Source organism: Secundilactobacillus silagincola (assembly GCF_002583405.1).
Taxonomy (GTDB): domain Bacteria; phylum Bacillota; class Bacilli; order Lactobacillales; family Lactobacillaceae; genus Secundilactobacillus; species Secundilactobacillus silagincola.
In genome coordinates this window covers 1-57,671 of the sequence record NZ_BCMJ01000003.1, presented here as the reverse complement: position 1 = coordinate 57,671, position 57,671 = coordinate 1, and the positions used below count along the sequence as shown (strand labels likewise).

Below are 57,671 nucleotides of genomic sequence, written 5' to 3'. Positions count from 1 at the left end.
AATCACCGTTGAACGCAAATGACCCATTGAAATTGGTTTAGCAATGTTAGGTGATGACATGTCAATCGGCACGTTACCGTTATTACCAGATTGGTTTTGACCATAATCGGCACCTTGTGTCAAAACGTCATTCAATACTTGCGCACTAAAAGCCGTTTTATCCAGGAAGAAGTTCAGGTAAGGACCAGCAACTTCAACTTTTTCAAATTTGCTGGTATCAATCTTTTCGACCAAGTCGGCAGCAATCTGCTGAGGGGCCTTTTTGAACGTCTTGGCTAACGTGAAGGCTGGAAAAGCATAATCACCTTTACTCGTGTCCTTAGGCCGTTCGATTTTTTGATAAATATCCTCTGCTGAAAGGACGTCTGTTAATGCTGGTGCTAACGTATCAGCAACAAATTGTTTGTAATCCATGAAATTAACTCCTCACATATTAAATTCTGACTGCTGTTATAACCGACTACTGTGGATCTTTGGGCAACAAAAAAAGTCCCTCTCCTACAATAAAAAATGTAAGAGACGAGACTACCCGCGGTACCACTCTTGTTGATATTACTATCCACTCAACTTATAAAAATGTTATTCTAAAAAGCGCGCTTCATCAGATCGGCTGTTTGGCTTCCATCACTCCAAACTCGCTGTGAGTCGACTCACTGACTACTCTTCTTTTATCATCGAACTGGGTTACCGTGGTAACCTCACTCATTGCATTCTATAACAACTGGATATAAAGCACAAGGTTAATAGTTGTTTTTTGATATTTACTAGTTGGAAAAAATCATTTTATTAAAGCAATTCTCATTTAAATTCACTTTTCATTAAAGTTTGATGTATAATAGGATATTATATTCAATTTTTAACATTTTATTCATTCATGAAAGGAGTTTGAAAATGAGTCAGAAAAAGAGGGCTTCCACACTTTTCCTTCGTAAAGATATCAAAACTGATCTTTATAAGAAAACGGGGCTCGAAAAATCCTTAACAGCTTTTAGTCTAATCACCATGGGCGTTGGCGCGATTGTTGGAGCCGGAATCTTCATTACACCTGGTATCATTGCAGCAAAATATGCCGGTCCTGGCGCGTTTCTTTCATTTGTCGTAGCCGCTGTCGTTTGTTCTCTGGCTGCACTATGCTATTCTGAATTCTCTTCGACTATTCCACTAGCTGGTAGTGCATATACATACATATATGCTGTTTTCGGAGAATTTATCGCCTGGATATTAGGCTGGGCATTGGTATCAGAATATTTATTCTCCGTTTCAGCAGTTGCAGCAAGTTGGTCATCGTATTTCCAAAACATTTTAGCGGGTTTCCACTGGTACCTGCCGGAAGCGCTTCGTGCGGCGTACGGAACTGCTGGAATGCCACATGCGATTTTCGATTTACCTGCCTTTATTATCATCATGCTGCTTTCGTTCCTACTAATCGGTGGTGTACGCGAGTCAGCCCAAATTAACGCCATCATGGTAATTTTAAAAATTATCGTAATTATCCTATTTATTGTTGTGGGTGTGTTCTACATTCGTCCAGAAAACTACCATCCCTTCTTACCATTTGGGATGAAAGGCATCGTCTCCGGTGCAGCGGTCGCTTTTTACGCTTATATCGGGTTTGATGCTGTTTCAACTGCGGCTGAAGAAGTTAAGAATCCGCAGAAAAACGTGCCACTTGGGATCATTGGTTCGTTGGTCATCGCCACGGTGCTTTACATTGCATTGTCGCTGGTTTTAGTCGGCATGGTGAAGTATACAAACCTTAACGTTGCTGATCCCGTTGCCTATGCGCTTCACTTCATCCACCAAAACTGGGTCTCAGGTATTGTTTCACTGGGCGCCGTCATTGGGATGACCACCGTGTTAATGGTGTTCTTATATGGTGGCACTCGGCTGGTTTTTGCTATCAGTCGTGATGGTCTGTTGCCACGAGCATTCAGCCGTCTGAGTCCGAAAAGTCACGTGCCAGTCACTAATACTTGGATATTTGGTATTTTAGGTAGTTTCTTTGCTTGTGTTATTCCAATCGATAAGATTACCGAACTGGTAAATATTGGGACACTATTCGCATTTGCGATGGTTTCCATTGGTATTGTTTTCTTACGTCGAAATCCTGAATTTAAAGAACTTGACTCAGCCTTCCGGGTGCCTTTCTATCCCGTTCTACCGATTGTTTCATTTATTCTTTGTATCACGTTAATGTTGGAATTGAAATCATTCACATGGATTGCCTTCTTCATTTGGCTGGCAATCGGGCTAGTATTCTACTTCAGCTATGGTTACCGTCATAGTGTGGTTCGAAATCGCCACAACGCTGAACAATAATGGGTCAAAAGGTTGTGCTATAAGTCTATATTGGTAAGTATTGCAATCAATTTCTCAGTAAAAATTAGTGATGCCCGTCTTTCGGTTCAATGCGTCAATATTGCCTAATCGTGCTCCAAAACTCAGATTCCTGCCATTTAACGCAAATAAAACCCATCCCCGACAAAAATCGCCCGGGATGGGTATTTATTTGCGTTAAATTCTGGAATCTACCGAGTTTTGTCACACACTCTTACAAAATTCGAATAACCATTACACCAACGATCATGATCAGCAACCCACCAATTTGCAACAACGTCACCGGGTTCTTCTCAGAAGCTAGCCAGCCAAACTGATCAATCAGGAGGCTACCAATCATTAAACCAATCAAAACAATAATCACCGCAAAACCAGTTCCAATAATAGGCACCAGATAGACGTTGCCTAAGACAAATAACGCACCTAGAATACCACCAAGCCACATCCACCACGGTGTATGACCATTATCTCGCTGAAATTGTAATGTAGGTCGCACTACTAATACGATCACAATCAACGTCAGCGTACCGATCAGAAATGACACGTACGCTGCCTGAATTTTAGAACCCAAAACTTCTCCCAGATGGCCATTCACAGCAGTTTGAGTTGCACTGAGGATTCCCGCTAATACCCCAAACAATCGCCATACCATCAAATGCGCTGTCTTCGGTGTTTCATTACTAACCGTTTCCAGTCCGGCTTGGCCAGTTATGCGTTCCATCCAGCTATTACCAGCAACGGTAACCATCACACCGAAAAGCACTAGCAAGGCACCTAACCCACGGACTAATGTCAGCTGACTAACTGGCGAATAGAATAGACCCAAATCATCGATCACGAGACCAGCAAGAATTTGCCCTAGCACTGGAAAAATAACGGTTTGAACACTTCCTAACTTAGGAAATAAAATAATATTGCCAGTCAGATAGATAACCCCTAGTAAGCCACCTAACCATAACCAAAACGGCTGGGCACTGATCAAAGAACCACTGATCAATAAGCCACGATGATCGATGAGGGTCATGACAGCTAGAAAGATTGTGCCGATCCCAAAAGATACCAGCGAAGCTAAAAAAGGTGAGCCTAACGCTGCTCTTAGCCGTGAATTAATACTCGTCTGCATCGGTAAACCAATGCCAATCACTAATCCAATTAATATCGCTATCAAATCCATCACCCCCTAATTAATGCGGGTAGTATGCCCGTTCATCAAGTTAAAGTCAACTAACTTCACTTCTACTGCTCTCTCCAATTAGCCGATGCCTGTCCTATTTTGTAAAACGGTCAATTGGAACTGCCTTAAAGATCACCGAAATCAAAAAGCTGTAAATGACAAACGAAATTAATTCTTGCGGGATCCGGGTCGCAAACAGCACGTTCCAAGTCATGCCATACATGATATGAAGCCAAAGACTATTTAATAGTAGATTCCAACCCATGGTCACAATGAAGGAAGCCAATAAAATGCGCCATAAAACAACTGGTTTTTGATAAAATAATTTGCCAAACGTATACCCGGTTAAACCAGCAGTAATGAGAAAGCCAAAGAAAAAACTAAATTTAGGAAACAATAACATCCCAATCAAACTTGACATGGTAGTTGCAGCAGCCGTTAATTTCGGTGGAAACAAGCGCGCCATAATAGCCGTTACAATAAACGAAAACGTGATTTTCGTGATTAAAAATTGAATCGATAAGAAACTGCCTAAAACCACCTGCATCGCAATCAAAACGCTCATGGCAGCCACAACGTACGCAGAACTAAGTCTCATCTCTTTCAAACTGAACCAACCTCTTCTCTCAAAATTAATAACCGTATGCCAACAGTCATAATCATATTTAACTATAATTCAACGCACATGCCAACGGATTTTGAGAATTGGGACAAAAAAAGCGGTTTGCACCGCTACGAGGCCGTTAACTGAATCACATATGGGCCATATTTTTCAATATTCACAATTTTCACGGGGAGTTCAAAGGCGTTACTTAACAGTTGTTCATTTAGAATTTCGTCTGCAGTCCCTGCTTTAACTAATTGGCCCGATTTAACGAGCCAAATCTGGTCGCTAACTTTCAACGCTTGATTGATATCATGTAAAATCATCACCACCGTCAGTTGCTGCTCTGCATTCAGCTTCCGAATCAGTGCCATTAACTCATTTTGGTACCGAATATCTAAATACGTCGTGGGTTCGTCTAAAAACAGGTATTGCGGTTCTTGCGCCAATGCTGCGGCCAACCAGACCCGTTGCTGCTGACCACCTGAAAGCGACGATAATGGTCGATTCATGGCATCCGCTAGATCAACAACCCTTAAAAATGGCCGAACTTCATCATCAGAAATGGTAGCTAATAATGAATGAAACGGTAATCGTCCCGTTTTGACAACTTCTTTAACCGTCATTTCATCATAAACTTGGTGTTGCTGAGTGACCAGTGCAATTTTTGCTGCTCGTTGTCGCTTCGACAACGTTTCAATCAACTGACCGTCCAATTCAACCGTTCCAGTATCAGGTGAAACTGAGCCCATCAGTAATTTCAGCAAAGTTGATTTTCCAGCACCATTTTGACCAATAATCGACAGAATTTTCCCATTGGGTACCGTAGCCGTAAAATCTTTGATTAATTTTTCTGATCCTGGGTAGCCATAATTAACGTGTTTTAATTCCATGGAATCCCCCCCTTTGAACCAAAATAATCAAGAAAGGACCGCCAATAATTGCCATAATGGTGGCAGCCGAGATTTCACTGGGTAACACCACAATGCGACCAATGGTATCCACCACAAGCAATAACCAAGCACCGCTTAACATTGAAAACGGCAAAATTGTTTGATAATCATGACCAACAAAATACCGGGCAACGTTTGGCACGATAATACCAATAAACGGAATCGTCCCCACGTCGGCAGTAACGTCAGCGGACAAATAAACGACTAACGCTAGTAAGCCTAGTCGCATGGCCGTTACTGGAACGCCGACTGAAGATAGCTGTTCATCTGGCAGTTTGAGATCATTTGCCCATGGTGCCATCAGCAAAACGGCGACTAACCCCACGAATCCGGTGATTAATAGCACGTAAACCGACGACCAGGTAATGCCGTTAAATCCTAACGAGGTACCAACGTTGATTCCTTTGGTAAATAATTGCGTTAATGCCATAAACGTCAGGTTCAGTGCAACCCCAACAATGATCAGCTGGTACGGTTGCCGTAAGGTTTTTCGGTTGGCTAATAACGCAAAGGCAAACAAACCACCCATGAGCGCAAAAAACTGTTTTTGAAAATTAAAGGCAGGTAGCAGCATCCCGCCAATCAGCATGAAAAGTTCACCGGCACTAGTCACCCCTAAAATCGTTGGGTCGGCCAGCCGATTACGAAAAACCGCCTGACTAATTGCACCAGCTGATGCCAGCATCCCGCCTGTCACCATTGCTGCTAAAATCCTGGGCAGACGAAAATTGAGTACCGTCGACAAAATTTCCGGCCGGTCGCCCATCAAAGCTTGCCACAGTTGAACCACCGAAAATTCTTGTGTACCTAGCATTAAAGCAAATATGGCGGTAATGATAAGCGCCATACAGATTAAAATGTAAGCGACACGTTCCTTTATCATCTTATTGACTCCCTGGATACAACCACTGCGACACTTCACCTAACGCTTTTGCAGCATGCATGTTAGCCGTAGCATCAAAGTCGGGTTCCCGTAAATCGTATACTCGCTTTGACTGAACTGCTGGTGTCTGTCGCCAAAACGATTGCGTTTTAAAATCACTATTGAACTGTTCAGTCACCATTGCGGGCATGGCGTGTTCGAGACGCAAAATGACTTGTGGCTGCGCCTTTTGAATCGCCTCATCACTAGGTTGAATATACTCTTGATTCTTGGAAGTAAAGACGTTCTTTCCACCTGCTAGCTCAACTAAATTACCAACATAAGAGTGGTTAGTGGCAATCATATAACCGGCACCGGGCAAGCCCATCAGCACAAGCACCCGTGGCTTTTGCCGATGATTCGCACGTTGTTTGGCTTTAGAAATAGCCTGATTAATTTCTTGGTTAGCGGCCCTAGCCTCACTCTTGCGGTCATATTGATTACCCATTGTTGTCACCACGTGCTGTAAATCACTAACACTTTGTAAATTCAAAAAGTAGGGTTTGATGTGTTGCTGCTTAAATGATTTGCCAAACTGGTCCTTTAGCGTCGTTACGCTGTAAACTGCTGTGGGTTTAACTGAGGCAATTTTTTCCGCACTAGGATTCATTGGACTCCCAATTTTGGTCACGTTTTTATATCTTGCAGGCATTTTATTGGCCGTATTCGGCACGCCGACCAAAGGCAATTTCAGTTTATCAGCAATTTGGACCACGGCATAGGTTGTCGCCACGATTCGCTGGTGATGACGCTGCTTAGCCAACTGATGGTTAGCAAAATAGCCACCAAATACCCCTACGATCAGCAACACAATAACGACGATTAAAGCTGTTCGTCTTGGCGATTTCAAGATTGCGCCCCCTATTCCTTCTTTTTCATGACAATTAAGCTACCACCAATAACCACGACCACAATAACGCCCACGCCAACAATCAAAAACGGCAAGCGCGATGTGGCATTACTGTGATCTTTTTTATCTGTCGAAGTAGTTTGAGGCTTAGCTGACGATACTTTAACTGCACTTTCACTAGACGCTTTACTTGATGCAGAGGACGAATCAGCAGCTGGTTTTTGACTGGTTGCCTTTTTTTGACTACTTCGGTTATTTGGTTTATGACTGTCTAACTGATTAATATCCTTGTTTTGAGCCGATTTACTGTCATTGGATGGTTGCCCGGTTTTAGTTGAGGACACCCCTCCTGTCACTTTTGCTGTGGCGGCAGTGGCAGCCGCCTTACCTTTTAAACTTGGTAGCCCATTTGTACTGAACTTAAACGAAATGAGATGAGTCGCCTTATATACCTTAGGCACGTTGATTGCCAATTTAGCATTGATTCGTTTCTTTAAATTAGTTGTTGTAAATGAATAATACAAATTTGAATTTCCAGCACCATCCTTTACCCGACGAACATTTTTAGGTGACCCACCGTTAACTGAGAGCACTTTAACGGGATACGAGGTCAGCTTCTTAGCCGTTCGAATGTGCATTGTCACAACATACTTATGGTGAGAGACTGTGACGCTGGCCGGTTTAACAAAGTAGCCACTAGCCATGGAAGTTTGGTTGGTATTATATTTTAGCGCTTGATAATTCATCGATTTTGCTTGCGCTGTTGCACCGCTGGCCACTAAGCCAAGTCCAAAAGCAACGACAGCCAATAATCCAACTAACCATTTCACTCGTTTCATGATTTCCCCTACTTCCTACATCTATTTTTCCTTACTAACAGTCACAAAGACCATCCCAGTTTAATCACACCTGAATGGTCTTGGACTAAAATCATTAGACTCGTTTTCTTCTATAAATTGCAGTGATAACAATCATAATCAAACTAACGAAACCAACAACTGCGATAGTCGCGTTTGGAATTTCGCTTGTTTGTGGCAATTTACTTGATGCCTTTTTTGAAGTTGCAGTCACAGCTTTAACAGGTGTTTGAGAACTGTTACTTGGTGTCTCTGCGGCAACTGAACTATTGGCGTTAGTCGTTCCGGTGCCATCAGAAGCAGTCGCACCCGTGAAAAGATAGTAAATATCAAAATCAGAACTAATATCCATCGTTGGAACTGAGACGTGAATCGTTCCCTTAACTGGTGCCTTCGTCAACGCATCGAGGTTAGGTACAGTAAAACTAAAACTGGCAGTATAGTCTTTGTCAGTTGATCCGTAAGTCACATCAGATACCTTTTTGCCATCTACAGTTAGCGGAACAAAACCTTTAGCTGACATACCCGAATTTTTACCATACTGAACGTGCATGGTGACTTTGTAGGAACCGTTGCTTAATTTTTCAATGCTGGCAGCATGAGTATAGTACTTGTTTGCCTCAGAAACTGAACTACCATCAGATTGTAAAACGGTATAGCTAAGTTTAGAAACGTCAGCTAATGGGGTGCTTGGATTACTTGAGTTACCTGAGTTACTTGATGAACCTTGTGCACCATCCGGAACGGTTGCAACAACGGTGCCGTTAATAATAATCTGATACCCAGTAATCCTACCCTGGGGATCTTTAACTTCAGTAGTCGTTGGAGTTGTTCCGTTGTCAACGGAGTCAACCTTGACACCATCAACGTAAATATCATAGCCACTGCCGTCATCTTGGGGCTTAAATTCTGGGATTTTACCATTAGCAACAGCAAAATTAACAGCAGCTTGATCTGATGAGGCAATGGTAATAGTCGTACCGATTACCTTACCTGAAGTATCTGTGTGCGATATTGTCGTGACTTGGGGAAGAACATTTGCATCAGTTCCGTTATCAGTTTTGTCTTGTAAATTTGTACTCGATGCCGGCACTTGTGAACTAGATTGGTCTGACTGTTCACTTGTTCCAGTAGACTTAGCATTCTCCCAATCAAATCTTTCATAAGCTGAAGGTGACATATCAATCAATGGTTTAGCAATACCAGGCACAGCTACAACAATATGATAATCCACTTGAACCTGGGGTGTTTCACCTGACAGCTTAAAAATTAAATTTCCACCACTTAAAATTGAAGAACCAGACATGGAAGCACTTTTTAAAACATTTTGCCCTGACCCCGAAATTGGTACCGAAACCGTATAGATACCATTGCTTACGGTCACATTACCAGTATTACCCAAATATGCTTGAGAAGCACTTGTACCGCCAGTATCCTTGTTAATTGAACTAACTGGTACTGTATATGTGCCATCAGCCAAAGCATTAGCTCTAACCTGCCCCGCAGCACTGACACTCACCAAAGTCACAACAACTAAAAAGATTCCCCCGAATAATTTCTTAAACCAGTTTTTCTTCATAAATAATTCCTCCGATACTAAAACAATTTATTGATACCAGAATAAGCAATACTTCCTGCTCCAGTTACTCCTCCAAGAACAAATAGAACAGTTCACAAATTAGAAAATATATAAAGTGCCTCTACGTTGAGAATTATACCTCTAAAGCAATCATAAATAAAACAAAAAAGCGTAAATTCGTGTATCTTTTCACTAATCAAATGATAAATATATATTTGCTTATCAGCTGATAGTAAAGGGTTTTAACGGTTTTATTGGTACAATTTGGAAAATGTTGTTATCTTCAACTGAATGTAAAATTTTATAAATTACATCACAGAATAGTGCTGGAAACCATCTAGTATACATTATCGGAAAATTTTAATATTCTATTTTTATATAAATAGTGTAAATAAAAAGCCCACCGAAGTGAGCTACTTAAGAATCATCCTAATTTAAATGGTGTTGAAATTGTGACGTTGATGGCCTGATGACCATTTGCCACACAGGATTGTGCCACGTGACTCAATAAATGATGAGATTGAACGTAGGCTCTAAACTCAGTCAATTTAGGCACCTGCAACTGAAGCCGGTTAGCGGACTGATCAACTTCAATACGGTCTAACTGACATTCCTGATTAAGTCGTAAAATGACGGTTTCAACAATTCCCAACACAAACTTACTATTCGTCAGGTAGTTAATGTTGGCCGTTTCCAAATTAAACTTCATGGAACCAGTTGTTAAATCTTTATGCTCACCATCCACCGTAGCCCGATAAGTCACCACAATGTCGCGGGTAGTCACCTTATTTCGAATCTTTAATGTATAAGCAATCACTCTATCATCCCCTGTCAACAGTCTGACGGACCCATACTTCATCTAAACATCATCATCCTAATAACCGGTCCCACCAAAATAATACTCCTACTGCTGGCTTACATCTATTATGTTACTAATTTCACAGCTTGATTACAAGTGTTTATTTATCGATACGATTCGCTATTTTGAATATATGTGATTTCATCGAAGGAAATACGCTGCTGTAGTTTTTCAGCCAGATCAGCGGAAATATCACCTTTGGCAATAGCGCGCTGTACAAGTTCATACTCGGCATGAAACGCACGCATAAAGAGTTGATAAACCATATTAGGATCGACATCACCACCGCGAATTCGCCGGTGACGCGTACGGTAGAAGCGACGAACAAGATTGGTCTCAACCCCATTTTCACCGCTGTTTTGTTTTAAATAATCCATGACTGCCTCAAACCCAGCATTTTCGATTGGCAAAATATCCTCACCGTGTTTTTCGAACTGTTCTCGCCAATAAACTTCCTCTAGTGCAATTGGAGCGGTTAAGAAAGCTTCCTGCGCCCTATGCAAATCTTTATAGAGAGTACCAATATGCAAACTAAACCGAATCCTCAACCAAACGTTCTTCCAAACTTTTTCATCAGCGGAAAAGTGATTCAATTGCAAAAAACGATTATAGTAGGTCATCTCATCTTTTGTGATTTGACCAGCTTCATACATTTCCCGAATTTTTTGACTTTCTACTCTATGCGTTTGTCGTCTAATTTGACGTTCAATTCGCAAATTAGGTGTCGCATCCAAAATCAATTGCTGCTGAAGGGAATCAATGACAATTTGAGCTTCGCCTGGATAGTCCTTTTCGCCCATTAAATCACTGATTCCCGCTTGAATCATTCGCCGGACCCACTTGAATTTTGGCTGAGAGGACTCCTGACTCGGTAATAATAACGGTACAAAAATAGTTGGCAGAATCAAACTGGTTAAAATCACCACGGCTGCCAGAAAAATTAACGGTCCCCGCAGCAAAAACGGGTGACCATTCACCATCGTGGGAATTGAAAATGCCAGTGACAACGTAATCGTACCGTTGGCGCCACTCAAAGCCATGACCAAACTGTCACGCCAAACGTGATCCGTTTTTGTTCTACGCTTGAGTAAAAAGCGCGTCCACAAAAGTCGAATAATTCCCTTTAGCGCATAGAGAAACAGTCCCAACGCCAGTAATTTAATAATCGTAACTTGCGCATTGGTATGGGCGTTTAAAGCCCGAATAACATCTGGTAACGATAACCCTAAGAGTACAAACACCGTTCCGGATAAAACACCACTAACAATTTCCCAAACGTTACTGGTAACTAGCTGCATCCGTGACGAAATGAGTCCTAATTTATCCCGTTCTGATCCTTGAACCAAACCAGCAGCGACAACCGCCAAAATACCTGACAATTCCAATTTTTCCGCCAGCAAATAGACCAAAAATGGCGTTAATAACTGAATCAATACCATAATCAAGGGCGTATCGTCATTATGGCGAATGAGAAATAATCGCGTACTAACAACTATCACGCCAATGATGGCACCAAATAGTAACCCGCCTAAAAACTCCCAAGCAAACATGCCAACAGCTGCTTCAATGGAAAATTGACCCGACATATATGCTGCCAGTGCCATGTCAAAAATAACGATACCGGCAGCGTCATTAAATAGCGACTCATGCTGTAACGTCTCTGCTTGTTCTTCAGCAATGGGGTTAGCTTCGAAAATCGAGTTAACAGCTGACGCATCGGTAGGCGCCACAATTGCAATCAAGGCAAAACTGAGACTCAACGGTAAAACTGCGTATAGCGCATGAATACTGGTTCCCACAACCAACACTGTCACAACCACCAAACCGACAGCTAACGACAGGATATTCGTAATCGATCTGCCAATCCAAAACCGCGAACTATTCTGCGCTTCATTGAATAACATCGGTGCAATAATTGCGAACGCAAACGTTGATGGATCCAGATGAAACCCTGAATAGGCTGGCAACAGTGCCAGCAACAGGCCCAAGATAATCAGAAAAAATGGTAACGGAATAGCTGTAACATGTCGCGCTAGAATATTGGCAAGTACCACTACTGCCAAAATAATAATTAATAAAAGTACTTGATCCATAATTTCCCCCTCATCCTCAGACTTATATGATTAGTATAGCGATGAAGATGGGTTTTGCCACAAATTTTGTTTGATATCCAAAATACTACAGATATTTAGCGTCACGTTTCGGATCCTGAGAAGTCAAAATTTTGGGACCATCTTTGGTAATGACTAAGGTATGTTCAAATTGTGCTGATGGTTTGCCGTCAGCTGTCACGTAATATTCCCAAGAATGATCTGCGGTTTCCATAGCACGAATCTCGCGGGTCCCCAAGTTGACCATTGGTTCAATGGTAATGGTCATTCCTTCACGTAGACGTAGCCCTTTACCTGCTTCACCATAAGCTGGTACATCAGGTTGTTCATGCATTGTCGGCTGGATACCGTGTCCAATGAGTTCACGGACATCACCCATGTGGTTTTCGGTTTCCACGTACTGCTGAATAGCAGCACCAACATCACCAAGTCGGTTACCAATCACGGCTTGATCAATTCCGCGATACAAAGATTCTCTAGTAACATCAAGCAGACGTTGATTTTCGGCTGAAATCTCACCAACAGCAAATGTTCGGCAAGCATCACTTAAAAAACCGTTTAAATTGACAACTAGGTCCACTGCCACAACGTCACCCGCTTTTAAGATCAATGCTTTCCGTGGCGTGGCATGCGCAACTTCATCGTTAACGTTAACGCAAGTCGCGTACTTATAGCCTTCAAAGCCTTTTTCTTCCGCAGTAGCACCGTGATCTTCAATATAGGTATTGGCAAATTTTTCAATTTCCCAGGTTGAAATTCCTGGTTTGATAATCTCTTCAAGCCCATTTAAGACACCTGCTAATACAGCACCAGACGCCTTCATTTGTGAAATCTCTCGGGGTGATTTTAACGTAATCATTACTTAACTTCCTTATTTTATATTTGATGCATATTTATTTTGCGTTTTTCTAATCAATAGACAATCCATTATACCTTACCCTCATAGCAGGTTTAAAACGAATATTATTATTTTTGGCTTACCACTCCACTATGGTAAAACGACTTGGGCCACCGATTTACCCTGACCCGTTGGCTGAACCTGAATTTGGTACGGAATGGTCTCCTGCAATAGTGTGACATGGCTAATAATACCGATCATGCGATTACTGCTTTCCACATTCTCCAAAGCTTTCATGGCTGTGGATAATGATTCCTGATCCAGTGAACCAAACCCTTCATCGATAAACAATGCATCAATGCTGATACCACCCGACTCATTTTGAATGGACTCGCCCAGGGCCAGTGCCAGACTCAATGCAGCAATAAAACTTTCACCACCAGAGAGCGTATGAACACTGCGGACTTGACCGACGTTGTCATCATAAACATCGATTTCCAACCCCGTATTTTTTTGATACGTACCGGCTTCCAAATGCAGCTGCATTGAGTAGCGACCAGAGCTTAATTGCTTCAAATGCTGATTAGCGATTGCGAGGATTTCAGCTAATTGCGCCCTTAAGACATAACGTTCCAGGCCAAGCTTATTGTCGCCGCCGCCAGCGACAGTTTCCACCAGCAACTGAAGTTCATTAAGCTCATCCAACTGGGTTGCGACTTGCTGAGTGGCAGTCTTTATTTGCGCCAGAATATCACCGTTAACAGTGACTTGCTTCTGTTTCTCATCAGTTTGTTTCTGAGCACCTTCCAGTTGTACATTGAGTTGGCTCAACTCAGCCTCGCTTTGACCCAAATCAACGGTGTGGTGATGACCCACTAACTGCTGATAAGCAGCAACATCTGCTTTGGCAGCTGTAATCGCCTGCTGATAAGTCTGAACTGACTCTGTTAGCTTAGCAATTTCACCTAAGTGATGAGTCAGTTCAACAAACTGATCCATCTGATTTGGTCCTAATTGCTGGGTAACTGATTGCATCAAAGACGTCGAAACTGCTGAAAGTTTTGTTTGCGTTTCCTGCAGCGACGTTTCCGTGTTGGCCAAGTTGGCCTGAATAGTGGCAGATGCTTCCCTGCTCTGTTGTAAAGCTTGGTTATTTGTTTGTACTTGTTGCTGGTGTTCGGTAACCTTATTTTGTTGTGCTGCCAAGAACTCATCAAGTGCTGCTAAATCCGCAAACTGATCCGGCAAGCGTTTTTGAGCTTCCTCCAACTTAGTCTGAATTGTTTTCTGTGCTAACTTTGTTGACTGAACTTGTTCTTTTAACGTCTGAATCTTTTGTTGCAACTTGTCAGTCTCAGTGCCGATTCTGTGTTGTTCATCAACGGCCTCATCAACCTCAGCTAATTGCTGAGTAACTGAGCTTACCTGCTGCCTGATCTGAGCTTCGTGGTTGGTGACTTGTTCAAACAGCTCGTCAATCGAAACATCGTGCTGAATGTTAAATTGATCCTGTAAATCAGCCTTTGAATTTTCGATAGTTTGCTCTTGTACCTTAAACGAATCTTGAAGATGACTTAAATCACTGTTGACTTTAGTCTGCTGATCTTTTAGTTTTCGTAATGACTTTTCTGCTAATTTCAAAGTCTGATTATCCACTGGTTTTGTTTCCGTGGCAGCATGTGGCGCTGGATGTTCAACGCTACCACAAACGGGACACGGTGTCCCCGGTTTTAGTTGACTAGCAAGGACAGAAATTTGCCCCGCCAGCCACTGATTTCTTAAATCATCGTAATCATTACTTTTTTGATCAACTTGTTGATTCAGCTCGGCCAACGCCGACTGGGTCTCCAATATGGTTTGTCGTTGTTTTAAAAGTTGAGCTTGCTGGTCGCGCAATTCATTAACCTGTTTTTTTACTAACGTCTGCTCATTTTGCGCGGTCATTAACTTAGCATGCGTTTTGAGTAATGCTGGTTGTTGGCTGATAAGGTCATTAAGTTGCTTAAGACGTGCTTGACTCTGTTCTTCCTCAGACTGAAGTTGAACAAGCTCATGATTCGTATTCGAAGAGGTCGTCATCTGCTGGTTCAACTGATCAGTTAACTGGCGAACCTGTTCATACAATGGTCGTTGTTGCACCAAGATGGCAATGTTTGACTGAATCTTCGCAACGTTATCATTAGCGTTTGCGAGTTGCGTTTGCTTTTCGGTTAATTGAGTAGTGGTTTGGTTTTGGGTTTTTAGGTTATCAGTTAAAGTAACTTTTTGATGTTTCAAAAGCGTTTGCTTCTGACTTAATTCCTGTTGCTGTTCATAATCATGTTTTTGACCATTCACCCAGTTCAAAGTCGCCAAACGTTGCTGTACTTGCTCGATTTGCGGCTGTTTTGCTTTAAGTTGCTGCTCCTCTTGTAACTTCTGGCTCAACTTTTGAATATTCTGGTTCATTTTTTGATCAGTTTCTATTTGTGTTGCTAAATGATTAACTTGCTGCTGTAAACCTTTTACCTCGCTCTTAGCGTCGCTCAATTCAGTCTGATCAATCCCATATTGTTCTTCAAGCTGAGCCAAATCATGTTCGCCGTCTTTTCGAGTCCAGCGTACCCGTTTCAACCCGCTATCAATAATCGATTGTGCTGATTTAATTTTGTCGCGCTGCTGATTCAACTGTTGTTTTAACGCCGTTGCCCACCGTTGGAATAACTGCGTACCAAACACTTTTCTTAAAATAGCTTCCTTCTCGCTACTATCAGAGACCAAAAAGCGTCTAAACTCCCCTTGCGGCAACAGAACGATTTGAACAAATTGTTTACGACTAATCTGCAAGATGTCAGTCAACTTAATGTTGATCTCCTGCATCCGGGTAATTTCATCCGTTTTCGTGCCGTTTTTATAAATCGTTAATTTCCCACTACTTGGATATTCACGAGTACCGGTACCCCGTTTCTTCGCTAATGTTTGCTTGGGTTGACGCATTACTTCATATTCTAGACCCTTATGTTCAAATCGTAAGGTTACTTCAGTGGGTTCATGGTCTTCCGCAAAATCCGACCGTAAAGCTGCAGGATCACGATCATCACTAGCACTTTCACCATACAATGCGAAAGTCATCGCATCAAAAAGAGTGGTTTTACCACTACCAGTGGGACCCGCAATCAGAAAAATCGACGCATCGTCTAACTGGGTAAAATCAATCGTTTGCTGAGCATAAGGTCCAAAATTAGTCATGGTAAGCTTTAATGGTTTCATGCTTGAGTCTCCTCTTCGTGTGCTGCTTTCAAAGCCGTTTTTGCCCATTTTTCCTGTTGCGGACTCAATGGCTCCTTAGCAATCTTTTGGTAAAAATCCCCTAACAACGCCATTGGTGATTTTTGCCGAATTTGCTGGCTGGATTCACCCTGATAGCGAACCTGCGCTTCAAAACCATCTGCTCGTCCCAATGTGACAATTCGGGGAAAAACATCGCGTAATCTAGCCATGACGTTAGGAATCGGCTGCTTATCGGTTAGCGTGATGCCAACGTAATTTTCATGGTCAATGCTTTCATCATCAGTGGAAGCCATCAGCTCATCAAAACTGCCGGTAACTTGTTTAACATCATGAATCGGTGTAATTGGCTTAAACGTTAATGCCACTGGAGATTTTTCCGTGTCAACGATCCAAACGCCCTTTTCTTGCTTCGCCTCTGAAAGCGAAAACTTAACGGGTGAACCACTGTAACGAACAGTTGGCGTTTGCAGAGCGTCTTTACCGTGTAAGTGACCTAAGGCAACATAATCAAAATCCGTCAATAAATCCGTGGGGACTGCTGCCAAACCACCAACGGTCAAATTAGTTTCTGAATCAGTAGTTGAACTGCCTGCCGCAAAAAAATGCGCAACTAAAAGATGCTTTTTTGCAGGATCAAACTTTTTCTTCATCTCTAACACAACTCGCTTAAAAGCTTGGTCCAAATGCTGCAGAGAATCGTCCTTAAAATATTGCTGAGCATCGAACGGTTCAAAATAAGGACATAAGAAAAGCTGAGTATCCGCCAACTCAACTGGGTTAAAAGCTTGACTCAACTCGGTATGCAGGTATAACTGAGTCGACTTAAACCAAGGTGTCCCCGTGGCTAACCTGGTGGCACTATCATGATTCCCTGACACCGCATAAATGGGTAACTGATCCACTAAATTTAGTTTCTGAAGCATCTCGTCCACCATAGCAACTGAAGCTTCCGATGGTAAACGACGATCGTATAAGTCGCCGGCAATAATCATGCCATCGACCTGTTCAGCTTGTGCAATACGTTCAATCTGATCAAACGCGTTTTGCTGTTCATCAGTTAAATCAAAGCCGTGCAGTCGCCGACCAATATGCCAGTCTGCTGTATGTAGTAATTTCATTTTTGCCAATCCCCGTTCGTTTAAGTTAGTTTTTATTTTAGCAAATTAACACCACCTGCGGAAGAGGAAAAGCGAACATATTTTCGATTTATTTTTAGTGACTTTACTGACTTTGACTTGCCAATTAGTCAAAATTAGCCTAATCTGCACATAATAACAGAAAGGAACTGATGATATGTTGCAAACAACTTATTCTTCGCCGCTTGGCAAGCTGATACTACTGGCGAATACCGACGCTTTGCTGGGCGTCTGGTATGTAGATCAAGCCTATCTGGGTGCCAAATATGATCTAGCAAAAATCGACCATAGTGGATCACCAATCTTAACGCAAACTACCGAGTGGCTAGACGACTACTTTAGCGGTCGTCAGCCAGCCATTAATCGATTACCACTTGCACCACAGACAACGCCTTTTCGTCAACAGGTCTATCAAATACTCACCACGATTCCTTATGGGGAGACCATGACTTATCAGCAAATTACAGAACGGTTGACTCAGTTAAATCATCATCCCACGGGTTCAGCGAGAGCCGTCGGTGGTGCAGTCGGCCACAATCCAATCAGTATCATCATTCCCTGTCACAGAGTCATCGGCAAAAACGGTAGCTTGACTGGTTATGCTGGTGGCTTGAACCGTAAACGGAAACTGTTAGCTTTCGAACAGCAGAATTAATCATTTGTTATACACATTGTTATATACATAATGCTTAATACTAATCTTCCAGGAGGTAGCAAACATGATTCAAAAAATAGCTGTTTATTGTGGTGCAGCTACGGGTAATTCACCAGTATACGTTAAAGCAGCCACCAATTTAGGACAATATCTTGCGGATCACCAGCTTGAGTTAGTTTATGGCGGCGGCAGCGTTGGCTTGATGGCCACGCTAGCCAATACAGTCATTGAAGCCGGTGGTAAAGTTCACGGTGTCATGCCCCAAAAGCTGGTTAACCGCGGTGCTGCAGCCACTAATATCACTGATTTAACGGTGGTTAATAATATGTCGATTCGGAAACAAACCATGTTAGATATGGCTGACGGCTGTATCGCCCTACCCGGTGGACCTGGCACCCTCGAAGAAATTGCCGAAGCCTACTCTTGGGCTCGAATCGGTGATAATGCTAATCCGTGCGCGCTTTATAATGTGAACCATTATTACGATCCCTTAAAAACAATGTTTGACCAAATGGTTCAGCAAGGTTTCCTAACTGCGGAGCACCGCAGTAAATTACTGTTTGCTGACAATTTACCCGATATTTTTGACTTCATGAACCGCTATACGCCACCAACTATTAGAACAAATTATCACAACTAACACAGAAGGCTTGCCAATGCTGAATTGACGAGCCTTTTTATTTTAAAAGTTTAAGGATTTTAGTTATAATCATATAAAAAATAAAGGTGCTGTAGAAAGGGGTTGTCTACCATGCTTTCCAATGTGCATTACTTCACCCAAGTACAAACGGACGTTTCTCAAGTACTCATTTCGTTAGATAAACAAGCCAAATGTCATGCCAGAGCAACCGGTTCACAATTAGCCTGCCTCGTTATTTTTCTCGCTGCAACTATCGGTGTCGTTAGTGTTCAGCCACTAGCGTCTATCAGTTATACGTCCGTTACGCTTAAGGAAGTTATGGCAGCCCCAGCTGAACAGTTATGCTTTAGTTTGATGATCGGTGCTTTTTGTATTTCGTGGATTTTCTGGCTGCGTGATCTCAAATACGAATCATTAGATTCAAAATACAACGAACTTTATCGGCAACACTCGGAATTAATTAAAACTTCAGCGTCACTGACAGAACTCAATGCCCACTACCATCACCTCATGTCGATTGCCACCCATTTTACGATTACTAGTAATGTTATTTTAGTGGCTTACGCTGCAGGGATTATTGTTTACCATCTCCAAGGATAACGCCAGTTGGTGACATCAAGCCAATTACTTGATTTTGTCTGATATCTTTGCCATACTCACCGTGAATTTAATCTTTGGAGGTGGGTAAGAATGCAAGTTAAACGTGACGTTACCTATGATGAGAATCGGCATCTTACACTGGATGCCTACCATGATGGTACCAAACCGTTTTTAGGCCTGATTATTGATATTCATGGCGGGGGCTGGTTCCGTGGCGATAAAGCCAAGGATGAAGACTGGGCAACTCGTCTTGCTGACCTTGGCTATATGGTTTTAGTACCAAATTACCGAATGACACCTGATGTATACTATCCAGAACCCTTATCAGATATGGCTTCGCTAATGGAATGGATCTCTCGAAGTGAATATAATCAAATGCCCATTGGCGTGGTTGGCTCATCTGCCGGCGGCAACATGGCAGTAGAAATGGCGATTAGATATGGTATTCCAGCCGTTTCTCTTTCAGGGATTTTGGATATCGATGATTGGCTGGCAAACCACAAAGATGTGGTCGCTTCTGAGGGTGATACCAGTGGATTCAATCAACAAGCCAGTGCAACCATCAACCAAGATGGTGCTAACGATGCCTTTTATAAGTGGTTCGTCATGAACTACTTTGATCAGCGAACAGACGAATTAACGGCTGCCACCCCTGTCCACCGCGTAACGAGCCAAACCGGTCCAATGTACTTAGCCAATTCGTTAAACGAATTTGTGCCCACCAGTGGCATCCTAGCAATGGCTCATGCTCTAACCGATGCTAACGTACCGTTTGAACTTAATATGGTGCCTGGCACTCGGCACGCAAAAGGTTATTTAGATGACGTCTTTAACGAAACAGTTGATTTTTTGAAACGTCACGTTTTGGTGGAACACGTTGATATGCTGTGAACAAAGGGTCTGAAAACTAGTCAACTGACTAACTTTCAGGCCCTTTGTTTGTGTTTAATGATATTAACCTACTTTGCCAAAGCTTCAACAATATCTGGTTCAATTTTTTCTGGTTTGGTTACTGGCGCATACCGGTCAATTAATTGACCATCACGACCGATTAGAAACTTAGTGAAGTTCCACTTGATACGTCCATGTCCGGCCGTATCTTTTAAATAGGTAAATAATGGATCTTCATCATCACCGTTAACCCGTACCTGCTTAGTCATGGGGAACGTTACACCGTAGTGCATTTGGCAATAAGCCTCAGTTTCTTCGTCAGAATCCAGTTCTTGATGAAACTGATTTGATGGCAACCCAATAACTTCAAAGCCCTGATCATTGTACTGTTTATACAATTTCTCAATGCCTTCTAGCTGAGGTGCTAATCCACACTTGCTGGCAGTATTAACAATCATTAAAACTTTACCGCTGTAGTCGGCTAAATTGATTGGCTTACCACTCATTTCTGTTTCTTGAAAATCATAGATACTACTCATTCTCAAAAGCCCCCTTCTCAAACTAATTGTGTACAATCAATATACCGCTTTCACGATATACTTGCAAGCAGAGACCCAACTAAAAAGGACTAATGCCCTCGTCAAAACAACGAAGACACTAGTCCTTTTATTAATGGAACAACATTAACTTTGTGATGCACCGGTTGTTGCGTCCGTATCAGTCGCTTCTGGTTCGGGCTTAACCTCTGGCTGCTTGGCAGGTGCTGAATCTTCCGTTGCAGTGTAATCAGTGGTCGTTTCCTCAGAAGCACCAGTTAAAGCATCCGTATCAACGGGTTCTTCTGCAGCTGCGGGTGCAGCCTCTGAACTTGATTCAGAAGCACCGCTAGTAGCATCAGTAGCTGGTTTTTCGACTGGCTTTTCAGCTGATTTAGAAGCTGAAGCCCCACTGGTGGCATCCGTTGCTGGCGTTGAATGAGCTGACGCACCAGTAACAGCGTCCAACCCAGTAATTGGTGACATTGGCACGGCATCAGGATCCTTAACTAACTTCTGACCGGTAGCTGCCAAGTAGTATTTCAGAATTGGCATGATGTCAATCACTAATTCGTTGACACCACGATAGCGCCGGTTTTCATCACGCATGGCACGATAGTAATGCATAACGTGTTGGTTAGGACCAGTTTGTGCTGGCATAGAAACCACGTCACTTTCACCTGTCCGCAATGCATAGAGTACTTGCTTAACGTGTTCAACGACACGGTCTGGGTGAACGGCACTTAACGGATCACCAACTTGATCAGGTGTTCTGCCTGCTAACATATGAGCGCCATCAGCATTGTGATTGTAGTAAATGAACTGGTTGTTATCATCCGCAAAGGTTAATTCACCAGCCATGGAGTTCAAGAAATAATTCAACTGATCAACGGTTAAGAGGCCCCGATCAAGTTTGACGTAATCACCACCACTGGCAGCGTGGGTTTTTTCAGCAGCCTTTTCAACCCATTCTGGATCTGTCATGTCAACATCTTGAACAGTTGTGTTCACTGGATGCTTCGAATCCATATCTTCCTCATGAGCATTCTTGGGATCTGGCGCATCCATCATTTCAATCACCTTCATAAATGTCAAAAACTTCTTCAATACTGACTCAAGGAAACTAACTGTTCTGGCATCCTTCAGATTGCCATCCGCATCAAAGGCTTCTTTAGCATTACTCAACAAAAATTCATTTCCGGGCATCACGTAGGCGTTAACCCCTGGTGATTCCAAGATTTGCTTCAAGTGTAATTGTGCCCGCGAAGAACCTTGGGTATGATACGAAGCACCCACGATCCAAACCGCTTTACCGTCAAGTGGATGAACATTGTTTGATAGCCATTCGATGATGTTCTTCATCGCTGCTGGCACTGTGTGGTTATGTTCTGGTGTAGCTAAGATCACACCATTGGCTCCCGAAATCTTACGAGCTAATTCATGAACCACTGGGTTGTCATTATGATCTTCATCTTCATTAAACATTGGAACATCATTAATGTCCAAGATTTCAATATCAACTGTTTTTTTGAAATGGTCACGAATAAATTCCAACAACATCCGATTATATGATTGTTCACCGATTGAACCGGCGATTGCAACTAATTTAACCATTATTTATCATCTCCCGTTGTGCCGTTGTCCCAAGTAAAGTTAGCCGCTTCTTGTTCATGTAACTTCTTCGAATTATCGAGCTGCTCAGTTAAAGCAACAAATTCCAAAAAGTCATCGAATAAACCATCTAGCTTCTGTGACTCAGTGGCTGAAACTAAATCGCCATTTTCATCAAAAGCCTGCAGTGAGTGCCCTAGTAAAAATTCGGAACTAGGTAAAACAGTAGCCTTTAATTCAGGAGAATCCAAAATCTGGCGTAACTGGGCTTGGGCTCTAGAAGCTCCCAAAGTCCCGTATGACGTTCCAACAATCATCACAGGTTTATCCATTAATGGATGAATACCATAAGACAGCCAAGCTAACGCGCTGGATAACAGTGCTGGAATGGAATGATCGTATTCTGGCGTCCCGATAATCACACCATCAGACGCATCGATTTTTTCAGCAATGTCGCGTGCTTGTTGCGGAATGAAAACTTCTTCGGTTTTTTTAAAAATCGGCAAACCCTTCAATTCAACAACTTCAATCTCAGCGTCTTCCGCGTACCGCTTTTGCATATACTTCAATAACTTACGATTAGTTGATTTAACAGTATTGGTACCAACAAGTGCCACAAACTTTTTCATCTGTTTATTCACCCTTTCTAACGGCCTCAGAAAAATTCATTGAGCAAATAAAAGTAATCATGGTTGCTCAATTGCAAGGACCTTTTGTGAAACAATATACATACAAATTCAAACCTTTACTTGTCTAATATGATAACACGAATGGGCCAATATTTTAATTAAAATTCTCTTTATAAAGAAAATTTTATATATTTTTGGAATGACTGTTTATTGCAATATTAACAAGTCATCTCTTGAATGAAATATTGTTCCACTTAAAAGTTTTTCTTGCATCATATGTCTATACGACCTATACTCGATAAGTCGCTCTGACCTATAGGAGGTATTATGTACGAATTACTAGTCCTTGGCATGCTCATGTCCCGTGACATGTCGGGTTACAAACTACGAAACGTCTTAGGCAGCGCGCTGGTTCCGCGGCGCAAACTTTCAAACGGTGTCATGTATCCGCTGCTTTCAAAATTGGCAGACGAAGGCGAGATTATCTATATCGAAGAACCAAAGGATCCACGAAATAAGAAACTTGCACGTATTACTGAAGCTGGTAAAACGCATTTCTATGAATTGATGCAGCAGCCGGTACCAGATAATGCCCGTAACGAGTCCATTTACCGGTTTAAGTTTCGTGGTTTGTTTGCGGTTGATACAAAAGAGCAACGGCAAATTTTACAGGATTACGCGAATAAAGTTCAGGAAGATCTCAATATTTATAAAGATGTTCATCAGCACTTATTACAATTATTAACGGCAAATGAATCCAATACAGCAGCTATTCATGCTGGTATTCGTTCAATCGAGCTGAGTATTACCATTTGTCAGGCTAAGCAAACCTGGATCACTAAATATTTAGTAGAAATTCAAAATAAGGAGCAAAAAAATGACTCAAAAAACTAGTGTCAAACAATGGATCGCCCTAGCGGCCATGGGGCTTGGTGTCTTCATGGGATTGCTAGACGTAACGGTAGTCAACGTTGCATTACCAACCATGGTTCGTGACTTCAATACCACTTTTACCGATTTACAATGGGTTTTAAACGCCTATACCCTAGTGTATGCTGTCACCCTCATGATCATGTCCAAACTGGGCGACATGTATGGTAGAAAGAAAATCTTCTTAGGTTCATTAGTCTTATTCGTATTAGCTTCAGCCGTCAATGGTATGGCTTCTAGCCTCTTAATTTTGGATATTGGTCGAGGTGTTCAAGCCATCGGTGGCGCCGGCATGATGTCATTATCAATGGCGCTGGTCGCTTCTAACTTTGAGGGTAAAGATCGCGGGTTAGCCCTTGGCATCCTTGGATCAATTATCGGTGTCTCATCTGCCTCTGGACCATTGATTGGTGGTTACCTAGTAGAGCATTTCAGTTGGCCAGCCATTTTCTACGTGAACGTCCCCTTCGGCATCCTTGCGGTAATCCTGACCGTGATTTACGTGAAGGAAACCCCGAGTTACGGCAAGAATCAAAAAATCGACCTACTTGGGATGCTGCTCTCAGCAGCTGGGTTATTTGCTATTATTTACGGATTGATCGTCAAAGAAGGCCATCCACATTGGAACTGGACGGATCTTCGTGTCAGTGGCTGGCTAGTTGGCGGCCTGATTGTGATGATCATCTTTATCATTGCTGAAGCTAAGATCAAGGATCCGATGGTCAACCTTAGTATGTTTAAGAAACCGCATTTTATTGGCGTGGTGATTGTCGCCTTCGCTTTAGGCTCTGGTATCTACGCGTACAACACCTTCTTAACCGCACTGATGCAAAATTACATCGGTTACTCAGCCACCCAAACTGGTTTGCGGCAATTAACTATTAGTGTCTGGTCACTGATTCTCGGTCCAATCGTTGGCATTTTAAGTGCCCGATATTCGAAGAAGTGGATGATCAGTATCAGCCTTTTCATCGGCGGTTTAGGCTTTTGGCTCATGGCGCGCGCAATCAGTCCGACAGTCAGCTTTGTTGATCTTTGGCCTGGCATGGTTTTGATGGGAATTACTAACGGGATGGTCAACCCGCTACTAAACACAGCTGGTATGGAAGGGATTCAGGCAAATGAAATGGGCATGGCTTCGGGCCTGCTAAACGTGTTCCGTCAACTAGGAACTACCATCGGCGTGGTTGGTCTGGGATTGATTCAGGATAATCAATACGAAACTTACTTGAATGGTCATCTTTCTTCACTAAACCTCCCTGTTCAGGCACTAAGCGGCCTTAAAAAAGCACTCATCGATGCCGGTCCATTTTCAGGGCATGGAATTGCTTTTCCCAGTCGAGTTAGCCACGCACCGTTTGCCCATGATTTCCAGCAAATCGTCATCAAAGCTTATGACAACGGTATGACGGCCGTAGCAATTGGTTCTGCAATCATTGTTGTCATTGGTGGTATTGCTGCAGCTTTGCTCTTGCAACGCAATCCTAAGTCGGCAGATATTACGATTAGAAAACAGGATTAAACCTTAAAGGACTTGAATATCAGCCTATTGCTGACATTCAAGTCCTTTTTGTTTACATTAAATGAACACCATTGTTACAAAGTACAGCAAGTATTGGGGATTATTTTGAAACTCCCCGCATAAAATTTTACTATCCTTCACTCACACTAACTTTCACAACCGCTTTCGAAACATCAGGAACCTTATCTTCCAATACATCAGCAACTTGTGTAAGTTCCAGCTCATGACTAATTAGTGGTAATGGATTAACTTTTCCACTGGCAAGAAGCGCAATTGCATCCTCAAATGCGTTTGGGTTAATGAATGAGCCTTGAATAGTCAATTGTTTTTGATAAACCTCATAGGTATTCATTTGGAAATACTGGTTAGGTTTACCTACTCCAAACATCAACACTTGTGCACCCTTACGAGTAGCCTCGACTGCTTCTTCTTGAGTCTGGGGCAAACCAACAGCTTCAATAACAACATCGTAGTCACTCGGAATTTTATCGCGTGTCGTGTTATAAATGTTGGTAACACCAAATTTATCCTTATTCAGTTTTAATTTAGAATCAATAATCCCAGCCAAGTCAACTTGGTAAGCACCATATGCTTGAAGAAGCTGAACAAACAACTGACCCATGAAACCATCGCCAATCACTAGTGTCTTTTGATACGGCGACAACTTTAAAAGTTGAACACCATGAACCGCACATGACAGGGGTTCAATAATAGCGCCAGCTTTTAATGACACACTATCAGGTAAATGATAAACCACCTGTGCTGGAGCAGTGAAATACTCTTCTAATCCACCGTCACGAGTGACACCAACAGCTGAAAGACTATCACATAATTCTGGCCGATCTGTTCGACAATAAAAGCACTTACCGCAGTATATGTTTGGATCGATAGTAACACGATCACCAACTTTAAAGTTTTCAACACCACTTCCTAAAGCTTCAACAATACCTGAATTTTCGTGTCCTAAAACGATTGGTGGAACTGCATTGGCTGAGCCTGGAAGACCGTTGTACAGAGCGTGGTCGGTCCCACAAATGCCGGCATAGGCTGTGTGAATTAAAATTTCATTCTCTTTGGGCTGGGGTTTATCATATTCCTTAATTTCCATTCTCTTAGTCCCAGTAAGTACTAAACTCTTCATACGTAATCTCCTTACAAAATTTCTAATCGGCTAACCCGATTAACCTCTTTCAAAGCTAAAGCAAAGTTACCAATTGTAGCAGAACCATTATTCTTCGCCAATGGCATAGTGATGTAGTCTTCCAAATCACCAACATCGATGTAATTATTCATTAAAACAGTGAATTCTTTACGAACCTTCTTCAGAAATTCTTCGCTGACGACCCCACCACCAAAAACAATCTTTTGTGGGCGAAGCTGCAATGTTGTCTGTAAAGCGGCCTGTGCAACATAGTAAGCCATAATGTCCCACACATGATCTGTTAATGGAATATCTTGGCCTTTCTTACCTAATCGTGCTTCAAAAGTTGGACCAGCAACCAATCCTTCTAAACAATCTCCGTGATATGGGCAGATGCCCTTGAAAGACAAATCATCCGGATGCCGCTTCAAACGGACATGACCAATCTCAGGATGGCCTAAGGTACCAATAAACTTGCCATCTAGTACCGTTCCAGCACCAACTCCGGTTCCAATAGTGTAATAGGTTAACGCTTCAAGTTTTTGATTAAGCCGCATTGCCAATATATACTCACCATATGCTGAACCGTTGACATCTGTTGTCCAATACATTGGAACGTCTAAGGCACTTCTTAACATGCCTAAGAAATTCGTATGAGACCAGCCAGGTTTGGGTGTATCTGTAACATAACCATAAAAAGTCGCATTTTTACGAATTTCAATTGGTCCAAATGAAGCAACTGAAATCCCTCGCAAATCAGAAAATTTCTTAAAGAAATTGATTGATTTTTGAATTGTTTCCCTTGGAGTTGTAGTCGGGTACTGTATTTTTTCTTGCACCTGGTATTGTTCATTTCCCACTGCAGCAACAAATTTGGTGCCACCTGCTTCAATACTCCCTAATAACATTCAATTCACCACTCTTTAAACTCTAATTTAATTCTGTGGTTGTTCAGTTTCAATAGCAGCTGAATAATCGCTGCGCTGCGCACACAAAATCGCCGAGAATTTAAATCCAGTCTCTCGACGATCTTTTGTTCGGGTTTATGATTTAGCTCTTTCATTTCTAAATTTAGGAACAAATTAGTTTAAAAGAATTAATCATTGATCAGATAAACTTTACTTTCGTATGGCCGTAACTCCTTGCCCTTATCATCATCGTAATTACTGATCACTAACTCATCGGCTTCTTGCTGACCATAATCGCGTTTAACAGTATCAGCAGTAAAGTTACTCATCACTAACAACGTCTTTCCTTGATAGTGACGACGATAGGCAAATACTTGCGCATCTTCGGGATCAATTTCTTCGTAAGTACCAAACTTGATCAAATCAGAATCATGACGGAGTTGAATTAGCTTTTGATAATGGTAGAAGACCGAATCCTTATCGTTAACTTCATTCTCGGTATTAATTTCCTTATAAGTAGGATTCAATGCAAACCAAGGCTTAACGTCGGAGAACCCGGCATTCTCACCATCATTCCATGGCATTGGCGTCCGCGCGTTATCTCGCGACATATTTGACAAATACTTCAACATCGTCGGTCCATCAACTAATTTCTTCTCGGTAACCAATTCACGGTAGGCGTTAATGGACTCTAAGTCTTCATACTGATCAATAGCTGTGTAATGTACGTTGGCCATCCCTAATTCTTCACCTTCGAAGACAAATGGTGTCCCCTGCATCATATGCAGCGTTGTTCCAAGCATTTTGGCAGCCCGAACACGATACTTAGGGTCATCGTTAGCAAATCTTGACACCGCTCTTGGCTGATCGTGGTTGTTCCAGTACAAACTGTTCCAACCTTTGCCATCTAAAGCTTTTTGCCAACGCGATAAGGCGTTCTTCAACTCAGGTAGTTTAACTGGTTGATCATTCCACTTACCAAGTCTTTTATCCGGATTCGGTTCCAAAGCAACGTGCTGAAACTGGAAGACCATGTTCAACTCATGACTGTCGAGACCAGTATAATTAATGGCATCCTCCGGCGTTGAACTTGGCATTTCACCCACTGTCATGACATCATAGTGAGAAAGTACTTTCTCGTTCATTTCTTGGAGATAATCGTTTAATTTAGGTCCATCGGCAACCAAGCCCTCGGTTAACGGATAAGTGCCGGGTTCTGGTGCATCAGGTAAACCAGCTGGCTTCGAAATTAAGTTAATAACATCCATTCTGAAACCATCGATTCCCTTATCCAACCAGAATCGCATGATATCCCAAACCGATTCTCTGACCTCAGGATTCTCCCAGTTTAAATCTGGTTGACCAGGCGCAAATAAGTGCAAATAGTATTGACCACGCTCTGGCACATATGTCCATGCACTGCCGCCAAAAGCAGCGTGCCAATTATTGGGTTCATGGCCATCAACTGGATCACGCCACATATAATAATCGGCATATTTATTATCTTTAGACTTTTTACTTTCCTGGAACCACTGATGTTGATCAGAAGTATGGTTAACGACTAAATCCATCAGTAATTTCAAGCCGTGAGCGTGAACTGCTTTCAATAAATCATCAAAGTCTGACATTGTGCCATATTCTGGTAGGATCTTCTTATAATCCGCAATATCATACCCATTATCTTTTAACGGCGATTGATAGATTGGGTTTAACCACAGCACATCAACGCCTAATTTTTTAAGGTAAGGTAACCGTTTAATAATCCCGTGCAGGTCACCAATACCATCATTGTTACTGTCTTGAAAACTTTGTGGGTAAATTTGATAAATTACGGCATTTTGCCACCATTTATTTTTAGTCAATTTAATTCCTCCTAAAAGGTATTATTCATTTTATAGAATCATTCATCGCTAAGCTGCTTGATCACTAATTCTTGAATGGATGAACCGAACGGAAAATGCACCCAGAATTAGCGAAACACCGCCGACCAAGAACATTGCGGGCATTGAGTGCCCAACCATTGGGAAAATGAAGAAGCTGCAAACTGATGCTACAATTTGTGGCAAGCAAATTGCACAGTTGAATAATCCTAAGTACGCACCTTCATTTTCACCATTCAAAGCTTCAGTTAACAAGGAGAACGGTTGAGTGTTCATTGTGATGTAGGTAATCCCAATCAAGCAAAATGGTAATACCAGTAACCACTTACTGTGAATGAAGAAAATGAGGATGAAACCTAAGGCACCAGCAAGAAGTCCAAATACGTACCAGTTCTTTCTGTGCTCTGGTTTCGTTCGGGCTTGAACTAAAAGACCAAATAGAACCGAGGCAACCGCCTGAATACAAGTGAGAACCCCATACCAGTTACCAGCAGCTTGATAACCTGCTGATGATGGGTTTGAAGTGTGCCATACATTTAGTGAAATTGCGCCAGCCGCGTAGGTCCAAGAGTATAGAATGGCAAACCAAGTAAAGAATTGAACAATCGAAATTTCCCAGAATACTCGAGGCGCTTTTTTAATCAAAGTCCAAAGACTTGGCTGTTTCTTCTGATTGGCTAAGTCAATGCCATGATACATCGCATATGTTTTGGGATCATATTCGTGTACTTTAGCAATCGTGTAAATTGATGTAATTAATAAAACTGCCGCTGCCAAGTAATAAGCCAACTTAACGGTGATAGGCACTTCACCCTTTGGCGCAGTATTCGATAAACCAATAAAGGCTAAGAAGAATGGCACCAGACTTGCTAACACACCACCCATGTTGGAAAATGACTGCTGCCATGACCAAGCCATGTCTTTCTGGTCTTCATTGACCATATCACCAATGACCATCTTGAATGGTTGCATACAAACATTGGAAGAGAGATCCATGAACAGTGTTGCGATGGCTGCAAACCAAAGAGCTGCTGTTGACGCATAGCCAAATCCAAATGAACCAGCGTTAGGAAGTAAAACCAAAACAATTGCTGCAACTGGAGCGCCAACTAATAGATAAGGCATTCTTCTTCCGAAACGGGTCCAAGTTCGATCTGAATATTTCCCAATTAATGGCTGAATGATCATTCCGGCCAAGGGCGGCAAAATGAAGAAAAATCCTAGATTGTTGGGATTAGCTCCTATAGTCTGAAAAATTCGACCCATTTGGGATTGTTGCAATGAGAAAGCCATATTGACCCCGAAGAACCCAAATGTCATTGCGAAAATAGTACTCAGTTTTAATTTTGGCAAGTGAGAAGTGACATTTTTTGACTCGGTTTTGACATCATCGTTACCCGCCACTGCGTTTGTTTCCATTGTATTTCCTCCTCAAATTATGGATATCAAACATGGACGTCGTTAGTAGTTGATCCACAAAATTTATTATAAAGTAAACGTTTACATTTAATATGCTAACATCTTATGCAATCGTTTGCAAATACCATTTATAAAGTGTTTGTACTTATACTGGCATAAAATGTATTGATTATTAAAAAATTATAATAGAAGTACTTAATAATGCATTTTATACATTCCAAATGTCATTGGGTTTCCTTATATATCCGGATTATATTTCCACTTAGCAGAAAACAAGATTGTACCATAAGCTCTGTGCGGCTTTAGTTTCACTTTCAGTGTAAATAAAAAGTTCTGATATCGCTCGATTTTCATCGATTAATATCAGAACTAATCTTAGATTGTTTCGTTATTATTTCTTACTCAACGCCCTCACAATCAAATCCTCAATGGTTTGCAAATCGGCATCTTCATCAACTGTCATATCAGGCAGTACAATTTGACGCTGAAGAAAATAAATCATCAGTTGACCAGCAATCGTCCGCAGAACGGCTGCCGGCGTCAAACCGGCTTGTAAATCTCCGCTCTTTTTAAGAGTGTCATAAACATAATCGATAAACATTGATGCTGTTTCACTGATAAAATGATTAAACGTTGTTCTTGTATCAGTGTTGGTCATCACCTGCGTGAAGAAAATCATGACCACCTCTTTGTTTTGCTTCAAAAAGGCATATCGATCACGGATGAGAAAACGAACGGTTTGTCTTAACGTCGTGGTTTCAGGAATATCAGCCAAGAAATCTTCCCGATATTCAGGCAGCAAGTTTTTGATCATGGGTTCCAAGATAGCCTGTAATAGATCATCCTTGGTTTTGAAATACTTAAAAATCGTTGCTTGGCTAATTCCCGCATGTTGAGCAATTGCCATAGTTGATGTGCCATCGTAACCCTGTTTAGAAAACAACTCCAGCGCTGAAAGCATGGCTGAACGTTTCCCCTTAGGCATGTCCTGTTCCTTTAACCAGTCACGGTAACTGGCAGAAATTTCTTCTTTCAAGCTGATTCCCCCTATACTTTACGATAGCGCTTGAGACCTCTTACATTTAAAAAGGTTAGCACAACTAAGAAGATAAGCAAGACGCTAATATCAAGCCCGAAGGAAAACAGGCTCTTCCCCTGCATCATAATGCCGGTCACAGCATCACCGGAATACTTGATCGGAATAATATAGGAAATATCTTGAATCCAACTGGCCATGGAATCCATCGGAATGATACCGGAGAAAAAGACTTGAGGAATGATAAGTATCGGTATAAACTGCATCATCTGGAATTCGGAATTGGCAAAAGTCGATAATAGAATCCCAAATGCCAGCGCAACCAACGCTAATATTAGATTAATCACAATAATGCTGATCACACTGCCCACAACTTCCACTCCCAGCAACCAAATCGTGGCCATGACAATGAGGATCGTTTGGAAAATTGCTAAAATACCATAACTGGCCATGTAGCCAAAGACGATTTCTGATCGTCTAACTGGCGTTGCTAATAGCCGAGATAGTGTGCCACTAGTCCGTTCTTTTAAGAGTGCCATACCTGAAATTAGGAAAACGAAGAAGAAAACAAAGAAGCCCATTAAAACTGGTAGCATTTTATCAAAGAAGCCAGTACTGGAATCACCGTAAACATAGTGATTGGTAATTTGCGGAGTAGTTGCCTTCTTTTGAGTTGGCATTTGACTCTGTAGCTGTCTTTGAGCCTGAACTGGCAACGTTGCTTGCAACTTACCAATGGTCTTTTGGGCAACACCCAACTGTGACTTCATTTGATTAATATTAGTTTGTGTTAACGCTGATTTAAACGCCATTTTGACAGCCGAAGTCTTGCTGGAATCGGTATTGGCGTACGTCAAACTATAATCATTATCGGTTTTATGGATAATAGCATCGATTTTGTCAGCCTTCATCGCTTTTTTAGCGTTTGCTTCATTTGCGTAATGATGAACGGTGACATGCTTAACTTGATCTAAATTAGTCGAAACACTGGAAGTAACACCAACGGTTCCTACTTCTACGTTTGTAGTGGAGTTAGCGGTAAAAATAACACTCATTAACCACAACACTAGGATTGGTGCCAGAAACATCAACGCTAATGACCGTTTATCACGAATCATCTCAGTTAAAACCCGTTTCATAATTGCAAATGTTCTCATTGTAATTCACCTTCCGCTTTTAAGAATACGTCTTCAATCGAATCCACTCTATATTGAGTTTTAAGGACTACTGGTTCATTAAAGGCAATCACTTTGCCACCCAGCAATAACGCTACCTTATCAGTCAATTCTGCTTCATCCATCACGTGGGTGGTAATCAGGATGCTGCGACCTTCATCACGAATACTACCCAGTTCTCGCCAAATTTGACGGCGTAAAGCTGGATCAATACCGACAGTTGGTTCATCCAAAACTAACAGCTCAGGGTTCCCTAATAGCGCAATCGACAGTGACAATCGCCGCATCATCCCCCCAGAATAGCCACTCACCCGTTTGTCCAGGTCATCCTGCAGGTCAACCACTTTCGCGACGTGTTCAATTGAAGTCTTTATTTCAGATTTCTTGATGCCTTTCATTTGAGCAAAAAATTTAAGATTTTCTCGACCCGACAGCGAATCATACAGTGCATCCGTTTGAGCCATATACCCAATCCGCGATAGCAGCTTTCGGTTAGGCATCACCTGACCAAAGACCGTTGCGCTGCCGCCATCCGCGACTTCCATGCCCAACGCTGTTTTGATAACCGTTGATTTACCAGCGCCTGATGGGCCGATTAAACCCACGATTTGTTTGGGCATAACCGCTAAATTAACATCCTTTAAAACGGTTTGCTTGCCAAACTTTTTAACTAAGTGTTTCAAATCAATAATTGCATCCGCCATTTTGATTCCTCCATTCAAGGTAAGTGATTGATTACTCACCAGTGAGTATACACTCACTTTCAAAAAAAGACAACTAAAAAAGTTCGTTGATAATACACCTTTCCCTTGGTCATGACTCATCGATTCAATCAAAGCATCTGAGAAGCACCTCTCCGTGGCCAATCAAAGGGGAATCGCAAAGTACATAAGTTGTCCAAAATAAAAGCAGTGCATCCGGAATTCCTACCGAATGCACTGCTTGATGTAATCCTGTAATGAAATAATGGTTAACCCTTTAAGTTTACAACGCACCTAAAGCGTACTTGTTTCTAGCTTGCCCCTTATACAACCAGTTGGAATAACTCTTGATAGTACCCAATTGCATTTTGGTTGCTTTGCCCTTTTTATTTAAGGTTAAATAAGTCTTAAATCGTAACTTTTTGCCACTTAATTGAACTTTATAGTAAATAACAGCATCTGCAGTACTCTTGACGTAATAGTATTTTGAGCCCTTAACATGATGGTAGGCTGCTTTGTTTGTCCATAATGGATTGCCTGTTTGACGAACAATTACAGTTAAATCAGACTTTCCGCCAATGAAATATTGCTGAATCGTCTCAGTATCACCAAATGCAGTTGGTCCAGTATAGTTGGTCTTTGAACGCCATTTCCCTTGCAATGCAGTCGGTACACCTTTTGTCCATTTTGTTTTAGCGCTTGCAGATTGTGAAGTTGCGATTGCACCTGTGATAGCTATAACAAAGACTACTAAAATGATTTTGAAATTTTTTCCTAATTTCATAGCTAATAACTCCCTTTCATTCTAATTTAACTCAAACACCGTGTAATATTTACTACCTGAATGAACAGTACTAATACCAACCACCTCATAATTGTTCCAAGTGACATCAAAACTGTCACCTTTTAACCATAATTGCAGATTTTTAGTTGCCGCTTCCTTGTTAGTATTATAGAGATAACTTCCAGCTCCCCATAATTCTTGATCTAGGGATAGACCTAATTTCTTTGCTAAAATTCCTGCCTGAAAGTTTTTCTGAGACACAAAGTTACTTGGATTTTTTGCAAATTTATTAGCTTCAGGAACAGCAATTTTACTTTGGAGATTAGCATCAACCTTTAGCGGCAGTTGTGCATTCTTCTTACGAAGAGAATTAATTTCATTTAACAAGTCGGCATTATACTTAGCGACACTAAATTTTTCTTTCGGTGTAAACTTTTTGAAATAACCATGCCAAGCCCAACCCGTTTTTCCATTTGCTGTTTCAAATTTGTAATATACCGTCTTTTTACCATTTTTTGTTATGTGTGCGGCATAATAACCTGTAACCACTTTACCAAATGACTTCATGGTCCCTTTTTTATGAGTTAGTTTGCCATTCGTATAGACCGTCGCTTTTTGATTCACTGTGTACGAAGCATCCTTAATATTCGAATATGAACGTAACTTAGTGCTGGCATTCCCGACAGTTGGTGTAACAGCCAATGCTGCAAATAAAACGGCCACACCTAATATCATCATACTTACTCGCTTAAACAAATATTTCTTCATTAAAAACCAAACCTTCCCAAATAGATTTATTTTACGTTTATGAAGGTATCACTCACGCGCGACAAGCAATGTCGTTTTAAGAACAACTTATCTGCATGACATCATTATTTCGTTAAGATATCCGTCCAATTACTGTCTTGGCTGCCGAATCCCCATCCAAACTCTTTTGTTTTAGCGTTTAACAATAAACTTTGTGTAGATAATTCTAGGCCATCAGTAAAGAAACTATCTATGTCTGTATAATCCAGAAAAATTGGGTCTACTCCAAACGTAGAACCCTGCATACTTTCTTCCACACCGCCGACATCTACTCCAAGTGGCTTGGCAGAATCCTCTAAAGTCGTATTTTCCCAAGCAGTCTCATTATCCATAAGTAATGTTCTGACATCCGCAAGTTGATCTAGCTGCGCATTCAGTTTAATTTGTGGTCGATTCTTTGCTAACCTTTTTTTATTAATATATTTGAGCATGACATTTCTAAAACGATTTTCATTTCCAGCTTTCCCTAAATCTTTCAGAAAGTTGCCACTCCAAGCCCAAGCAGTCTTACTTGCTTTTCCATATCGATACTTGTAATAAATTGCTTTCTTACCATTCCTAGTGACGTGCACAGCATAATACACCGTAACGGCATCGCCTGCATCCATTGTTCCTATCTTGTGACTTAACTTGCCTGTTGAATACATATTGCCATAATCAGTAGTAAAGTACCTTGCATTCTTAACATTCTGATAGTACCTTACCGTAGTTTTTGCGCTAACTTGAATATTGGTTATTGAAAACAATGCAATGGCACTCAAAAAGACTGTTAATGCTAAAACACTAAATCTTGACTTCATGACAACTCCCACCTTTCTAATACTTTATACTAATAGTTATATCACTTGTGCCTGACATCTAGTGTCGTTCTGGAAATAGAAATTCTTTTTCATTAATTATTTTTATTGGTCAAAAAAAGAACTTCAATTGATCTGAAGTTCTTCATTCTGTTACTTTTTCAGCCGCGAATCATAAGCTCGCTTAGATTTATACCCTGCCTTAAAAACCGTCTCCATCACTTCAATGTGCCGAGTTTTCGTTGCTTCGGCTTTTGCACCGAAAACAAATCGCGCCCACTCCCGCTGATACCCAGGCGTTAAGTCATTGAAGAATTGTTGCAGTGCTGGTTCTCCAGCCAATATTCCTGCTACGGCCGGAATATCTTTTTCGTAATCCGCTAATGGTTTTTGCGCCATTTTGATTCCTCCTCCGCTTTAACAATGAATTCAGTATATCATTAATTTCAAATTAAAAAAGAACCCAGCGTATTGGGCTCTTTGACATACTTACGGTTAGGAATGACATTTACTTAATGCATCCTTAACCGCGTTTTTGATTGCACGACTAGAAGACGATGCACCCGAAACTGCATCTACATCCGCAGTGTTTTGTGCCACGATTCGTTTAGGTAATTGTGTCAGTGCTTCAGTTGCAACGTCACCACTTTCATGCTGGCGAACGATTTCAACGTCATTGATACGCGCATTTTCCACCGTAACTCGCACAACAACCTGACCGCCAATTCCTTCATTGCTTTGACCCAGATACTGATTTGATCCTAAATCAATACTAGCTAAATCATCATTTTCGGCAATATCATTATGTCCAAATTTTGGCAAAGCACGTTTTAGTTCAGTTTGACTTGACGTCTTAGATTCCGCTGCATTTTCACCAGCAATCTTTCCAAAAATCAAACACTCAGCTAAGTTACCGCCTGCTTGATACATATTCGCGTTAATCCCGCCAAGTTCACCCGCACTGTATAAATGTGGAATAACAGCACCATTGGCAGCCAAAACTTCAGCCTTGGCATTGCGTTGCGGTCCACCCTGCGTATTTAAGACATCGTGATTTACCGCCACTGCATAATACGGACCTTGATCACTAAATGCACGCAGCGAATCCTTATCACGGCCAAACTGAAAATCTTCTCCCGCGTCAGCAAACTGGTTAAACTGATGAACTGTTTGACTTAAAATTTGCGGATCTGCATCAATCCTCTGTGCTAATTCTTCAATTGTTGACCCAGAAATGACTTGGTCGAACCAATCAGTGTACGGACTCTTATCATCAGCTTTAAGTGCCTGCCACTGTGCGTCATCAAACACGAGGTGCGGATGTTCGTTCGGACGGACAACGTGCCACTGTCCCTGTTCGTAAACGTGACCGTGCCGGTTTTGTTCATCTTCCTTCGTGTATCGGCTCCCGTCATCACCAGCTAAAAAGATGGCACCCGTGAACAATTTCGTATACGTCGGGTTAATATAATGACCGCGTTCACCATCTGGGACAGTAAAGACCATTCCGTTAAGGATTCCTAAAGCTTCATAGTTGCTCATGTGCCACAATTTCGCACCGATTTCTTCACCCATACGAATACCATCACCCTGGTTATATAACGTTCCCAGCGGAGTTAAGTGAGTCGCACCCAGGAAGTTTTGAATCATATCACGATTGTTTTCAAAACCGCCAACCGTCAATACAACACCATTTACGGCTCTAATATTCAACAACTCGCCATTCCGTTCAACTTGCGCACCCAAAATCATCTTCGAATCTGGATCTTGAATTAAGTGTTTAGCTGGTGAATTCAACCAAATATCAATCTGCTCCTGCCGATCAAGGACTTGCTGCCTTAATACTTTCCACAGCGATGCATCAAAGATGCCTTTATGAACTAGTGTGAAATCAACCGTTTCGTGTCCTTCAAATTCAGGATATTCTGGTAACGTATAATTGATCAAATGCAGATCATTCTTTGCTGATACTGGCTTAACATTAAGGTATTTTTCTAAATATTCGGGTAACTGCGTCATTCCTTTAACGTAGGTTTCTAGCATCTCTTCATCGTAATCTTTGGGTGCATATAAAGACTTATAGTAAGCGAGAAGTTGATCATAATTTTCACCGCTATTCAATAATTGGGCGGCATAACGAGTATTGCCACCTTCATGCCCCAATGGTGCAGCGTCGACTAATAGCACTTTCGAACCGTTATCAGCGGCGAATCGAGCAGCGGTTGCTCCGGCACCCCCAAAACCAATCACTAAATTATCGTACACTGCATCCCACTTAATCGCATCAACCAGATCGCCACCTTGATGCGTAACCGTCTTAACGTAGTCCACGAATGCAGTTACACAAGTTGCCATCCATTCAACGCTTTGAGTATCCTTCAAATCACCATTTTCATTAAAGGCATCCGGCGCATTCGATAATAAGAATTGGTGTCCTGGCATAATAAAGGCGTCTACCCCAGGTGCGTCTAGTACTTGGCGAATGTTAATCTGGGCTAAATCCGTTCCTTGTCTACCCAAAGAAACTCCAACAATCATTACCGGTTTCCCAGTAAATGGATGCACGCTATACGATAACCATTCGATAGCACTCTTCAGTGCAGCAGTCATCCCATGATCATATTCTGGAGTGGAGATAATCACACCATCAGCTTCCTGGATAACTTTTGCAAATTCCGATACCACTTTTGGCGTTTCCGTTGACGATTCATTGAATAACGGCAAGTCTTTGATCTCTAGAATATTAATTTCAATCTCTGAAGCGTAATAACGTTTCATAAAGTTCAGTAAAATTCGATTATAGGAAAACTCGGCATTAGTACCGACAATAGCAGCTAGTTTCATTTTATATCCCTCTTTGTTATTGATTTCACATATTATTATCACTGGTCAAACGGCCCTTGTAAAATGCCTTTTAAAAGATAATAATATTACTATTCAGTTATTGAAAATGTCCATTTTTAAGAACTATCTTCTTATACCTAACCTTGTCAGAACAAAAAGGACTGGAATATCATGAATTCAAACTTATTATTCTTTTTACAAGCCATTCAAGAAACTGGCAGTATTTCGGAAACAGCGCATCAATTATACGTGACGCAACCCTATGTCAGCCGTATCATCAAAGAAGCTGAGAAGAAATACGATGTGACGCTACTGGTGCGTGAACATCACCCCATAACGCTAACCATCGCCGGACGTAAACTACTGGAATACCTCCGCTCCTCTCAGCAACTTCAAAAGAATATGCAACGCGAAATGGCTGCCTTAGCCAAACATCAAACTGACTATCTGACGATCTGTACCAACGCTTCGTTTGGTCACGATTGGTATGCTGAAATCCTACAACACTACCTGGCTAAACAGCCCAATACGGTGCTCAAAACGGTTGAACTTCCCTATCAGGAAGCTGAGAAGCAGTTACGTTCTGGGATGGTTGACGTGGTCATCGATAAGCCAATTAACGACGAGCAATTTAAATACCTTCACATCGTAGATTTTTCAGTGCTTTTAATTATTCCAGCAAATTCTCCTATATACAGGCCTAACTGTACTTGGCGGGATTACCGAGTCTTAGACCTCAAACAACTTAATAATCAGTCATTCATCAACGTTAATGAAGGCTCATCTTTTCAACAAATGGTCGATACAAAATTGCTCACACTAAATATTGCTATTAAACCAACTCTGCAAGTAACTAACTTACAAACGGCTACAATTCTAGCTTTTAATCAGTTGGGAATAACTTTCGCACCCGATTTAGTTCTGCGGACTTCTCAACTCATTCCCGAAAATAACGTGAATATCATTCGGATGCCACGAGAAGTCATGTTCTTTGACTTTGGTGTCAACGTCCCTCAACGAATGGTCGATAGTCCACTAATAAAGAGCTTAGTGTCGGCAATAAAAGAAACCATTCAACTCTAAGCCATTATCCTCATTAACCATCACTATCGCTTACCAGTACCGGTACCACCGTCTCTGATTCAAAGGGCGTCTTAAATAAACGATCCCCCACTTGATTCGTAATCAGATCCTTGTTAGCGGTACTAGAGGTTATTGCCGGTGAATTAATAAAGTACTGGCTTGCAGGAATACTGTACAGATTCCGAACATTCTTTACATCAACCGGTTGTACACTGACATACCGCGTTGTTTTGTACATCACACTTTGCTTACTGGGATTATGTGCTAGACCCATTGCGTGACCCAACTCATGCTCAGCCACATTCACCCGCTGACTAGTGGTATACCCGTTACTTTTCAGTAGTGTGTGAACAAGGTGGAGTTTCACACTGATAATCCGCTTGGTATTATCATGGTCAACGTACGCCACACCGACAAAATTTTCCTTGATCAGTGTTGCCTCGTTACTCTGAGCCGGAATAATGGTGATTTGAGCAGGTCCTGAAACAATCTTAAATTTAAAGACTTTTTTGGAATTCCACGTATTAATGGCTCGAGTCCAAACTTGAGAATAATATGTTCCAACTTTGATTTGGACAGTTGCCTGATTAGTTTCAAACCGCCACGGATTGACGACAGGGAGACGCCCCGAGGGCAACCCTACTGAGACTTAGCATGGTCAGAATCAGAACAATGCTAGTCATAACTATTTTTTTGAGCATCATTTTCACTTTCTCTCTTTGCTGGTCACAAGAATTCAATATACATTACTGAATACCTCTGGCAAACTATATTTTACTTAATTTAAGTGAAAAGTCCAAAAAATAGCTTGAAAAAATCAAGTGCTTTTGTTTGCAGGTAAAATTAAAAATTGATAAAATGCAGGCGTAATCAATTCAGTGGATTGATTACTCAAAGACAGTAGTAGCCTGCTACTTCTCTTTCATTTTACTAATCTGTGCTACTCCCCCCATACAGTGACCTCTTACGTTGATACTGTTTCTAGCATGGATTGGCTAGTTGACGTTTCCAAACTACTGTCCCAGTTTGGAGCATTGACTGAATCATAATCTTTCAGCATTCTCGCTGAGACGATATTTAAGCAACTCGCCTCCCTATCCCTAAGACGAGCTGCTTTTTATATTCACAAATGATCCTCTTCTAATAAAATAATTAAATTTTTAATCAATTTGCCATTTACTTTTAATTTTCACTCTGGTATAGTTTCAATATTCTCTAAAGTCGAGGTCGCCTAATTCTTATCAACTAGCCATCCCCGATTTTTTTATGGAAATCTGCAGAAAGGAATCACAACACATATTGTCAATGAATTAATCACCTAAATTTAGGAAACTGGAGTGACATACATATGGAAAATACAACACCAGCGTTAACAAGCTCTACTAGTACCACTATCGAAAGAGATCCAGTAAAAACCGTTATTTTAGCGTCAATGATTGGTACTGCCATTGAATTCTTTGATTTTTACGCTTATGGCACCGCTGCAGCGACTTACTTTCCAAAGATTTTCTTCCCAGAAGTAACCCCAACCATTGCCATGATTCTGAGTCTTTTAACCTTTGGTGTGGCCTTCGTCGCTCGCCCATTGGGTTCCCTGATCTTCGGCCACTTTGGTGATAAATTGGGCCGCAAACGTTCACTGGTGGTTTCGCTATTATTGATGGGTGTTTCTACCGTCCTCATTGGTTTCTTGCCAGGATACGCCTCACTTGGCATGGCCTCCATCGTTCTACTCTGCCTCTGCCGTTTCATCCAAGGCATTGGTCTTGGTGGTGAATGGTCAGGTGCCGTTTTAGTTGCAACTGAAAACGCACCTAAGAATAAGCGGGCCCTCTTCGGTGCCTTCCCAGAACTAGGTGCCCCAATCGGTTTCTTCTTGTGCAACGGGTTATATTACATCCTTGAAACGGTTCTGACACCAACTCAGATGGCTGCCTTTGGCTGGCGCGTTCCTTTCCTTGCATCCGCTGTCCTCGTGGTTGTTGGTTTGTGGGTTCGCCGTCGGATGCAAGAAACACCCCTCTTCCGGATGGCTCAGGAAAAACAAACTGTTACCAAAGCACCACTGGTTCAAGTATTTCGTAAAAACTGGCGTCAAGTTTTGCAAGGTACTTTGACCATGTCCGTTTCATACACTTTTTTCTTCCTATTATCTACTTGGTCATTGAGCTATGCGACCACTGCATTAGGTTTCTCCAACAAGGAATGGTTATTACTCTTAATGGGATCCATCATCGTCTTTGGTGCGATGATCCTTTACTCATCAATCATGGCGGATAAGTTTGGTCGTAAGAAAGTGCTGATGCTTGGTACTGGCCTCATCGTGGCCTTTGCTATTGCCTTCCCATTCTTCTTGAACGGTCAGCATAACTTATTTGGTAGCTTATTCTTCTTAGTTGCTGGCTTCCTCGCAATGGGCGTTGTTTACGGTCCTGTGGCAGCCTTGTTACCAGAACTCTTCCCAACTGCCACTCGTTATTCAGGTGCCGGTATTGCTTATAACGCTTCTGCTATCTTAGGCGCTGCCTTCGCGCCAACGATTGCTTCGTGGCTGGTTGGCCAATGGGGCATTCACGCGGTTGGTGTTTACCTCGCATTAATGGCATTCGTTTCATTCTTAGCTTTAGCAACTACTAAGGAAACAAAAGAAATGGATTATACAAAATAAGCATAAATGAAAGTCGCGGCACACCTTAAAGGTGGTTCGCGGCTTTTTTAATTGCGTGCAGTTTAACAAATTTAATTATAGCCCTTTCAAATGACCCTTCATTTCGCCGTAATTACGCAGTAGCATCGGGGTTTGAACTAACGTTAAATTTGACAGAAAGCGTGATAAAATAGACTCATTCATTAACATCTTGGAGGTGTTTTAGTGGAAACTCAAAAACTGCAGGCTTTCATCACCGTAGCAGCTACCAGAAGCTATACTGAAGCCGCTGAACGTCTATATACCACGCAAGCAACCGTTTCAAAACAAATCTTATCCCTTGAAAAAGAATGGGGCGTCACCCTCTTCTCTAGAGCACATCACCAAGTTCAGCTCACTACTATGGGTAAAACGTTGCTACCAAAAGCTCAAGCTGTAGTAACTGCTGCTAACGATCTGAATGCCTTGATAGCCAAACAAGATGAGTCTCTCAAACTCATGACGATACCTTCCATTTCAGGATATCGAGCCTTCAACCGGATTGCTAGTTACCACCGCCTTCATCCGGAAGTGAACTTGCAACTGACCGAAATTGAAAATGATGCCGTAGATAATGCACTAAAAAACGACACTGCTGACATTGTTTTCACACGGTTGTTTGCCAAACCAAACGAGTATGTTGAATCCTGTGTCAGTGAAACTGATGAATTTTGCGTCGTATTGCCGAAAAAGTCACCCCTTGCTGGTAAAACGACACTTCAAGCCATCGACCTTGCTAACAGCGACTTACTGCTACTGGGTGAGTCTACCTATACCTATCAACCCATCCAGCAACTCTTTGATGAAGCTGGAATAACCCCCAAGATCACCTATAAGGGTCAGCGAATTGACTTGATTCTCGGCATGATCAGCCGAGGGTTCGGCCTATCCATTATGATGAAAAAGACCGTTGACCTTACGGATTTCCCAGATTTAACTACTATTAAATTAGTCCCTACTGTGAGTTCTCAATTAGCCTTTTTGCGAAAATCCGGTCGCCACAGTCATGCTAGTGACAGCTTCTGGAACTTTATTCAGCAAAAATAGCCTCCCATTTTTTGTTATCCAACGACTATTCCAATTTGGCATACTCAGTCATCTATTCTGAATTGTTCCACCTCCTCACTCCCCATATAATTTAAATATAAGGAAACGGAGGAATGAACGATGTCAGAAAAATATGACTTACGTAAAGTGCTAGATGAAATGAAATCAATTCCAGGACAATATCATGAAACCAATAAAGAAATTGATCCTAACGCTGTTTTAGCAGGTGTTTATCGCTACATTGGCGCCGGTGGTACAGTTCAACGACCGACTCAAGAAGGCCCAACCATGATGTTCAATAACGTCAAAGGTTTCCCCAAATCTCGGGTACTGATTGGCCTGCAGGCTTCCAGAAAACGAGTTGGTAAGATTTTACATCACGACTACCACACTTTAGGACAGATGCTGAATGAAGCTGTGTCTCACCCGGTCAAGCCGGTCGAAGTGACACACGAAGAAGCACCCGCTCAAGAAGTGGTTCATTTAGCTAGTGATCCTGACTTCGACATTCGTAAACTCCTAGCTGCGCCAACCAACACTCCCGAGGATGCGGGTCCCTACATCACAATGGGGGTCGTTTATGGCCACAGCCCAGCTGATGATAAAGAAGACGTCACGATTCACCGGATGGTTCTAGAAGACCGCGACACCATTGGCATGTACATCATGCCTGGTGGCCGTCATATTGGCGCATTCTTAAAACAATACGAAGCAGAAAATAAGCCAATGCCAATCACCATCAACATTGGTTTGGATCCCGCTATTACCATTGGTGCGACTTTCGAGCCGCCGACAACACCACTTGGCTACAACGAACTGCAAGTTGCTGGTGCGTTACGAAATCAGCCCGTGGACGTTGTTCAAGGCACCACGGTGGACGCTAAAGCGATTGCCCGCTCAGAATGGGTCATTGAAGCTGAGATCTTACCCAATGAAAAAATGCAGGAAGATATCAATACTAATACTGGCTATGCCATGCCGGAATTTCCAGGTTATAATGGCACCGCCAATCCAGCGGTGAACGTGGTTAAAATCAAAGCGGTCACCCACCGGAAGGATAACCCAATCGTTCAAACGACCATTGGCCCGTCAGAAGAACACGTTTCGATGGCTGGCATTCCAACTGAAGCTTCCATTTTAAGCTTAGTTGACCGCGCTATTCCAGGAAAAGTGAAGAACGTTTATAATGCACCAGCTGGTGGTGGCAAGCTCATGACCATTATGCAGATTCATAAAGACGACGAAGCTGACGAAGGCATTCAACGTCAGGCCGCACTTCTGGCATTCTCAGCATTTAAAGAATTAAAAACCGTTATTTTAGTTGATGACGATGTGGACATTTTCGATTGGAATGACGTTATGTGGACGATCAACACCCGTTTCCAGGCAGACCGTGACATTATGGTGCTCGAAGGCATGCGGAATCACCCACTAGACCCTTCTGAACTGCCAGAATACGATCCCGCTCGCATCCGCGTTCGTGGGATGTCGTCAAAATTGGTCTTGGATGGTACCGTGCCATACACCATGAAGCACGAATTCAAGCGAGCTGGCTTCAAAGAAATGCCAAATTGGCGAGATTATTTAAAGTAACATGAGTTTTGGTTGATCAAGGAGGAATTTAGATGAAGAAAATTGTTGTTGGCATTACTGGCGCTTCTGGAACAATCTACGGTATCCGTCTGCTCGAAGCACTAGCCCAAGACCCTAGTGTCGAAACTCACTTAGTCATGAGTCGGTGGGCTAAGGAAAACTTAGCCGTTGAAAATACTGGCTACACCGAAAAAGAAGCTCGTGAGTTAGCTAACGTGGTCTACGACGATCGTGATATGGGCGCATCAATTGCCAGTGGCAGTTTTCAGCACGACGGCATGGTCATCGTTCCAGCTAGCATGAAAACCGTAGCTGGCATCGCAACCGGGTTAGCTGATAATTTGATTGCTCGAGCAGCTGACGTCACCCTAAAGGAACGCCGACCACTACTGTTAGTGCCTCGTGAATCCCCCTTCAACCAAATTCACCTCGAAAACATGCTTAAACTTTCACGGATGGGTGTAGAAATCATTCCACCGATTCCCGCCTTCTATAACAATCCTCAAACAATTGACGATCTAATCGATCACAATACGATGAAATTGTTAGATCATTTACACTTGAGCAACGATTATAGCTCTCGTTGGCAAGGGTTAACGGCAGCTAAGAAAGCCAACAGACAGGTGGAACATCATGCCTGAGAAAGTATTCAGGGTAGCTCAAGCAGGTTTTGAGATGAGTGCGAAACTATCCCGCGAAAATCAAGATGTCCTGTTAGAAATTACTGGCGGTGACGTCCCACATTATGGTGTTGTGACCATTGTTAGCCCCCATCAAACCACACGGACAATTGCGTTGCCAAGTCGGCCAGGACACCATCACCAAGAAGGCGTCCTCACCGAACGGATTGCTAAAATTATCGCACCGGTTTTACAGAACAACGCCTTTATTATTGGCGGCCTGCACGTTAATCGCATTACTCCCCAACAAATGGCCGCAACGGCTAACATGGCACAACAATTAGGTGAACAGATCCGTGATTATCTGAGCAGTCATCCCCGAACCAAAATAATCGAAGAATTCTCGTAATCAAAAAATGACTTCAAGTTGCCACTAAGGCACCTTGGAGTCATTTTGTTTTAGACGAACATGCTATTCATTATAATCCATGCGAATAATTACTGGGTCAGCCGTCAGAAAGTCACCAACCCCGCTCAAAAATGCTTGAAAATGCGGTGTATCGTTGTGAAAGGCTACGGCATTAGCGTCTTGCCAGTGCTCAATAATCTCATAATCCGTATCACTACCAAGTTTCTTAAAATGATCATAACTCACATTACCTGCTTCGTTACGTGACCCCTGAACCAATTTGTCAATGAAGGCTTCGTATGCCGTCTGCTGTCCTGGTTTAACCGCTAATTCCACGTTAATCACTTTCATGATATGACCTCATTTCTCATTTGATAACCTTATTATTGAGGATTTAATACCTTATTTCAATCAAACCGACTTCTTTTAAAGTAAATGGCTGTGAGCCCATTGAAGAGATCACAGCCACTTACTGCTTGATAAATTACTATCAAGATTAATATACCACTAATTTGCGAAGGCACAACTCGACGACAAATAATCATTAGACTGGAGATCAAGCCAGGATAGACATAGCGAATTTTGCTATTGCCCTCCCCTTCAGAATTTAAGAGAAGTCCAATTTGCAAATGAATTGGACTTCCTTTTTGTCGTTCTAAAACAATATAAGATCAGTTACTTAAACCCACAGCCTTCATACTGAAATTCCAAAGTTCACGTTGTGCCTGTTTATCATAAGATAATTTTGACGATGGCACCGGCTTGTCACTGCTGCGGTCGTAGTACTTAGCGGTTCCGTTAGCAAATTTTTCAGAACACACCAGGTCCGTAATCATCTTTCCAGACCCTTTAGCGGTGCCCATGATATTTGCAAACCGTCTAAAGACCGCCGGATTAAAATGTGGTCCGTGTTTCATCAGTCCAGTTTCTGGCATCAGTCCTGGATTGACGGTGTTAACGGTAATTTTTTTACCAGCAGCTTTTAATCTCTGATCCAGTTCATAACTGAACAAAATCAGACATAGTTTGGAAAACGAGTAGCTTTGACGATCCACCTGTCGATTCTTCCCTGGGTATGCCAAGGCTTCTGCACCAGGCCATGCCACACCCTTTAACGGTGTATCATGGCGTTCGCTACTAACGGTGACGATTCGCCCATCAGGTGCCATTAATGGCAGTAACAGTTGTGTTAACAAAAAATGACCCAGATAGTTGGTTTCAAAAATATGGTTGAAGCCATCATCCGTTTGATGAACGTTTCTACTCCCCATCCCAGCATTGCAGATCAAGCTATAAAGCGGTATATCGAGTTTTTTAAACGACTCAACAAAGGCGCGAACTTTGCCCAATGAAGAGGTATCTAATTCAAGACAAATGATATTAGCGTCTGGAACAGCTTGTAAGATTTGTTGGCGGGCCGCTGTCGCCTTTTGCATGTTGCGGCAGGCCATGATAAGTTGGTAGTCCGCCCCTTTTGCTGCAATCTGTTTAGTTGTTTCAAACCCTAATCCAGAATTGGCACCGGTAATAATCACGGTTTTAGTCATGTTTTTTTCTCCTTATCATATATAAAAGCCCAATATTTCAGTAAGTGTGACACTGAAAATATCGAGCTTCAAAAATACTTTGGTAAATTTAAGTTTTAAGCGATGGGTAATGGTGCCGGCAACTGTGGTCCCAACCCGCGTCGAGCCAAAATCCAATCGTCACCGTTCCACATCTCTGTCTTTTGACGGTTAGTTGAAAAGTCCCAATAGCTTTCCCGTTCAAATTCGATGACTTGGCCATTTGGTCCAAAACCAACCCATTCATAACTACCCGAGTCGACCAGGTTGGCGTACTTGGCCCACTCCAACGGAATCTTGACCGTTTTTCCGGCTGCATTCACATAGGTTCGTTCCTGACCCGTCAATAAGTGTGACTCTTCAAGCTGTTCCCGGTAATCAGGGTCAATCTCTTGCCAGACCCGCTCTGCTTTAGCGAAGGCCTGCTTTTCATTTGGCAGCGCCCCACTTAACGGCTGAGTCAGCGCGTTATAGGAATAGAGGTAACCCCCGTCACCATAAATAACAGTGACGTGTTCGCGGTTCAACGCTTCTTGGGGTAAATCGGCAGGCTGATATCGATTCAAATGAACCTGCTTGCCGTTTCGGGGAACTAACTTATCCACAACCACTTGATAATCTGCTGGTATCATTAAACTTGGATAGATGTGCCCTTCAATTATTAATGCTGGCATTAGTAGCCTTCTTTCTTTTTGAATTACTCAGCATCCAGTTGTGCAATTTGTTTGAGGATGGCGACAAAATCAGCTTGGCTTACCCGACCATCCGTTACAGACAAGCATTGACTTAGTACCGTTTCCTGCTCATCCAGTGCAGCTTTGATCTTGGGATACAAGGCTTCACCAGTCGCTGTCAGTTTAAGTTCATACCGTCGGCCATCCGTTGCTGACTGCCGTTTATCCACCAGCCCCATTTTAGCGAGCTTCGCAATTTCACGATTAACATTGCTTTGATGACGGCTGTCAGAGCGTACCAGCTGATCCTGTGTAATGCCAGGATCGTCGTGGAGTTTAAGGATAAAGAAGAATTGTGCCTGATTGACACCATACGGTTTTAACCTTTTTTCTAACACTCGAATGGCCATATTAGAAGCTGTATGCAGCTGTTTGCTGATTGTATTATCGTTTTTATCTGCAATCATGCAATCACCACCTAAGCATTGACAACGGCAAACTGCTGACGAATGTGTTTAGGTGTTTCGATTTCGTCTAACAAAGCAGCAGCGAAGTTTGCGAAGGATACTTCTTCTTTTCCATCGGCACTAGTAATAACTTCATCGCTACCTAGCTTATAGCTGGTCTTGGGGCCGTCAACAAATTCAGTTGATGGCGTAATCACGGTCCAGTCCACGTCTTCAACCCATTTAATAAAGTCATATTCGTGATCTTGTTGAATCATACCATCAAGCCAAGGTTGGCCAGCGTACTTTTTAAGCGTGTCAGCAAGTAACGTTTCGCCGGTTTCATCGTGAAGAATTGAAGCACCAACAACAAACGCTAAACGAGTGCTGGCATCTTCCCTAAAGAAACTCACTAAACGAGCTGCTAAATCAAGGTGTTGGTAAGGTTTGGTGGAAGCAAAAGCGTCAACAACAACATCATAGCCAGCTAAATCATCGTGAGTTAATGTCATGGCATCTTTTTCAACAATTGTGACGTCATTTCCCAGTAAGTTCTTAGCCTTTGCGCCATCACGAACGAGCGCTGTAACTTCATGTCCCCGGTTCATAGCTTCTCGAGTGACAACTTGACCAACGTTACCTGTAGCACCAATAATACCAATTTTCATAATAATCGTTCTCCTTTTTAGTTAAACCTTCTATTTAATTTCAATCTTCTTTACAACCAATTAATTCTGATCCAATCTTGCTTACAAATTAAACAGTTTTTCAGCAGTACCATGAGCGATTGCTTCTCGTTGCTCGTCCGTCACTTCGGCTTGTTCAAGAAATTCACGAACCGTTTTACCTGACTGAACGTATGGAAAGTCCTCTGACCACATGATGTGATCTGCACCCATTTCGGTGAGTGCCAACTGCATTTGGGGCGCAGTAAACATTCCGGATGGTGACAAGTAAACCTGGCGTCTGTAGTAATCTGAGAATTTCAATGGTAAATCAGTAATGATCGGGCTGAAACCATCGATTCGTTCCACGAACATGGGAATGAATTCACCCCAGTGGCCGGTCGCTAACTTGACATTCGGGTACTTTTCCAACAAGCCGGCTGTGATAATCCGCAGTACCTGAATACCGGCTTCCATGTGCCAGCCCCACATTGCGCCGGCCATCATGGTTGCACCTAATGCTGAGTAAGCCTTGCTGTCATACAACATGGCCTTTTGGTCATTGGAAATGACACCAGGATGCAGATAAAGTGTGGTGCCAAGCTTGTCTGCCATGGCAAAAATGGCTTCAAACTTGGGATCATCCAAGAACTGTCCGTTGATACTGCCGCTGATGATGCCACCCTTCATGCCTAACTTAGTTACAGCGTATTCTAATTCTTCAGCAGCTTTATCTGGCACGTTAGCTGGCAAAGTTGCTAAACCAGCAAACCGGTCTGGATACTTGCTGATGTTTTCAGCTAAAGTTTCGTTTTGATCATGGGCGCCAGAAACGGCGTATTGATCAGGCAGCACCTGTGGTGAATTACCAGCATCGGAAATCACTTGCATGTCAATGCCGTTCTTATCCATGTATGCAATCTTGTTGCTGAAATCTACTAGGTCAGGCCTTAACTGATCCTGACGCGGGTTATTATTTTTGACTTCTGAGTACTTGTTGAACTGACTGATATTTTGATCGGTATCGTAATGTTCTTCTACTGTAATAAGTTTCAAGATAATCCTCCTGTAACTGCTCACCTATTTGCGAGCCAAACCTTTAAGTGAAATGAGTGTAGCACATTTATATGCACGTGCATAGTTTTATTTAAAATTTTTTCAGCCAACTACCTGTCGACTGTTCATCTTAAATCTCAAAACAATGTCGTTTAACTTTTGAACCAAAATGAGTATAGCATAAATATATGCGTATGCATAGTTTTTCTCTCGATTTTTTTAAATCCGTAAGTGTATGCCCCTATAAAGCCCATAAACATGGTATTTTCACCAAAAAAATAATCACCACTCCAATAAAGTGTGATGATTATCGTCAAAATGAGTTTAATTTTTAAAACTAAAAATTAATCTGATTACCAGGCAACCTTACCGGCTTCTTGGGTAAAGGTCCCGTTAGCATCATTCTTAGGATCACTAGCCATTTCGATTCCTCGACGGGCACCATCAGCAACTGATTGGGCACCGTGTTCCTCGAAGGCTTTCTTATTGAGCAAATCCGTTGCCGTCATGCCGGGGTCGACAGAGTTAACAGTTACACTAGTACCCTCAAGCTCCTTGGCAAAGGAAACGGTGATCCAGTTAACAGCACCCTTCGAAGCAGAGTAGGCAAATGAATTCAAGTGGTAGAACAACGAATTCTTATCCATAGCAGCAGTCAATGAACCCATTTCACTGGAAACGTTCAGAATTTTACCAAACGGTGCCTTCTTCAATAATGGTAAAGCTGTGCGAACCATCGCTGTCGTACCAAAAAAGTTGGTATCAAAAACCTTCCGCAAAAATTCATCTGAAGTTTCGGATGGTTTCTTCGGTGCACCACCAGAAATACCGGCATTATTTAACAGAATATTTAGGTAGCCAAACTTCTTGTCAATGGCAGCCATGGTGTTATCAATAGTGCTTTGATCCGTGATGTCACAGTGAACCAGGTCAACAGCAATTCCTTCTGCACTCAGCTCTTCTTGAGTCTTTTTACCGGCATCCATGTCATAGGCACCGATGAAAATGTGCTGACCCTTTTTACCTAACTGTTCAGCGTATTCGCGGCCAAGCCCTTTTTCTGCACCAGTAACCAACGTAACGATCGTATCTTTCGACATCCTCTATTCCTCCGTATCTTCTAGATTCACAAATTGCATTTAGATAAGCTAAATGCTACATTAAAATGTAACTACTAACATCGAAAAGAAGTGATCCTTTTGCAAGACTCTGTCAATTATCCAGCGACTACTGCGCTTTGGCGGATGACCAGTGGCTATCGGTCATTAGTCACCAAACAGTTGCGTCAAGTCGGTATTTATCCTGGCCAAGAAAATGTTTTGGTTGAATTATTAAACTATGGCGAGCTGTCACAAAACGACCTTGTCAAACGGTTGGTTGTGAATCATTCAACGATTGCCAAAACCGTTTCGCGACTATTGTCATCTGGCTTGGTATCGACGGTGAAATCAGCCGCAGATGGCCGAATTACCTTGGTCTCCTTAACGGATCAGGGTCAAATAACGGCCCAACAAGTTAAGCAAATCCTCGATCACGCGGAATCAACCTTGTTAAGGGGACTTTCCCAGAACGACCAGGAGGCCTTTGTTTCAATGGCCAATCAAATCAGCTCTAACCTTTCAACTGAAGCTAATGGTAAATAGTCGATATTAGTCACTTCAGAATGATTGCCAAGCATGCTCACTTAATAACTTGTTACCCGAAAAAAACTTAATTTTGTTCTTGCGGTTTCTGGTCCAAATCTTTATCTATTAGCACTTACAATTTAGAGCTTATCACGAAAATATGTGGCTGGCAACACTTTTATGTAGTTGGCAACATATTTTGCTGTTACCTTTCCAATCTACTATTGGTTCATCTTCTTCAGCAATCGCACAAATAATTCACCGGCAACACTTAATTGTCGATAAGCGTAAATTGCGGTTAGTTTGGGTGCGACCATGTCTGTCTTAATGGTGACTAATTGCCCCGAATCCAGTGCATCTTGCACACAAAACGTTGGTAAAAAGGTTACCCCTAATCCCGAGATAGTGGAATTACGAATTGTTTCAATACTCCACAGTTCCATCTCTGGTCTTAAACGAATCCGCTTTTCGGTCAAATATTGATCAAATAATTCTAAATACCGCGCGTGTGGGTCATTCATCAAAGCACACACGTCCTTATCCTGATCAGGAGTAATGAAGTCCTCATCAGCCAGTTCTGGTGCGGCGACTAATGACAACGAATAATCTTTAATCATTCCTGTATGAATGGTGGTGGGATAATTGCGTACATCATAATGAATCGCAATATCAGCTTTGCCATCAACCATTTGTGAATAGATATCGTAGCAGTTTAACACTCGAATCACCAGTTCTACCCCCGGTGCTTGCTGCTTAAACTGTTTTAAAACACCCTGCATCTGGTAAGTCAGCAAAGTCTCTGGCACTGCTACAACTAAGCGACCCACTGGTTCATTTGTATGATCAGCAAAACGTTCAAGCGCGGCAGCATCCGCCACCAATTGGTTGATCAACGGCATGGCCGCGGTACCTTGACTAGTTAACACCATTTTGCGCCCTACTTTAGCAAAAAGGCTAATGCCAAGTTGCGCTTCAACTTGCTGCACCTGGAAAGTAACCGTAGAAGGGGCGTAGTTCAACAACGTCGCAGCTTTTTGAAAACTACCCGCAGTCTGAATCGCTTGGATTGTTTTTAAATATTTCAGATCCATATTAAAACCTCTTTATTTTAAATATTTACTTCAATATTATTGAAATAATGGTTCAATCATTTCGACTAGACTGAACAATCAATCAACTATATACTAACAGACATTAGTAGAAATCAGGAGGTTTTTTATGCAAATCAAACCCTTTAAATCTAATCCTAACGTTGTCGCCGAACTAGTCGACTTAATCTTATACTGTCAAAATACAGAAGCTAGCTTGGGTATCTCCATGGCAGAACAGCCCGATGTTTTCGAAATCCCTGATTATTATCAAAACCGTGGCGGTCAATTTTGGGTCAGTTTTGATAAAGGCGGCCACGTGGCAGGATGTATTGGCCTTTTACGGGTATCCGATACCACGGCCGTTTTGAAGAAATTCTTTGTTTACCCACAATTCAGGGGCCGTCCAGTTAGTTTGGGTTGGCAACTCTACCAAACTCTCCTAGAAGAAGCCAAACGCCGTGGGTTCCAACGATTAGTACTCGATACGCCAGAGGGCGAGCACCGTTCCCATCGTTTTTACGAACGACAAGGTTTTGTTCAATGTTCCTATGAAGACTTAGGTGTGGAATACGCCTTCCCAGATCGTGATAGTCGGTTTTATCAGTTGACGCTTTGATTATAGTTAAAAAATTCACCCTATTTTCATAGAGTGAATTTTTTTAATAACAAGCTTTTAAACTATTCGAAGATCATCATCGGTACTTGCAAGAGTCGATTTTTGATTACCAAACGAACAGGCCAACTAAACCAGCAGATAATAGCGAAACCAAAATACCGGAAAGTAACATATAACCCACATTTTTTGCCACTAGGTCGTTCTTTTCCTTATCTACCAAACCTTTAAAAGCACCGATAATCATTCCGGTAGTGCCAAAGTTAGCAAATGACGTTAAAAAGACGGTCATTACAGCACGTAAATGCGGCGTGTAACTGTTGATGACGTTTCCAGCAACCTTGCCCATCACCACAAATTCGTTGGTAACCAGTTTTAAACCCATATCCTGTGACAAGGTCCAAGCATCGTGCACGGGAAAACCTAGTAACCAGGCGAACGGGAACATGATGACCCCTACGATATGTTCCAGTGACAACGGGTGCCAGATCAATCCCAGCAGTTTGTCTGCTAACGCTGCTAAAGCAACGAATGCGATGACGTTTGCGGTAATGATCAAAATCAAGCGGCCAGCACCCAAAATCGAGTCCCCCAAGTAAGAGAAGAACGGTTCCCGCTTGTTGTCTCCACCTTTTTCTGGATTCACGGTGGCAACGATGTCTTCTTCTGGCGAGACCTTTACTGGATTCAACAAATTAGTGACGATAATCGCATTTAAACAGTTAATTGGCACCGCTGTTAAGACAAACTGTCCGGGTACCATTTGGGTATAAGCGCCAAGGATTGAAGCGGTGACACAACTCATGGACATCATGGCCAGTGTCACGTTTCGGCGGGCACTCATTTGACGCAGTTGCCGGCCGGAAATGGCAAGAACCTCTGTGTTTCCCAGAAACATCATTTCAATAGCGAAAAATGATTCAAACCGTGGTTGCCCGGTGATAAAGGACAGCCCGCGACCCACCCACTTGATGATCCACGGTAAAACACCGATATACGTTAAAATATCAAACAATGGTACGATCATCAGTACGGGTAACAGCGCACTAGTAACAAAATTCATTGCTTTAGCCGTTCCGCCGAATTGCGGCGTGACCCAGTTTGGCAGTGCGAAAACGATGCCTTGATATGACACTTGAACCAGCCAGTTAAACCCGTCAGCAGCGGCTTTCACTGCTCCGCGACCAGCTGAGAAACTCGTAAAGAACCACGCCATAGCTAAATTAATGGCTAGCATAATACCAACGGAACGCCAATTAATGGCCTTTCGATCTTGAGAAAATAGCAGTCCAATCGCGACAAACACAACCAGGCCAATCAAGTTAATGACAACGTACATAATAACCTACCCCCTCTATTGTCGATTACTTATAGGTTTTAATGCAGTCCGCCACTAAGTCAAAGAAGCCATCCCGATTAATTTTCTTACCAACCTTAGCATTTGGTGTCTGCTTTAACACGTTTAATTCATCACAAACTGTCCGGCCATAACATGGTCCCCGGTTGATATCAACTTCAACAAACATGTCCTGCATGTCAAACAGGGTTGGGTCAATCAAGTAACCAATGGTAGTTGCGTCGTGAATTGGGCCAGCTTCTAGGCCGAACTCTTCAAACTGCGTCTTCAACGTAAAACGCATGAGATCACCGAATAACTTACCAGCCTTGTTGCCAATACCTTCCATCCGTTCAATGACGTCTGGCGTGCAGACTGTTTGGTTGGTCAAATCGAGGCCCATCATGACAATTGGGGCACCTGATTTGAAGACTACATAGGCTGCTTCTGGATCCGCGTAAATGTTAAATTCAGCTGATGGTGTAAAGTTACCCGTTCCATAAGCACCGCCCATCAAAACGATTTCCTTAATCTTAGGAATGATCAGCGGTTCCATCCGCATGGCAGTGGCAATGTTGGTCAATGGACCAGTTGGAACCAAGGTGATATCGCCATCGCTAGCCATTAAGGTATCAATGATAAACTGAACACCGTTCTTTCCTTCTGGTTGGCGCTTCAATTCTTCAAATACGGGGCCATCCAAACCGGTTTTACCGTGGACATTACCAGCAACAACCTGTTGACGGACCAGTGGTTGAGGCATCCCTGGGTAAAGTTTGATGTCCATGTCTAATAATTGAGCAACGTTCAAACCGTTATGGACCGTCTTCTTCAACGTTTGGTTGCCAGCAACAATGGTGACACCAAGTAAATCAATGGCTGGATGAGCGTAAGCCATCAGCATAGCAATGGCATCGTCATGACCCGGGTCACAGTCGAGAATAATTTTTCGTGCAGTCATAATGAAATTCCTCCTAGAGTTATAATGTAAGCCCTTACTTACAAATTGAATTATAACGGTGGAATTGCTACACTAAGTATGAGAAATCTCATACTAGGAGTAAAATAATGCAAAAAATTGATGATGACGACTTAAAACAGCAGTTTATGTCTGAGTGCAATTATGAGTTCCTATTCGGCTCTGACATGGCGCAACACGCGGAACTACTGCATTTCAAAGTTCAAGAATACATCGTTGAAAACCTCGTCCGACCAAAATACTTATTTTATTTGGTCAAGGGTAAAGCTAAGCTCTATGACTCGCTAGCTAATGGCAAAGACGCCCTCATCGACTTTTTCACACCGCCCTGCTTTATTGGTGAAATGGAATTACTGGATGCCAAAAGCGCCCCCTTTAGTGTCCAAGTCATTGATGATTGCTACTGTCTAGCTTTACCGGTGGCGAAATATCAAGCTCAACTGTTAGCTGATCCCACTTTTTTGCGAAACGTCTGTATCTATCTGTCACGTAAAAATGCCCGCAATATCAAAACCGCATCTAGAAATCAAGGTTTCACGCTATCCCAACGATTGGCAGCATTTATTTTGCTCACCGAACACGATGGCTACTACAATGAAAAACACACCCAAGTATCCGAATACCTGGGTGTGTCCTACCGCCATTTACTGTACGTACTTGCCGAGTTTGTGAAAACTGGTTACTTAAAAAAGGACAGACAAGGCTATCACATCATCAAGCTAAAGCCACTACAGCAATTGGCTCGAGAGGTGACCTCGTCTAATAGTTAGAATCACAACTAGTCAATAGTTTAAATCACACTATTGTTAATGCTAACGAATCGTGCTATAACTATCTTTAATTTCACAAACAAATTATCCAAAGAAGAGTAACCAGTGTCACTGACTATAGAGAATCCGGTCGATGGAAAAGGATGTCAGTCATCTGGTGAAGATGAACTTTGTCACGATATCAATCTGTTCACGCAGGTTGATCGGTAGGAACCGTTAGCTTCCCTGGTATCGACTTTGTTGGTACCGATGAGGCATTATGTTAATAGTGCGAAATTGGGTGGCATCACGGCGCATTCGTCCCTTGTTTATGGGGACGAATGCTTTTTTCTACCAAAAGTCAAGCGCTTCAAGCTTTTTCATTGCTTATTGAATGGTAGGTTGTTAAATATTGGATACACTTAAATAAGCCTATCC

The 57,671-nt window shown here is 42.2% G+C and carries 55 protein-coding genes (1 of these 55 running past the window's edge); 16 read left to right on the top strand and 39 right to left on the bottom strand.

From position 1 onward, the window contains the following. Nucleotides 1–414, bottom strand: partial view of an arginine--tRNA ligase gene (argS, locus tag CES82_RS04175; RefSeq protein ID WP_098824069.1) — the beginning only. The gene continues 1,278 nt to the left of window position 1, outside the view; 414 of the gene's 1,692 nt are visible here — the first part of the coding sequence; its start codon is at nucleotides 412–414; its stop codon lies off the left edge, out of view. A gap of 477 nt (nucleotides 415–891) precedes the next feature. Here argS and CES82_RS04170 point away from each other — a divergent pair, with 477 nt between their 5' ends. Beyond that, nucleotides 892–2,319, top strand: coding sequence for an APC family permease (locus CES82_RS04170; protein WP_098824068.1), 1,428 nt, complete (start codon nucleotides 892–894; stop codon nucleotides 2,317–2,319). A 232-nt stretch (nucleotides 2,320–2,551) separates the two neighbouring features. Here the strand turns inward: CES82_RS04170 and CES82_RS04165 are convergent, their stop codons facing one another. From CES82_RS04165 to CES82_RS04110, 12 genes are all read right to left on the bottom strand, one after another. Beyond that, nucleotides 2,552–3,505: a DMT family transporter gene (locus tag CES82_RS04165; RefSeq protein WP_225364837.1), complete on the bottom strand. Its 954-nt coding sequence runs from the start codon at nucleotides 3,503–3,505 to the stop codon at nucleotides 2,552–2,554. Between the two features lie 100 nt (nucleotides 3,506–3,605). Continuing rightward, the gene (locus CES82_RS04160; protein WP_098824364.1) at nucleotides 3,606–4,109 is read right to left on the bottom strand and encodes a folate family ECF transporter S component; all 504 of its coding nucleotides are present in this window, start codon (nucleotides 4,107–4,109) and stop codon (nucleotides 3,606–3,608) included. Nucleotides 4,110–4,243: 134 nt separating this feature from the next. Next, on the bottom strand, nucleotides 4,244–5,008 hold the full coding sequence (locus tag CES82_RS04155; RefSeq protein WP_098824066.1) for an ABC transporter ATP-binding protein: 765 nt from the start codon (nucleotides 5,006–5,008) through the stop codon (nucleotides 4,244–4,246). Next, nucleotides 4,989–5,951 (bottom strand): FecCD family ABC transporter permease, encoded by a 963-nt coding sequence (locus CES82_RS04150; protein WP_098824065.1) that lies wholly within the window; start codon nucleotides 5,949–5,951, stop codon nucleotides 4,989–4,991. Before CES82_RS04150 ends, CES82_RS04155 begins: the two co-directional genes overlap by 20 nt. A 1-nt stretch (nucleotide 5,952) precedes the next feature. Continuing rightward, nucleotides 5,953–6,840 carry a heme ABC transporter substrate-binding protein IsdE gene (isdE, locus tag CES82_RS04145; protein ID WP_098824064.1) on the bottom strand — a complete coding sequence of 296 codons (888 nt, stop codon included), beginning with the start codon at nucleotides 6,838–6,840 and terminating at the stop codon, nucleotides 5,953–5,955. An 11-nt stretch (nucleotides 6,841–6,851) separates the two neighbouring features. Further along, nucleotides 6,852–7,679, bottom strand: coding sequence for an NEAT domain-containing protein (locus CES82_RS04140; RefSeq protein ID WP_098824063.1), 828 nt, complete (start codon nucleotides 7,677–7,679; stop codon nucleotides 6,852–6,854). Between the two features lie 94 nt (nucleotides 7,680–7,773). Next, nucleotides 7,774–9,276 carry an LPXTG cell wall anchor domain-containing protein gene (locus tag CES82_RS04135; RefSeq protein ID WP_098824062.1) on the bottom strand — a complete coding sequence of 501 codons (1,503 nt, stop codon included), beginning with the start codon at nucleotides 9,274–9,276 and terminating at the stop codon, nucleotides 7,774–7,776. 424 nt (nucleotides 9,277–9,700) lie between these two features. Further along, nucleotides 9,701–10,093 (bottom strand): hypothetical protein, encoded by a 393-nt coding sequence (locus tag CES82_RS04130; RefSeq protein ID WP_098824061.1) that lies wholly within the window; start codon nucleotides 10,091–10,093, stop codon nucleotides 9,701–9,703. Between the two features lie 146 nt (nucleotides 10,094–10,239). Further along, a complete protein-coding gene (locus CES82_RS04125; RefSeq protein ID WP_098824060.1) occupies nucleotides 10,240–12,228 on the bottom strand; it encodes a cation:proton antiporter in 1,989 nt (662 codons plus the stop codon). A gap of 85 nt (nucleotides 12,229–12,313) precedes the next feature. Then, nucleotides 12,314–13,105, bottom strand: coding sequence for a type I methionyl aminopeptidase (gene map / locus CES82_RS04120; protein ID WP_098824059.1), 792 nt, complete (start codon nucleotides 13,103–13,105; stop codon nucleotides 12,314–12,316). Nucleotides 13,106–13,234: 129 nt separating this feature from the next. Then, nucleotides 13,235–16,333 carry an AAA family ATPase gene (locus CES82_RS04115; RefSeq protein WP_180245657.1) on the bottom strand — a complete coding sequence of 1,033 codons (3,099 nt, stop codon included), beginning with the start codon at nucleotides 16,331–16,333 and terminating at the stop codon, nucleotides 13,235–13,237. Next, nucleotides 16,330–17,472, bottom strand: a complete 1,143-nt coding sequence (locus CES82_RS04110) for an exonuclease SbcCD subunit D (RefSeq protein WP_098824057.1) — start codon at nucleotides 17,470–17,472, stop codon at nucleotides 16,330–16,332. The genes CES82_RS04115 and CES82_RS04110 overlap by 4 nt, the downstream gene beginning before the upstream one ends. 175 nt (nucleotides 17,473–17,647) lie before the next feature. On the opposite strand from CES82_RS04110, the gene CES82_RS04105 reads away from it, so the two are divergent. The 4 genes from CES82_RS04105 to CES82_RS04090 all read left to right on the top strand — a co-directional run bounded on the left by CES82_RS04105 (nucleotide 17,648) and on the right by CES82_RS04090 (nucleotide 20,276). Next, the gene (locus CES82_RS04105) at nucleotides 17,648–18,145 is read left to right on the top strand and encodes a methylated-DNA--[protein]-cysteine S-methyltransferase (RefSeq protein ID WP_098824056.1); all 498 of its coding nucleotides are present in this window, start codon (nucleotides 17,648–17,650) and stop codon (nucleotides 18,143–18,145) included. A 67-nt stretch (nucleotides 18,146–18,212) separates the two neighbouring features. Beyond that, entirely contained in the window at nucleotides 18,213–18,785 is a 573-nt protein-coding gene (locus CES82_RS04100) for an LOG family protein (protein WP_098824362.1), read from the top strand. 111 nt (nucleotides 18,786–18,896) lie between these two features. Continuing rightward, entirely contained in the window at nucleotides 18,897–19,385 is a 489-nt protein-coding gene (locus tag CES82_RS04095; protein ID WP_098824055.1) for a hypothetical protein, read from the top strand. A 90-nt stretch (nucleotides 19,386–19,475) separates the two neighbouring features. Next, the gene (locus CES82_RS04090) at nucleotides 19,476–20,276 is read left to right on the top strand and encodes an alpha/beta hydrolase (protein ID WP_098824054.1); all 801 of its coding nucleotides are present in this window, start codon (nucleotides 19,476–19,478) and stop codon (nucleotides 20,274–20,276) included. A gap of 68 nt (nucleotides 20,277–20,344) precedes the next feature. Here the strand turns inward: CES82_RS04090 and CES82_RS04085 are convergent, their stop codons facing one another. From CES82_RS04085 to CES82_RS04075, 3 genes are all read right to left on the bottom strand, one after another. Next, a complete protein-coding gene (locus CES82_RS04085; protein WP_098824053.1) occupies nucleotides 20,345–20,815 on the bottom strand; it encodes a glutathione peroxidase in 471 nt (156 codons plus the stop codon). 144 nt (nucleotides 20,816–20,959) lie between these two features. Further along, complete coding sequence (locus CES82_RS04080) at nucleotides 20,960–22,426, bottom strand: NADPH-dependent oxidoreductase (RefSeq protein ID WP_098824052.1); 1,467 nt, start codon at nucleotides 22,424–22,426, stop codon at nucleotides 20,960–20,962. Further along, nucleotides 22,426–23,052 carry an NADPH-dependent FMN reductase gene (locus tag CES82_RS04075; protein WP_098824051.1) on the bottom strand — a complete coding sequence of 209 codons (627 nt, stop codon included), beginning with the start codon at nucleotides 23,050–23,052 and terminating at the stop codon, nucleotides 22,426–22,428. Before CES82_RS04075 ends, CES82_RS04080 begins: the two co-directional genes overlap by 1 nt. 327 nt (nucleotides 23,053–23,379) lie before the next feature. Here CES82_RS04075 and CES82_RS04070 point away from each other — a divergent pair, with 327 nt between their 5' ends. Beyond that, nucleotides 23,380–23,946 (top strand): PadR family transcriptional regulator, encoded by a 567-nt coding sequence (locus tag CES82_RS04070; protein ID WP_180245656.1) that lies wholly within the window; start codon nucleotides 23,380–23,382, stop codon nucleotides 23,944–23,946. Then, entirely contained in the window at nucleotides 23,930–25,504 is a 1,575-nt protein-coding gene (locus tag CES82_RS04065; protein WP_098824050.1) for an MFS transporter, read from the top strand. Before CES82_RS04070 ends, CES82_RS04065 begins: the two co-directional genes overlap by 17 nt. A gap of 130 nt (nucleotides 25,505–25,634) precedes the next feature. Here the strand turns inward: CES82_RS04065 and CES82_RS04060 are convergent, their stop codons facing one another. From CES82_RS04060 to CES82_RS04005, 12 genes are all read right to left on the bottom strand, one after another. Then, complete coding sequence (locus CES82_RS04060) at nucleotides 25,635–26,645, bottom strand: zinc-dependent alcohol dehydrogenase family protein (RefSeq protein WP_098824049.1); 1,011 nt, start codon at nucleotides 26,643–26,645, stop codon at nucleotides 25,635–25,637. An 11-nt stretch (nucleotides 26,646–26,656) separates the two neighbouring features. Further along, nucleotides 26,657–27,553 carry a fructokinase ScrK gene (gene scrK / locus CES82_RS04055; RefSeq protein WP_098824048.1) on the bottom strand — a complete coding sequence of 299 codons (897 nt, stop codon included), beginning with the start codon at nucleotides 27,551–27,553 and terminating at the stop codon, nucleotides 26,657–26,659. 188 nt (nucleotides 27,554–27,741) lie between these two features. After that, nucleotides 27,742–29,415 carry a glycoside hydrolase family 13 protein gene (locus CES82_RS04050; RefSeq protein WP_098824047.1) on the bottom strand — a complete coding sequence of 558 codons (1,674 nt, stop codon included), beginning with the start codon at nucleotides 29,413–29,415 and terminating at the stop codon, nucleotides 27,742–27,744. Nucleotides 29,416–29,463: 48 nt separating this feature from the next. After that, nucleotides 29,464–30,852, bottom strand: coding sequence for an SLC45 family MFS transporter (locus tag CES82_RS04045; protein ID WP_098824046.1), 1,389 nt, complete (start codon nucleotides 30,850–30,852; stop codon nucleotides 29,464–29,466). 391 nt (nucleotides 30,853–31,243) lie between these two features. Further along, the gene (locus CES82_RS04040) at nucleotides 31,244–31,888 is read right to left on the bottom strand and encodes a TetR/AcrR family transcriptional regulator (RefSeq protein ID WP_098824045.1); all 645 of its coding nucleotides are present in this window, start codon (nucleotides 31,886–31,888) and stop codon (nucleotides 31,244–31,246) included. A gap of 11 nt (nucleotides 31,889–31,899) precedes the next feature. Beyond that, nucleotides 31,900–33,045 carry an ABC transporter permease gene (locus tag CES82_RS04035; RefSeq protein ID WP_098824044.1) on the bottom strand — a complete coding sequence of 382 codons (1,146 nt, stop codon included), beginning with the start codon at nucleotides 33,043–33,045 and terminating at the stop codon, nucleotides 31,900–31,902. After that, the gene (locus CES82_RS04030; RefSeq protein ID WP_098824043.1) at nucleotides 33,042–33,767 is read right to left on the bottom strand and encodes an ABC transporter ATP-binding protein; all 726 of its coding nucleotides are present in this window, start codon (nucleotides 33,765–33,767) and stop codon (nucleotides 33,042–33,044) included. Before CES82_RS04030 ends, CES82_RS04035 begins: the two co-directional genes overlap by 4 nt. A 280-nt stretch (nucleotides 33,768–34,047) precedes the next feature. Continuing rightward, on the bottom strand, nucleotides 34,048–34,548 hold the full coding sequence (locus CES82_RS04025; protein ID WP_098824042.1) for a hypothetical protein: 501 nt from the start codon (nucleotides 34,546–34,548) through the stop codon (nucleotides 34,048–34,050). 21 nt (nucleotides 34,549–34,569) lie between these two features. Further along, nucleotides 34,570–35,316, bottom strand: coding sequence for a CAP domain-containing protein (locus tag CES82_RS04020; protein ID WP_098824041.1), 747 nt, complete (start codon nucleotides 35,314–35,316; stop codon nucleotides 34,570–34,572). Between the two features lie 104 nt (nucleotides 35,317–35,420). Beyond that, nucleotides 35,421–36,155 carry a hypothetical protein gene (locus CES82_RS04015; RefSeq protein ID WP_098824040.1) on the bottom strand — a complete coding sequence of 245 codons (735 nt, stop codon included), beginning with the start codon at nucleotides 36,153–36,155 and terminating at the stop codon, nucleotides 35,421–35,423. A 150-nt stretch (nucleotides 36,156–36,305) separates the two neighbouring features. Beyond that, nucleotides 36,306–36,551 carry a YdeI/OmpD-associated family protein gene (locus CES82_RS04010; protein WP_098824039.1) on the bottom strand — a complete coding sequence of 82 codons (246 nt, stop codon included), beginning with the start codon at nucleotides 36,549–36,551 and terminating at the stop codon, nucleotides 36,306–36,308. A gap of 96 nt (nucleotides 36,552–36,647) precedes the next feature. Continuing rightward, a complete protein-coding gene (locus CES82_RS04005) occupies nucleotides 36,648–38,996 on the bottom strand; it encodes an NAD(P)H-dependent oxidoreductase (RefSeq protein ID WP_098824038.1) in 2,349 nt (782 codons plus the stop codon). 171 nt (nucleotides 38,997–39,167) lie between these two features. On the opposite strand from CES82_RS04005, the gene CES82_RS04000 reads away from it, so the two are divergent. Beyond that, complete coding sequence (locus CES82_RS04000; protein ID WP_098824037.1) at nucleotides 39,168–40,079, top strand: LysR family transcriptional regulator; 912 nt, start codon at nucleotides 39,168–39,170, stop codon at nucleotides 40,077–40,079. Nucleotides 40,080–40,092: 13 nt separating this feature from the next. Here CES82_RS04000 and CES82_RS03995 read toward each other — a convergent pair whose 3' ends face one another. Continuing rightward, on the bottom strand, nucleotides 40,093–40,716 hold the full coding sequence (locus CES82_RS03995; RefSeq protein ID WP_098824036.1) for a matrixin family metalloprotease: 624 nt from the start codon (nucleotides 40,714–40,716) through the stop codon (nucleotides 40,093–40,095). 711 nt (nucleotides 40,717–41,427) lie between these two features. On the opposite strand from CES82_RS03995, the gene CES82_RS03990 reads away from it, so the two are divergent. From CES82_RS03990 to lpdD, 5 genes are all read left to right on the top strand, one after another. Continuing rightward, on the top strand, nucleotides 41,428–42,747 hold the full coding sequence (locus CES82_RS03990; protein WP_098824035.1) for an MFS transporter: 1,320 nt from the start codon (nucleotides 41,428–41,430) through the stop codon (nucleotides 42,745–42,747). Between the two features lie 204 nt (nucleotides 42,748–42,951). Beyond that, on the top strand, nucleotides 42,952–43,812 hold the full coding sequence (locus CES82_RS03985; RefSeq protein WP_098824034.1) for a LysR family transcriptional regulator: 861 nt from the start codon (nucleotides 42,952–42,954) through the stop codon (nucleotides 43,810–43,812). A 120-nt stretch (nucleotides 43,813–43,932) separates the two neighbouring features. Beyond that, a complete protein-coding gene (locus CES82_RS03980; protein ID WP_098824033.1) occupies nucleotides 43,933–45,405 on the top strand; it encodes a UbiD family decarboxylase in 1,473 nt (490 codons plus the stop codon). Between the two features lie 32 nt (nucleotides 45,406–45,437). Continuing rightward, nucleotides 45,438–46,046 (top strand): UbiX family flavin prenyltransferase, encoded by a 609-nt coding sequence (locus tag CES82_RS03975; RefSeq protein WP_098824032.1) that lies wholly within the window; start codon nucleotides 45,438–45,440, stop codon nucleotides 46,044–46,046. Then, nucleotides 46,039–46,434 (top strand): prenylated flavin chaperone LpdD, encoded by a 396-nt coding sequence (lpdD, locus tag CES82_RS03970; RefSeq protein ID WP_098824031.1) that lies wholly within the window; start codon nucleotides 46,039–46,041, stop codon nucleotides 46,432–46,434. Before CES82_RS03975 ends, lpdD begins: the two co-directional genes overlap by 8 nt. 63 nt (nucleotides 46,435–46,497) lie before the next feature. On the opposite strand, the gene CES82_RS03965 is transcribed toward lpdD, so the two are convergent. From CES82_RS03965 to CES82_RS03935, 7 genes are all read right to left on the bottom strand, one after another. Next, complete coding sequence (locus CES82_RS03965) at nucleotides 46,498–46,785, bottom strand: putative quinol monooxygenase (RefSeq protein WP_098824030.1); 288 nt, start codon at nucleotides 46,783–46,785, stop codon at nucleotides 46,498–46,500. A gap of 320 nt (nucleotides 46,786–47,105) precedes the next feature. After that, the gene (locus tag CES82_RS03960) at nucleotides 47,106–47,981 is read right to left on the bottom strand and encodes an SDR family NAD(P)-dependent oxidoreductase (protein WP_098824029.1); all 876 of its coding nucleotides are present in this window, start codon (nucleotides 47,979–47,981) and stop codon (nucleotides 47,106–47,108) included. A 95-nt stretch (nucleotides 47,982–48,076) separates the two neighbouring features. Beyond that, entirely contained in the window at nucleotides 48,077–48,673 is a 597-nt protein-coding gene (locus tag CES82_RS03955) for a hypothetical protein (protein WP_098824028.1), read from the bottom strand. Between the two features lie 23 nt (nucleotides 48,674–48,696). After that, on the bottom strand, nucleotides 48,697–49,140 hold the full coding sequence (locus tag CES82_RS03950; protein ID WP_098824027.1) for a MarR family winged helix-turn-helix transcriptional regulator: 444 nt from the start codon (nucleotides 49,138–49,140) through the stop codon (nucleotides 48,697–48,699). An 11-nt stretch (nucleotides 49,141–49,151) separates the two neighbouring features. Further along, nucleotides 49,152–49,787, bottom strand: a complete 636-nt coding sequence (locus CES82_RS03945) for an NAD(P)-dependent oxidoreductase (protein ID WP_098824026.1) — start codon at nucleotides 49,785–49,787, stop codon at nucleotides 49,152–49,154. 81 nt (nucleotides 49,788–49,868) lie between these two features. Continuing rightward, complete coding sequence (locus CES82_RS03940; protein WP_180245655.1) at nucleotides 49,869–50,840, bottom strand: amidohydrolase family protein; 972 nt, start codon at nucleotides 50,838–50,840, stop codon at nucleotides 49,869–49,871. Between the two features lie 353 nt (nucleotides 50,841–51,193). Next, nucleotides 51,194–51,940 carry an SDR family NAD(P)-dependent oxidoreductase gene (locus tag CES82_RS03935; protein ID WP_098824024.1) on the bottom strand — a complete coding sequence of 249 codons (747 nt, stop codon included), beginning with the start codon at nucleotides 51,938–51,940 and terminating at the stop codon, nucleotides 51,194–51,196. Between the two features lie 99 nt (nucleotides 51,941–52,039). On the opposite strand from CES82_RS03935, the gene CES82_RS03930 reads away from it, so the two are divergent. Then, nucleotides 52,040–52,483 carry a MarR family winged helix-turn-helix transcriptional regulator gene (locus CES82_RS03930; RefSeq protein ID WP_098824023.1) on the top strand — a complete coding sequence of 148 codons (444 nt, stop codon included), beginning with the start codon at nucleotides 52,040–52,042 and terminating at the stop codon, nucleotides 52,481–52,483. Between the two features lie 203 nt (nucleotides 52,484–52,686). Here CES82_RS03930 and CES82_RS03925 read toward each other — a convergent pair whose 3' ends face one another. Further along, on the bottom strand, nucleotides 52,687–53,556 hold the full coding sequence (locus CES82_RS03925; protein ID WP_098824022.1) for a LysR family transcriptional regulator: 870 nt from the start codon (nucleotides 53,554–53,556) through the stop codon (nucleotides 52,687–52,689). 127 nt (nucleotides 53,557–53,683) lie between these two features. Here CES82_RS03925 and CES82_RS03920 point away from each other — a divergent pair, with 127 nt between their 5' ends. Then, nucleotides 53,684–54,172: a GNAT family N-acetyltransferase gene (locus CES82_RS03920; protein WP_098824021.1), complete on the top strand. Its 489-nt coding sequence runs from the start codon at nucleotides 53,684–53,686 to the stop codon at nucleotides 54,170–54,172. 106 nt (nucleotides 54,173–54,278) lie between these two features. On the opposite strand, the gene CES82_RS03915 is transcribed toward CES82_RS03920, so the two are convergent. Next, nucleotides 54,279–55,508: a NupC/NupG family nucleoside CNT transporter gene (locus CES82_RS03915; protein ID WP_098824020.1), complete on the bottom strand. Its 1,230-nt coding sequence runs from the start codon at nucleotides 55,506–55,508 to the stop codon at nucleotides 54,279–54,281. 25 nt (nucleotides 55,509–55,533) lie between these two features. Beyond that, entirely contained in the window at nucleotides 55,534–56,466 is a 933-nt protein-coding gene (gene rihB, locus CES82_RS03910; protein WP_098824019.1) for a ribosylpyrimidine nucleosidase, read from the bottom strand. 107 nt (nucleotides 56,467–56,573) lie between these two features. On the opposite strand from rihB, the gene yeiL reads away from it, so the two are divergent. Further along, entirely contained in the window at nucleotides 56,574–57,254 is a 681-nt protein-coding gene (gene yeiL, locus CES82_RS03905) for a transcriptional regulator YeiL (RefSeq protein WP_098824018.1), read from the top strand. Nucleotides 57,255–57,671: the final 417 nt, after the last annotated feature.

Bases quoted from the DNA above. Each gene is read 5' to 3' on its own strand.
- CES82_RS04000 (WP_098824037.1), top strand. From the start codon at position 39,168: ATGAATTCAAACTTATTATTCTTTTTACAAGCCATTCAAGAAACTGGC.
- CES82_RS04025 (WP_098824042.1), bottom strand. From the start codon at position 34,548: ATGAAATTAGGAAAAAATTTCAAAATCATTTTAGTAGTCTTTGTTATA.
- CES82_RS04075 (WP_098824051.1), bottom strand. From the start codon at position 23,052: ATGAAAAAGTTTGTGGCACTTGTTGGTACCAATACTGTTAAATCAACT.
- CES82_RS04115 (WP_180245657.1), bottom strand. From the start codon at position 16,333: ATGAAACCATTAAAGCTTACCATGACTAATTTTGGACCTTATGCTCAG.
- CES82_RS04080 (WP_098824052.1), bottom strand. From the start codon at position 22,426: ATGGTTAAATTAGTTGCAATCGCCGGTTCAATCGGTGAACAATCATAT.
- CES82_RS04105 (WP_098824056.1), top strand. From the start codon at position 17,648: ATGTTGCAAACAACTTATTCTTCGCCGCTTGGCAAGCTGATACTACTG.
- CES82_RS03960 (WP_098824029.1), bottom strand. From the start codon at position 47,981: ATGACTAAAACCGTGATTATTACCGGTGCCAATTCTGGATTAGGGTTT.
- CES82_RS04110 (WP_098824057.1), bottom strand. From the start codon at position 17,472: ATGAAATTACTACATACAGCAGACTGGCATATTGGTCGGCGACTGCAC.
- CES82_RS03915 (WP_098824020.1), bottom strand. From the start codon at position 55,508: ATGTACGTTGTCATTAACTTGATTGGCCTGGTTGTGTTTGTCGCGATT.
- CES82_RS04010 (WP_098824039.1), bottom strand. From the start codon at position 36,551: ATGGCGCAAAAACCATTAGCGGATTACGAAAAAGATATTCCGGCCGTA.
- CES82_RS03950 (WP_098824027.1), bottom strand. From the start codon at position 49,140: ATGATTGCAGATAAAAACGATAATACAATCAGCAAACAGCTGCATACA.
- CES82_RS04045 (WP_098824046.1), bottom strand. From the start codon at position 30,852: ATGGAAACAAACGCAGTGGCGGGTAACGATGATGTCAAAACCGAGTCA.
- CES82_RS04140 (WP_098824063.1), bottom strand. From the start codon at position 7,679: ATGAAACGAGTGAAATGGTTAGTTGGATTATTGGCTGTCGTTGCTTTT.
- CES82_RS04015 (WP_098824040.1), bottom strand. From the start codon at position 36,155: ATGAAGTCAAGATTTAGTGTTTTAGCATTAACAGTCTTTTTGAGTGCC.
- yeiL (WP_098824018.1), top strand. From the start codon at position 56,574: ATGCAAAAAATTGATGATGACGACTTAAAACAGCAGTTTATGTCTGAG.
- CES82_RS04005 (WP_098824038.1), bottom strand. From the start codon at position 38,996: ATGAAACTAGCTGCTATTGTCGGTACTAATGCCGAGTTTTCCTATAAT.
- CES82_RS03925 (WP_098824022.1), bottom strand. From the start codon at position 53,556: ATGGATCTGAAATATTTAAAAACAATCCAAGCGATTCAGACTGCGGGT.
- CES82_RS04170 (WP_098824068.1), top strand. From the start codon at position 892: ATGAGTCAGAAAAAGAGGGCTTCCACACTTTTCCTTCGTAAAGATATC.
- rihB (WP_098824019.1), bottom strand. From the start codon at position 56,466: ATGACTGCACGAAAAATTATTCTCGACTGTGACCCGGGTCATGACGAT.
- CES82_RS04020 (WP_098824041.1), bottom strand. From the start codon at position 35,316: ATGAAGAAATATTTGTTTAAGCGAGTAAGTATGATGATATTAGGTGTG.
- CES82_RS04065 (WP_098824050.1), top strand. From the start codon at position 23,930: ATGACTCAAAAAACTAGTGTCAAACAATGGATCGCCCTAGCGGCCATG.
- CES82_RS03990 (WP_098824035.1), top strand. From the start codon at position 41,428: ATGGAAAATACAACACCAGCGTTAACAAGCTCTACTAGTACCACTATC.
- CES82_RS04030 (WP_098824043.1), bottom strand. From the start codon at position 33,767: ATGGCGGATGCAATTATTGATTTGAAACACTTAGTTAAAAAGTTTGGC.
- CES82_RS03935 (WP_098824024.1), bottom strand. From the start codon at position 51,940: ATGTCGAAAGATACGATCGTTACGTTGGTTACTGGTGCAGAAAAAGGG.
- CES82_RS04095 (WP_098824055.1), top strand. From the start codon at position 18,897: ATGCTTTCCAATGTGCATTACTTCACCCAAGTACAAACGGACGTTTCT.
- CES82_RS04155 (WP_098824066.1), bottom strand. From the start codon at position 5,008: ATGGAATTAAAACACGTTAATTATGGCTACCCAGGATCAGAAAAATTA.
- scrK (WP_098824048.1), bottom strand. From the start codon at position 27,553: ATGTTATTAGGGAGTATTGAAGCAGGTGGCACCAAATTTGTTGCTGCA.
- CES82_RS04125 (WP_098824060.1), bottom strand. From the start codon at position 12,228: ATGGATCAAGTACTTTTATTAATTATTATTTTGGCAGTAGTGGTACTT.
- CES82_RS03980 (WP_098824033.1), top strand. From the start codon at position 43,933: ATGTCAGAAAAATATGACTTACGTAAAGTGCTAGATGAAATGAAATCA.
- CES82_RS04150 (WP_098824065.1), bottom strand. From the start codon at position 5,951: ATGATAAAGGAACGTGTCGCTTACATTTTAATCTGTATGGCGCTTATC.
- CES82_RS03965 (WP_098824030.1), bottom strand. From the start codon at position 46,785: ATGAAAGTGATTAACGTGGAATTAGCGGTTAAACCAGGACAGCAGACG.
- CES82_RS03920 (WP_098824021.1), top strand. From the start codon at position 53,684: ATGCAAATCAAACCCTTTAAATCTAATCCTAACGTTGTCGCCGAACTA.
- CES82_RS04085 (WP_098824053.1), bottom strand. From the start codon at position 20,815: ATGAGTAGTATCTATGATTTTCAAGAAACAGAAATGAGTGGTAAGCCA.
- CES82_RS04070 (WP_180245656.1), top strand. From the start codon at position 23,380: ATGTACGAATTACTAGTCCTTGGCATGCTCATGTCCCGTGACATGTCG.
- CES82_RS04060 (WP_098824049.1), bottom strand. From the start codon at position 26,645: ATGAAGAGTTTAGTACTTACTGGGACTAAGAGAATGGAAATTAAGGAA.
- CES82_RS04135 (WP_098824062.1), bottom strand. From the start codon at position 9,276: ATGAAGAAAAACTGGTTTAAGAAATTATTCGGGGGAATCTTTTTAGTT.
- CES82_RS03945 (WP_098824026.1), bottom strand. From the start codon at position 49,787: ATGAAAATTGGTATTATTGGTGCTACAGGTAACGTTGGTCAAGTTGTC.
- CES82_RS03975 (WP_098824032.1), top strand. From the start codon at position 45,438: ATGAAGAAAATTGTTGTTGGCATTACTGGCGCTTCTGGAACAATCTAC.
- lpdD (WP_098824031.1), top strand. From the start codon at position 46,039: ATGCCTGAGAAAGTATTCAGGGTAGCTCAAGCAGGTTTTGAGATGAGT.
- CES82_RS04160 (WP_098824364.1), bottom strand. From the start codon at position 4,109: ATGAGACTTAGTTCTGCGTACGTTGTGGCTGCCATGAGCGTTTTGATT.
- CES82_RS04035 (WP_098824044.1), bottom strand. From the start codon at position 33,045: ATGAGAACATTTGCAATTATGAAACGGGTTTTAACTGAGATGATTCGT.
- map (WP_098824059.1), bottom strand. From the start codon at position 13,105: ATGATTACGTTAAAATCACCCCGAGAGATTTCACAAATGAAGGCGTCT.
- CES82_RS04090 (WP_098824054.1), top strand. From the start codon at position 19,476: ATGCAAGTTAAACGTGACGTTACCTATGATGAGAATCGGCATCTTACA.
- CES82_RS03955 (WP_098824028.1), bottom strand. From the start codon at position 48,673: ATGCCAGCATTAATAATTGAAGGGCACATCTATCCAAGTTTAATGATA.